Genomic DNA, 57,671 nt, shown 5'->3' with positions numbered 1-57,671 from the left:
TTTGAGAGATCGTTTAGAGCAATTTTTGAAAAAAGCACAGAAAAAAGCAGGTTACGAACAAGTAGTTACACCGCATATCGGTCAAAAAGAATTGTATGTAACTTCAGGGCATTATGCGAAATATGGAGCTGACAGTTTTCAGCCTATAAACACTCCTGCCGAAGGGGAAGAGTTTTTATTGAAACCGATGAACTGTCCTCACCACTGTGAAATATACAATGTAAGACCTTGGTCGTACAAAGATTTACCAAAACGTTATGCTGAATTCGGAACTGTTTACAGATACGAACAAAGTGGTGAATTGCATGGTTTGACTCGTGTTCGTGGTTTTACTCAGGATGACGCACACATTTTCTGTACACCGGAACAATTAGACGAGGAGTTCAAAAAAGTAATCGACTTAGTACTTTATGTATTTGGCTCATTAGGATTTGAAAACTTCACGGCTCAGATTTCATTGCGTGACCAAGAAAACAGAGAAAAATACATTGGTTCTGATGAAAATTGGGAAAAAGCAGAAAATGCCATTATCAATGCAGCACGTGATAAAGGATTGAATACAGTGATAGAATATGGCGAAGCTGCTTTCTACGGTCCGAAGTTGGATTTCATGGTAAAAGACGCCTTGGGAAGACAGTGGCAATTAGGAACAATTCAGGTCGATTATAACCTGCCGGAACGTTTCGAATTGACTTACAAAGGATCTGACAATGAATTACATAGGCCGGTTATGATTCACAGAGCTCCATTTGGATCTATGGAACGTTTCATAGCTATTTTACTAGAACACACAGCAGGAAATTTCCCACTCTGGTTAATGCCTGAACAGGCTATTATCTTGTCTTTGAGCGAGAAATATGAAATATATGCCAAAAAAGTTTTAGATTTGCTGGAAAATCACGAAATTCGCGCCCTAATTGACAACAGAAACGAGACAATCGGGAAGAAAATTAGAGATGCTGAGATGCAAAAAACCCCATTTATGTTGATCGTAGGTGAGGAAGAAGAGAAAAACGGTACTATTTCTATCCGTCGTCATGGACAGGAAGGAAAAGGAAATATCAGCGTTACAATAGAGGAATTTGCAGCTATTGTTAACGAAGAGGTCAGCAAAACATTAAAAGTATTTACAGTTTAACTTAAATTATAAAGTCATAGCAATAAGAAGCAACAGAGGTTATCAACCTCGCGTAGAAAAAAAGGATGCACACAGAATAAACAATCTTATCCGTGTGCCAGAAGTAAGACTTGTGGGTGAAAACATAGAGCCTGGAGTTTTTAAAACTTCAGAAGCTTTGAGATTAGCCGACCAATTTGAATTGGATTTGGTTGAAATTTCTCCAAATGCAGATCCACCGGTTTGTAAAATCATGGATTATAAGAAATTTGTTTACGAACAAAAGAAACGTGACAAAGTCTTAAAAGCGAAATCTACACAAGTAGTCGTAAAAGAAATCCGTTTTGGTCCGCAAACCGATGAGCATGATTATGAGTTTAAGAGAAAAAATGCTGAGAAATTCTTAAAAGAAGGTGCCAAATTGAAAGCTTTTGTATTTTTCAAAGGACGTTCAATTATCTACAAAGATCAAGGGCAAATTTTATTATTAAGATTAGCAACAGACTTGGAAGAATTTGGTAAAGTGGAAGCGATGCCGGTTCTGGAAGGAAAGAGAATGATTATGTTCATTGCTCCTAAGAAAAAGAAGTAAGAAGTTGGCAGTCGCAGTTTTCAGTTTTCAGACTGTAAACTGAGAACCAAGACTGAAAACTAAAATATAAGTAAGTAAGAATAAATTAAAACACTAGGAAAAAATGCCTAAAATGAAAACCAAATCTAGCGCCAAGAAACGTTTCAAAGTTACTGGTTCTGGGAAGATTAAAAGAAAGCATGCTTTTAAAAGTCACATCTTGACTAAAAAATCTAAAAAACGTAAATTAGCTTTGACTCATTCAGCGCTAGTTCACTCTACAGATATGAAAAGCATCAAACAACAATTAAGAATTATCTAATAAAGCATTAAGCTTTATGCCGTAAGCAATATGCTTATAGCCTAATGCCTATAGCTTATAGCAAATTCAGGTTAAAACAATTTCAATAACCTTGGAGTATGGCCATAAGTTCTCTTGATTCAATTCGGGACGCCTGCTACAAAAAAACAGTAAAATTATGCCAAGATCGGTAAATTCAGTTGCTAAAAGAGCAAGAAGAAAAAAAATAATGAAGCAAGCCAAAGGTTTCTTTGGTAGACGTAAAAACGTTTGGACAGTTGCTAAGAATGCGGTAGAGAAAGCAATGTGCTACGCTTACCGTGACAGAAAAGTGAATAAAAGAAATTTCCGTGCATTATGGATTCAACGTATCAACGCTGGAGCTAGATTGGAAGGAATGTCTTATTCTCAATTCATCGGGAAATTAAAAGCTAACAATATCGAATTGAACCGTAAAGTTCTTGCCGATTTAGCAATGAATCACCCAGATGCTTTCAAAGCAATACTTAACAAAGTAAAATAAACGTTTTATAAACTCAATTTAAGATTACTTACTTATATAAAGAAACCCACTCGAAAGAGCGGGTTTTTTGTTTTTATACCCTAATATGAAACCAAATCCTTCCTAAAAGAAAACTATCAGAAAAATAAAAATATAACAATTCTTACATAATTTCAAATATAAATAGTAGTTTTATACAGAATTAATTTGTTAAAAATAAAATCATTCGTAAAAATTCATTAATCTAGAAAATCGTATGAATAAATTAAAAATTACACTTGTCTGTTCTTTGGCACTATTATTTTTTGAAAGTAATGCTTTTGCCCAAGACAAATCAGGTCGCAAAAGAGGAAATAAAAAAGAAACAGCCGCTGCAAAATCTGACACAACTAAGACCAAAAAACCGGATAAAGTTACCATAACAGATAAAATAAAAGGTAGCAAGAAAATTGAAGGCTTATTTACGATGTACCAAGATACAGTTACAGGAAATATGCAACTTTACATCAAGAAAAACCAGCTGGATAAAGAATTTATTTACCAAAGTTATTCTATGAATGGTCCAACCTCTTTGTATTTGAACCAAAGTATGCACCGTTCTACCAACGTTTTTAACATTAAGAAAGCCAGTGACAAAATTGAATTTGGATTAGTAAACACTGCTTTTTACTACGATAAAACTAATGCTGTAAGCAAAACTGCCGGTACAGATATTGCGGAAGCTATTATTTTTGCTGAAAAAATTGTAGCACAAGACAGCACTGGTTTCCTGATTGTCGCAGATGGACTTTTTCTAAGCGAAAAATTAGATCCAGTAAAACCTACCTTACCCCCAGGATTAGCTCCAGGAGCCATTTTCAACCTCGGTAATTTCAATGCTGCTAAATCAAAATATAATACTGTCCGCTCTTTTCCAAACAATACCGACGTTATTGTAGATTTAGCTTATGACAATCCTGCTCCGCTAAACGGTGGTGGCAACGATATTACAGATGCCCGTTATGTGCGTGTTCGTATGCAACACACCTTTTTAGAAATGCCTGAAAATAATTTCAGACCCAGAAGAGATGATCCCCGTATCGGGTATTTTGGTCAAACTATTAATGACCAAACAAGCATAAAACCTACACCTTATAAAGACATTATTAATCGATGGTTTTTAACTAAAAAAGATCCTGCTGCAATCCTTAGTGAACCGGTGGAGCCTATCGTTTGGTGGGTAGAAAACACAACCCCTCTTGAATACCGTCAAACAATCGTCGAAGCAGGTAATCGTTGGAACCAGGCCCTTGAAAAAGCAGGTTACAAAAATGCAATCGTAATGAAAATACAACCAGACACTGTTGACTGGGATGCTGGTGATGTGCGTTACAATGTTATCCGTTGGGTGGCCTCTGCAAATCCTAGTTACGGAGCGATTGGCCCTAGTTTTGCTAACCCGCGCACGGGACAGATTTTAGGATCTGATATTACGGTAGAATGGCGTTCCGTAAGCGGATTACCGATTATTGAAGAATTGTTTTCGGAAAAAAGCATGCAAAATCAAGCCAATCTGGACAGCTATTTTCATAAAGATGGTAGCTTTTGTACCATGGCCAGCGAACTCAAAAATCAGTTTTTGCTGGGAGCAACCATAACCGAAGCAAACGGGGAGGATCCCAACACTATTTTAAAAGTTCATCAAGAATTTCTGTACTATTTAATTCTACATGAAATGGGGCATACACTCGGCCTGAATCACAATATGAAAGCGAGTCAAATGTTGAAGCCTTCAGACCTTAACAATACCGCTCTTACCGAAAAAATTGGATTAATCGGTTCTGTGATGGATTATCCAACAATCAATATTTCATTAGATCGAACCAAACAAGGAAATTATTTCACTACCAAGCCAGGACCATATGATCTTTGGGCCATCGAATATGGCTATAGAGAATTTGACGAAAAACTGGAAGAAACTGAGTTAAACAAAATCCTTAACCGCAGTACCGAACCAGGTCTTGCTTTTGGTAACGATGCTGATGATATGAGAGCGCCCGGAAAAGCGATTGACCCGCATGTTATGGTCGATGATTTGAGCAGTGATGCGATAGGATATGCTGAAGAACGATTTAAATTAGTCAATAACGTAATGCCTAAACTTAAAGCCAAATATAGTAAAGAAGGACAAAGTTATGCCGAATTAAGATCTAGATTTGCCACATTAAACGCTCAAAGAAGAAGCATGATTGCGGTGGTTAGCAGGTATGTTGGCGGTGTATATGTTGACCGAAGTTTTGTGGGCCAAAATACAATAGAAAAACCATTTACCCCAGTCGCTGAAGCAGAACAAAAAAGAGCTATTGCTTTGTTAAATAAATATGCATTTGCCCCAAACGCATTTGATGCTGACGCATCTTTGTATCCCTACTTACAATTGCAAAGACGTGGTTTTGGCTTCTTCTCCGCTACGGAAGACCCTAAGCTAAGTTCTACTTACTTGTCTATGCAAACCGATGCAGCACTTTCACACATCCTTCATCCCACAACTTTACAACGTATTTCGAATACGAGTCTTTATGGGAATACGTATTCTGTAGCTGAAGTTATGACCGATTTAGTTAACGGCATATTTAAAGCTGATTTAGTTGGAAAAGTAAACATCCAGAGACAATACCTTCAGACTTATTTTGTAAAACAGGTTATAGAAATTGCCGATGTAAATGGACCCAAAGGTATGTATGATGATATTTCGAAAGCAGCTGCACGTCAAACATTAAAAAAGATAAAAATAATGCTTACTACTGCTACTTCTACAGATGAAAGTACAAAAGCTCATCGCGCCAATCTCATTTTCCTGATTGATACCGCACTTATAATAAAATAAAATCTTTATTTAAAAACTCAGACCCCGTCAACTATCAAAGTTCGGGTCTGAGTTTTTTTTTTGCTTTTTCTAAATCTTGACCGCCTAGATTTAAACTTTCTCACAATTGATTATTTGAAAAAAATAGCTTCAAAGTATGCGGAACCAGCATTAAGCCTTTTGAATGGAAAAAACAATCAATTTCACAATTCTCTCTTTCTGATAAATTGGCATAAAAAATTTATCGTCGTTCTACTTATATAAAAATTATACCCTAACTTAGAGGATGTTTTTTTTAAAGCTAAAATAGTAGCATAAAATACTGAAAAACAATACACTTATTATTATTCAATGTTTCATCGTAAGTGACTAGTCGCTATGAACACACAAAATAATTTTTGGAAATCCCGCATCAAAAAATGGACAGTCCTGAATATGCCGGACCGACTTTCAGAAGTACTTTTCGGACTGATTATGGTACTTACATTTACAGGAACCATAAGTGCCTCGACTTCTGGAAAGCAGGAAGTCAACGAGCTAATGTGGGCTGCCTTAGGCTGCAACCTGGCCTGGGGTCTGGTCGATGGAATTATGTATATAATGGATACACTGATAGGTCGTGCCCATAGTATCATGCAATTGGGTGAATTAAAGAAAACCAAATCATCGGATGCTTCCCGCGAAATGATCAGAGATAGTATCTCTCCGCTTATTTCAGAAATCATGACTAATGATGAGATTGACCGACTGAATGAAAAATTGAAACAATTACCGGAAGTCAGCATAAAAAATTCTCTGAACCTAAAGGATTTTATGATTGCCGGACAAATCTTCTTACTGGTTTTTCTCAGTACACTTCCCGTAGCACTGCCTTTTCTTATAATGAAAGATGTCGCTGCAGCGATGAGGCTATCCAATTTGATAGCCCTGATATTATTGTTTTTAGCAGGATACTCCCTTGCAAAGTACTCCGGACTAAAACCTTTTGTTACAGCATTTTCTTATGTTGCTATTGGTATATTTTTAGTCGTACTAACGATATTTTTAGGGGGATAAAAGACTCCTCATAAAATTTAACCGTTTCTAAAAACCTTCTCCTTTTTGACTTTTTGTATAATAAAAACTAAGTCTGAAAATTATTCATCTCCAGAAGCATGATGTCCAAAATGAGTTAGATTTTTTATGCTGTTATTATAATAGAAAAACAATCTTAAAGTATGGTTGGAGTCATACTGATAACCCGAATATTTTTGTTGATATACATGCATGTACCCAAAATCAAAGCTAAGTTTTGGATTTATCGATTGTTTGATCCCAATGAAAAGTCGGTTTTGATCGAAGGTATTATAAATCACCTCTTTCCCAAAATGAATCAGAATCTCATCTGCAACCACAAGTGACGGTAATGTTTTTTTCTTAAAAACGGGAATATTAAAACTTACTAAATAACGTACTCTGTCCGTAAAACGTTTTTCACCTGTTCTTTCATCATTTACTATTTTGTCCTGCCAACGTTGCTCATTTCGAATTCTTTGCAAAACACTCACCTCCCCTATTTTCGAACTTAACTGCGCTTGCTGATAAATTCTGTTTTCATTGGAATACGTTTCCCAGTCCGGATTAGTTGGCGCAACCCACATGTGTGCATAACCCAAGGCTAATAAAACTTTAGAATTTGGCATGTAAGCAGCACCTCCCCTCACAAAATAAAAACTTTCTTCACTCATAAAATCAGTCCTTCTGACATGAAAATCAGCCAATAATGCCCAATGGTCATTGAACTTAAAATTATTATTTATACTAAACCAGGATTGTGACTGACTGTTGATTTCCTTTTCGGTTGGGGTTTGCCCCAAAACAAACAGAGGAAAAAATACAATCAGGATCTTTAAACCATTTTTAAACATAATTTATATACTTTAATTATTAAAATTTTAATTGTCTAAAAAAATAAATCATGGGTTTTAAAGTAGTTGATTTTTAAAAGCTATAACACTATTCCTTTAACAATTTACCTGTATAAATTTACTTCTTTTTTAGTAATTGCCTTAGGTTTAAACCACCTAAATACCCCCTTAAACACAGTGGTTTTTGCATTCAAACGTTATAGTTAATAATTAAAATACGGCAGACTTACTTCAGAACTTATTATTATGAAATAATCATTTTGAGCAGTATTTTTTAATGATGTAAGGCGTGATTTTCTTTAATGTTTTTCCGGTCACGGGGTGAAGTCCGGGTTGGGAAAAATATTCATATTCTCCTGTTTTTGGATCTTTTCCATACCATACAAGTGGCTGTTCTTCATTTCCATTTTTAAAAAAAGTAGTTGTATCACAAACGGCAATTCTTCTAAAATGCTCTAATTCGAATTCATTTATCGGTTTGACGTCAATTCCATTCTTCACTTCTTCATATGCTATCGCTTCATAATGATTGCCTTTCCAAACCATTCCATTTTTTTCAGGAAAACAAATATTCTTAAAACTATATCCCAAAGAAGCAACAATCAATAGTACAATAAATCCCAACAAGGCCTTCTTTTTTCCAGAGAACCTTTTTATCGGTTCAAAACCTTGAACTAAATTAATTGGATTACTGACGGTTTTTCGTTCTTGCCCATTATGAATAGCTATCTCCAATTCCGTCATATCATTTCCTGAAAAATTAGCCGTTCTAAACTTTACATATGGTCTCGGATTAAAGTCAACCAAAACAGCTATAAGATTCAAACTTTCTAGCTGACTAATATCGGTGTTCTGAATTAAGAAATTTTTAAACGGTCTAAACTTATCTGTATCAAACTTTTTAATCTGTTTGATTTTGCTCTCCCCTTCCTTAAAATTAAAAAAATTATCAAAAATACCTTCATCAACCAAATTGGGATTTGATTCGGAAAGCAAAACACACAAACTTTTAAGTTTTGCAGGAGACGGATTGATGAAATAGTCTGAAAATTTTCCGGATTTCTCCAGTTGGTATTTAGCTCTCACAGCCTCCTTATAAGCATCAAGGGTATCCATAGTAAACTAGTTTATTGGAATTGTTCGGAATTGTTCGGAATCACCGGAATGATTGGAATTCTCAGGTATAAGAAACTCAAAAACGACATTCCTTTGCTTCAAGAAACGGTTCTTGTTTTAACCTGCAATTAAGACAAATGTACAAAACAGTTTCAAAAAAGTGTTGCTAAACGGTCTGGGAAGTTCGTCCGGGAAGTACAAATTATTCCATTCTGTTATAGCACACTTCACTTCCCAAAAAAATAAAAAGAGCAGCCCATTATAAATGGTTTTCGACTCAGGCAATTATCCGATTTGAATTTCGGACAGCCCAACTCATGTCTAATTTTTAATCCAAAACAAAATGAAAAAAGTTTTTTTAGCGGCGACGTTTATCCTAATGTGCATGAATATGATTTCCTGTACCAATGACGAAGTAGAAACCACTCCAGAAAATGTTGCAGCACAGATCAGTGCGGATACCGGCGATGATTCAAGCGGACAAACTCCCACCACTCCACCAAAACCTTAATGCAAATTGTTAATTTTAATAATACATTATTTTAATTAATTTCAGTATTTTCGGGGAATGAAACTTAAAAAAGTCCATTCCCCGATTTTTGTTTTACTTGGATTATTTTTCATCTTACAATCCTGTGAAAAACAACAAACAATCCCTACTACGGCTAAAACTAAAACAGCTTACGAAATCTATATTGACCGTGCCGAAAAATATTATGGGACTGATCAATTCGACAGCGCCTTCTACTATTATAATAAAATAAAATCCAACAGTGACCTAAACAAAGATCAGGACAAAATTCTCTATTCCTTACTTAAAATGGCTGCAATCCAGCAAATACAAGGGGATTATGTTAGCAGTGAAGCCACCGCAACAGAAACGATTCCTCTTTTTCAAAAAACAACGGATCCGTATTACAAAATTGCCATATACAACTCATTAGGAATCAACTACAAAGAACTTTTTGATTTTGACAATGCCATTTTATATTACAACAAAGCTTTGGATTTTACAAAAGATGAATTAACAAAAACAATCCTTAAAAACAATATTGCAGGCATATACATGGACAAGGCCGATTATCAAAAAGCCATAGCCATTCTTTTGCCGCTGAGTCAACAAAAAGACGTAATAAACAATCCAGAACATTATGCCCGTGTACTGGGTAATTTGGGCAGTTCTTATTTTAAAACAGGTGATTCCAAAAGTCTTAATTGCTTAAACCAATCTCTAGCCATTCGAAAAAAAATAAATGATGATTTTGGAATGGTAGCCGCCTATCTTAATTTGTCTGAATATTATAAAGAAACTAATCCTGCTTCATCCTATCAATATGCCGAATTGGCCTATGAAAAAGCAACCAAAGTAAACAATGCCAATGATCGTTTGGAGACATTAGCGTTATTGATACACAACAGTTCAGGAAATCAGTCGAAAAAGCATTCTGAAGATTACCTTCGAATCAATGACAGTATCAATAAGGTAAAGCAAAAAGCAAAAAACCAATTTGCAAAAATTAAATACGATTCGAAGAAAGAGCGGGATGAAAATCTACAACTAAAAGCTCAAAAAGTAGCCAATGCCCTTGAATTAGAAAAACAAAAAAACAAAAATCTGATTTCCTATTTCCTGATATTCTCAGGTATTCTCGTCACCACATTCCTGTATTATTTTTGGAAAGCAAAAAACAAACGAGCAAAGGTGAAAGCCACTTACGATACTGAAATCCGGATTTCTAAAAAATTACATGACGAACTGGCTAACGATGTCTATCATGCGATGGCTTTTGCCGAAACTCAGGATTTATCCAGCAGTCAAAATAAAGAACTATTGTTGAACAATCTGGATACCATCTATTCCAGAACGCGTAATATTTCGAAAGAAAACAGTATTATCGAGACCGGACTGCAATTTGTGCCCAATCTAAAAGAAATGATGGCGACTTTCAATACCAATGAAATAAATATATTGGTCAACGGATTGGATACTATTAATTGGAACGCTTTAGAAAGTACTAAAAAAATAACCCTGTACAGAGTGTTGCAAGAACTCTTGGTCAACATGAAAAAACACAGCAAATGCAGTTTGGTGGTAATTGCATTCAAAGAAAATGATAAAAATTTACAGATCGATTACAGTGATAACGGGCTCGGAGCTGATATCAGTCAAATAAATATAAAAAATGGACTACAAAATGTGGAAAACCGTATTCTGGCCATAAAAGGAAGCATTACTTTTGACAGTAAATCCAATAAAGGATTCAAAGTAAGTATTACATTTCCATTATAATCTTTGATTCTATGTTTCAAAAAGTTTTAATAGCAGAAGATTTAGACAGCATCAGTTTTTCCGTAGTTCAAGTGCTACAGGAACTTGCTGTTTTAGAAATTCATCACGCCAAATACTGTGATGACGCCTTTCTAAAAATAAAAAGAGCTATTCATGACAATGTTCCTTACGATTTACTAATCAGCGATTTATCATTCAAAACAGATCACAGAGAAAATAAACTGACCTCTGGTGAAGAACTTATAGAAGCCGTCAAAAAAGAACAGGCAACCATCAAAACAATCGTATTCTCTATTGAAGACAAATCTTTTAGAATAAAATCACTTTTCAATAATTTAGGCATCAACGCTTATGTTTCAAAAGGTCGCGACAGTATACCCGAACTGAAAAAAGCGATTGAACGCATTTATGACAACGAAGAAAGAATAGTTTCTGCAGAATTATCTCATGCCTTAAAAGACAAATCCCTTTTTGAAATTGAAAGCTATGACATTGCCCTTTTAAAATCATTGTCTAAAGGAAGTACCGTAGATGAAATTGCATCAGAATTCAAAGAATCTGGAATAGTACCTAATGGTACCAGCAGCCTCGAAAAAAGGATTAACCGACTAAAAATCTATTTTAAGGCCAACAATAATGTACATCTTATTGCCTTAGCCAAAGATTTTGGATTGGTGTAATTTTCTTTTTCATCGTTCCTTAAATTTTACGGTTTTTCCGTAAAAGAAACTCAAATAATGCTTTTAAGTTTGTCAGAATACAATAATCCAATGCAAGAAAATAATCAAATCAAATCAAGCCATTCAAAAGGTACCAACACAAAAGAATTGCTATTTGGAATAACCATTTTCAAAAGAAATTTTGTTTATAGCATTATTGTATCGGTTGGGATCATAGCCAGTCTCATTGTTTTAGGGATTGCAAGCTATTTTGAATTCATCGATCGCAAAGTTTGCTTTATTCCAATAATGATAGCACTTATCATTATTTTTATTCTCACTGCATTGAAATATCGGTTTAAGAAACTTTAATCCTATTACAAACTTCCTTTAAAAAAATCTCTTTTAATTGGAATTTAGTAGAACGAAACTCCTTTAATTTTATTCTCCCTTTACGGATTTCCGTACAGATATCACTTTTCATTCACTCAGTTTACATCCATTTAAAAAAAAATCAATACAAAAAAATATCATCCAATTATTTCTTTCTCTTCTTTGTTGGTCTGCTATCCCAAAAAAGCAGAAATACCACAAACCTTCCGTCATAATACTTCCGAATTTAAACAAAAAAGGAAAAACCCCTCTAACCACCGATGGCGATAAAATTTTTGAAGGAGATATAGAAAACTAGAACTTTTATGACTTTTATTTTCCAAATGAGGAAAACCGTAAAGTATTGATTTTTAATATCAGTAGGTTTGAAATGAACTAATAAACAAATATTATGGAACTCACTATTCAACTCAAATCGTTAGCTGAAAAAATCAATCAGTTAAAAGATAAAATTGAAACCGAAGAATCTACCAAACATGCTTTTGTACTGCCATTCATAAATATGCTTGGTTATGATGCTTTCAATCCTACGGAAGTTGTACCTGAATTTACTGCCGATTTAGGTTTAAAAAAAGGAGAAAAAGTAGATTATGCTATTTTTCAAAATGGAGAACCCATTCTAATTGTTGAATGTAAAAGTTGGAAAGAAAATCTTACTATTCACAGTTCACAGTTGTTTCGCTATTTCCATGTAACCAAAACACGTTTTGCTCTTTTGACCAATGGAATTCAATATCAATTTTTCACCGATTTGGATGAAAAAAACAAAATGGATCAAAAACCATTTCTTGAATTTGACATTGCCAATCTCAAAGAAAACTCCATTGTTGAAATTGCCAAATTTCATAAATCAAGTTTCAATGTGGATCATATTGTAAATAATGCAAGTGCTTTAAAGTACGCCAAAGAAATCAAAAAACAAATCAATGATGAACTTGAAAATCCTTCCAATGAATTTATAAAACTTTTTGCCAATAAAGTCTACACTGGCAGATTGACTGAAAAAGTCATGGAAGAATTTAGAGATTTGGTCCAAAAAGCATTCAATCAATTCATCAATGAAAAAATTAATGATCGCTTAAATGCCGCTCTCAATAAAGAAACTATCAAACAACAAGAAGAAAAAATAGAACCTATTGAGGAAGAAAACCGTGTTATTACCAGCGAAGAAGAACTTGAAGCCTACCGAATTGTAGTGGCTATTTTGAGACGAAAAATTCCTGTAAACCGAATCGTTTATCGTGATACTCAATCCTATTTTGGAATTCTATTAGACGATAATAACAGAAAACCTTTATGTAGACTACATCTCAATGGAGGTAAAAAATACATTGGTCTTTTCAATGACAATAAAAATGAAATTAGACAATCCATCCAATCTGTAGATGATATCTATCAATTTGAAAAGGAGCTATTGGACACAGTTGGGTTGTATCAAACAGAAAATTAATTAATAACTAAACTAAATTGATATGAATTTAGAGAAATGTCCAAATTGCAATAAGTTATTGATCGGTAAACCTTTTTTAAAAAATAAATTTTCAACATAAAAAATGGATGTTCCTTTCTCAGTCCCATTACGGTTTTCCGTAAGAAATTAATCTATAGTAGCTCTATTTTTGAAAGAAATAGCATGATCAAAAAATTACTATATATATTACTTACATTTTGGCTAGTAACTTCTTGTAGAAAAGAACAGCAAAAAGTTCAACCTCAACCATTCTATGAAGAAGTGATTACTTCAGATGACGTTCAAACTATTACGCCAGAAGAAGCTAAAACTTATCATAAGGACACTATTTACCAATACGAATATCGAACTGGAACCTCTGGTATTTATGAATATAACTATGATGTAACCGGATTTGATTTAAATGGGAATCCAGTGAATGGTAGTATAAACGTAAAAGGAAAATATGGAGCCGGAATTATTACTAATAATGAGGATGAAGAAATCAACATTGAAGTAGAATGGATAGATTACGGAAAACTTAAAGGTATTGATAATGAAGGTAATGAATATGACTTAGAAGTTAACTAATACAATCACTTAATGAAACTTATTGTAAACTTATTATTCACAATTCTTACAGTATTTCCAACTGCCGAAACGAGCGTCTATTTATGTGGTTCAACTGGTGCAAAAAAATACCACTACAGTGAATCATGTCGAGGGCTTAATTCCTGTAAACACAAAATTGTAAAAGTATCTCTAAACCAAGCTCAGGGTTATGGACTAGAACTTTGTGGTTGGGAAGATTAATAATTCTTTTTACAATCTTTATATTTGGCAATTAATCCTGAAAAATGAAGAAAATATTCATTGTTCTCTTTTTACTTTTTTCTACTTCCTTTTTCTCCCAAACCAAACTCCTTTCTTGGAATCTGGAAAACTTTGGCAAGTCAAAATCTAAGGAAACCATAAACCATATTGCCAATACACTGCGGGAGTATGACCTTATCGCAATTCAGGAGGTCGTTGCAGGTTATGGCGGTGCGCAGGCAGTTGCAAAACTGGCCGATGAACTCAATCGAAAGGGAGCCAAATGGGACTATGTAATTAGTGACCCTACGAGCAGCAGCTCCTATAAGACGGAGCGTTATGCATTTATCTGGAAAACCAGTAAACTTAAAAAAATTGGAAGAGCCTGGCTCGAAAAAAAATACCATTTAGAGATTGACAGAGAGCCTTATTTTTGCACCTTTCAACATGAAAACAAACAATTTACGGTGGTCAACTTTCACGCTATTACCAAGAGCAAACAGCCCGAAACCGAGATTAAATATTTCAAATTTCTACCGGCTGAATATCCCGCTTTGAATTTGATTTTTGCTGGTGATTTCAATTGTCCGCAATCGCATACAGTTTTCAATCCGCTGAAAAAAATGGGCTATCAGTCCGTTTTGGTCAACCAAAAAACTTCCTTAAAACAGGAATGCAAAAACAATATTTGTCTGGCTTCCGAATTTGATAATATGTTTTACGAAACCACCAAGTTCAAAAACACCAAATCCGGTTTCATTCCGTTTTACAAAAATTTTAATTCGCTGAAAGAAGCCAGAAATATTTCAGATCATATCCCAATTTGGTTTGAATTCTCTTTGAATTAATTCCATAAAAAACACCTGAACTGTTGTAGAAACAAATCAGGTGTTTTTTATACTTTATAAATAGTAAATCCGTTAGGTTTTCATTTTTTTCTTTCTGGCTGCAGGAAACAGCACATTATTCAAGATTAACCGATAACCCGGAGAATTTGGATGCAAATCCAGAACAGTCGGCGGATCTCCCACCTGATGCTGAAAATCTTCAGGATCATGCCCGGAATAAAATGTATACATTCCTTTTCCTTTTTCACCATGAATATACCTCGCTTCCCCGTTAAGCTCACAGGCCCCCATCACCAACACATTCGATTTAATTAATGCCGCATCAAAAGAGGTCGTTTGCCCCATGAATCCTTTCACCAGTTGGGTATGATTCTGGCAGAGCATACTGGGAATCGGATCCCATTTTGCCGAAAATTCCATCAAGGTGAAATAGTCTTTCTCCATAGGAATTCTTCTTTTCAAAGTCATATCTATATTTGAAAATTCATATTGCTCCGGTCTTCTTTCCAAAATAAAATCTTTGAAGGCAAATGAATTGTTGTAATTGATTTTGGATTGGTAATTGCCCTCACTGGCATCGCCATCAAACATCGTTTCACAAATATCCACACCATCTGCAGCCAAGGCAATATCAAAACTATCCGTTGCAGAACACATTGCAAACATAAAACCACCACCTATTACAAAATCTCTGATTTTTTTGGCAACAGCCCCTTTCTCCTGCGATACTTTGGCATAACCTAATTTAGTGGCCAAAGCTTCTGCCTCTTTCTTTTGTTCAATATACCAAGGCACGTTTTTATAAGCACCATAAAATTTTCCGTACTGTCCCGTAAAATCTTCATGATGCAAATGCAGCCAATCGTACAACAATAACTGATCTGCCAGTACTTCTTCATCATAAATGGGCGTAAATGGGATTTCGGCATAAGTCAAAACCAATGTTACAGCATCATCCCAGGGTTGTTTCCCTTTAGGGGTATAAACGGCAATTTTTGGCGCTTTTTCTAAGACAACCGATTCCATATTCTGGGAAGGACTGGAAATTTCGTTAAGGATTGCAACTTCTTCACTATCGGAAAGGATCTCGAAACTCACTCCCCTAATCTGGCATTCTTTACGAATCTCCTCCGCATCAGGCAGCAAAAAAGAACCGCCACGGTAATTGAGTAACCAGCTGGCCTTGTAGTTTTTATTTAAACACCAATACGTTATGCCGTATGCCTTAAGATGATTTTGTTGTGAAGTTTCATCCATAGGCAACAGAATAAAAGAGGCGCGTGCCGATACTGACAGCAGCAATAAAAGCAGATACACTATTTTTTTGGACATAAGTATAAATCTATGTTAACTATAAAAAACAGGTAAAAATACGCATTTATCAATTGTTCGAACTCGTTAACTTTGAATAAATAATAAGACATTTTACAATGATGATTAGTAACGTTATGCAAGAGAACAGAAAAATAAAAAATTTTTTAATTTTTTTAAAAAAAATGAGTGTATGCCTATTGATTGTTACGCTTATAGCGTATTATGTAATTTCTATTCTATTTATTATTTCTTAATTTCAATAAACGAATAACATCCTTATAAAAATTAGTAAAGAAAATATACGTTTTTAAATCCTACTCCTGAAATACGCTTTAGCTCCCAATCTAAATAACAGCGCTTTCAAATTTGATTAAATTTTATAGCCTCAAAAAACAGGCTTCATGAATCATGAATTCCTGAGCCATCCAAAAAAATCCCCAAAATTCCTACTGGCTGTTTTATTAATTTACAAACAAATTGCTTATGACTCTATTTTTTAAAACAGGTCATCATCCCTTTTTTTAAAAACATAAAGAAATAGGGACTAAACCTAAAATTGATTGTGTTTCCTTATAAATAAGCCATGAACTTATTGGTTTATACTGTCATTATTTGCTTGACACCACTGATTATAAGAGGATACAGATCGTACACTATCATTTTACCAAACCCTTTATTAAACTCGCACATCATGAAAACACTTATTATTACGTTGTTATTGGTAATTTTTACCCATACAGCATACAGCCAAATGGCGTTGCCAGCCGATTTTGAGAATGAAAATCCCGGACTTGCCCCCCTACCCAGCATTATTGTGAAAACAAACGGAAAAACCATGGAAGCCTATGTACCAGACAAGCACTCAGATGCAGTAGTAAATGGGCTTCAAAGAAAATTTGTCGATTATTTTGTTCAAGAAACTGATACAGAAAATCCCACCTACAGACTCTGTTTGGAAATCGAAAGAGGGACTATATTAGCATCCTATGACGATGACCAAAAATTAGCCAGTGTAGAGGAAACCTATAAAAGAGTAAAACTCCCCAATGCGGTTGTGACTTCGGTGCTCAATGAATTTCCGGGTTGGAAAATTACTGATGATACCTATTTTTATTTTCAAAAAAATGGTGTGATTACAAAAAAACAATACCGACTTAAACTTGAGAAAGAAAATAAAATACGCACTATTGTAGTGCTTGCAGATGGTCAGATTAAAGAATAAATCTATCGTTTATAAAAATAAAAAAGAGCCTACTCCATTGATTTTGAGTCGGCTCTTTTATTGGTAATTATAGACGGGAATTTTCTTTATTCTAATAAATCTCCCAGAGTCACAATTTCGTTTTGAATGGCATAAACCACCAATCCTGCCACATTTTTACATTCTGTTTTTAATAATAAATTATTTCTGTGACCTTCAACTGTTCTTGGACTTATAAAAAGTTTTTCTGCGATTTCAGCTGTGTTCTTTTGTTCACAGACCAACCTAAGTACCTCTAATTCTCTAGAGCTAAGAAAATTGGTATCAAAATGACTTCTGGTATTTTTACTGGCCAACACATTATCATGAATGTTTTTCATTACAAACTCATCATAATAAAATCCTTTTTTAGCTACTTCATTAATTGTTGTCAGTAATTCCTGTGGTGTAGCGTTTTTGACCAAATAAGAAACGGCGCCAACACTTATCATATTAGCTATAAATGATTTCGAATTATAACTGGTTAATGCTATAATTTTAATTTCCGGAAAATCTTTACGAATCATTTTAGTAGCTTCCACTCCATTTAATACAGGCATCTTCAAATCCATAACAATAATATCGGGATGAATCTTGCTTTCCTTCAAAAACGAAATCAGTTCACCACCATCTGAAGCTTCAAAAATAATATCAATGTTTTTTTCTCTTCCCAACAAAAAGGAAATTCCTTTTCTAAACAGAATTTCATCGTCGGCTAAAACTATTTTTATTTTGGTTTCCATCGTTAAAAATTAAAAACAACTGCGATTCCTTTCTTGACACCAGAGTCAAAGTTAATGGAACCATTTAAAAAAGTCACCCTGCTTTCTATATTTTTCATCCCCAGACCATTTTGATGTTTTTTATCATTCATCTCAAAACCAATTCCGTTGTCTTTGTACGTACAAACTTTCGCTCCATTCTTTTCATCAAATGCAATAGAGATTTCAGTTGCTTTTCCGTGACGCAGCGAATTATTCATCAATTCCTGCAAAATCCTGAAAACGTGCAAATGCCTGTCTCTGTCCTCATTGTCAAATTGGGTTGCATTTTGGTAATGAACAGCCACCTTCTTGCTGCTGTTGAATTCAAAACACAACTCTTCTACTCCGGCATGAAGTCCAAATTTATCCAAAACAGGAGGTAATAAACCGTGGGCTATTTTTCTTGAATTTTCTAATGCCTTGGTGGTAAGATTGAGAATATTTGCTGTGATTTCAGCGAGTTCTTTGTCGGACAAATCCGGTGTGGTGAGCAAATGGGTATTCAGGGATACGATATTCAATTTTGAACTGATGTCATCGTGCAAATCTTGGGCGATGCGTTTGCGTTCTTCTTCCTGGGTGATTATTCCGGCCCGAAGTAACTCCTTTTGATGATAAATTTCCAAGTCTTTTTTTTCTAATTCCTTCTGGATAATTTTCTTTCTCGAAAAATAGAAAAACAAGACCAAAACCAATCCCATCAACAGAAAAGCGGCACAGCTGTACATAATTATGGCCACTAAATCACTCTCCAGAATAACGTCTTTTTTCATTTTTTTTTATTGAATTCCCTTTTTATAAAAGCTTTTCTTCCACTCTATTAAAATTAAAACTTGATAAATGATATACAAAAAAGCATTTAGAGTCCAAGTGATTAGACTCATTTTTGGGCTTAATACAGCTGTTAAATTTCCCACCAAATACAAGATAGAACTTCCGAACAGATACATTAAAATTCCTATATTAATATAATAAAATTCTTTTTTCTCATTCAACATATTGTAAAAATGAAAAGTTGCATAAATAATAAGCAAAAAAGAAGTAATGAATATTTCGAATAAGTTGAATTTGTAAAATAAACCTGGATTGTAAGCATATTGAACTGCCAGAGCCAACAGTCCTAAAACTAAACCTATCTTCACAGCCTTTTTTTGGTAATCATCTTTCAAAATAGATAAATAAAAAAAACTCAACAAAACTAATTGTCCAATAAAATACAAATGGGTTGTAAACAGATTTTGATAATCAATTTTATAGAAAAGCTCTGCAAGCATTTGAATTATAAATATCATCCCTAAATATCCCGCAAAAATCTTATAGGCTTTTCCTTGTTTGGAAAAGCCTTTTAAAAATAAGATCAAATTGATCAATAAGATTAAATATCCAATATATACAAATAGTATTATCATCAATTCTATTGAAACATTGGACTTGCCGGATCACAAACTGGAGGACAAGGTCGTGTAACATCATAAATATCATCCGCTGCAGCGGCAACATCTCCGTCTCCAACCGTAATCATATCCACATAAATACCAGTAGCCGCATCGTATTTAGTACCTACAATCATTAATTTTTCAACTCCTTCATCGTCAACGCCAATATAAGCTCTTACGGCATCAATGCCTTCGGCTAATACTTCCTGCAAATCAATTTTAGGAATCAGGAACGCATGCAATTCATGATGTTTGTTGTAATTTCCTTCTTTCTTGGACCAACGTTTTGCCCATTTTTGTGCTTCTTTAAGCGGAATAGTGTTTACTTTTTTAGCTGCTGTGGTTTCTTCAGACATAATTTTTTAGTTTTTATGGTTGTACTTTTTATTGGTTAAAAAACAGATTGCTAAACTAGTCATTTTTTTAAGTTTTAACAAAAAAAAGAGTACGATTGAAATCTTGGGATATAGCAGAATCCTCAAGAAAAGGCTATTGTTGTGCCTTTTTTAATTAACCTATTTATCAATAATTTCCTCCACTTAATTCGCAAAGCCGCGTTCTTATTGAGATCCTTCTTTAAAATTTTGTTAGAATACTTCCTAATAATCAAACATTGCATTAAAACCATAATCAACTACATAACAAACACTTAATACTCAACAAAACTAAAAACAGGTGTAAATACCTATTTTTCAATCTCCTTTCGAACCTAAATTTGTTTTAAACTTTAAAGGAATACCGGTGAAACAAATCATTTTAAAGAATCAAGCTTTTAGGCCCAAAATCACAGGTGAAAAACAGCGCCATTCAGAACTCGAAAATCTAAACCTGTACTGTTGTAATTCAGCAGAAATTTCACAACAGAAAATTCTCTTTTAAAGCCCCAAAAATTAACCATTTAAATAATCATAAACACTATTACTATGTCAACAGAACCATTTATTGGAGAAATTAAAATTTTCGGATTCGATTTTGCCCCTAAAAGTTATGCCAATTGCAATGGACAGATCATGTCCATTTCACAAAACACGGCTTTATTCTCATTATTAGGAACCGCTTATGGCGGTAACGGAGTACAGACTTTTGCCTTACCTGATTTACAAGGTCGCGCAGCAATAGGACAAGGGACCGGAGCCGGATTACCATCCTATGCCATGGGGCAATTGGATGGAGCTCCTAATATTGCTTTAACACTATCAAACATGCCAGCTCATGCCCATACACTAAATACAGCGTCTGCAAAATTAAAAGCTTCCTCTGCAAATGCCGATGAAACAGCTCCAGAAGGTAACTTTCCTGCTAACGCTGCAAGCCCGGTTTATTCAGGTAACGGGGCAACCACTGGGACTTATACAGGAGGTGTCGAGCTTTCCGGTTCTACAGATATCAGCGGATCAGGCATTCCTGTTTCTGTGATGAATCCTTATCTCGTAGTCAATTATTCTATTGCTATTTATGGCATTTTTCCTAGTCGCAATTAATAGTGTCCCTTACTACAATTACTAATTCGAAAAACAAAAATTATGTCAACAGAACCATTCATTGGAGAAATTAAAATTTTAGGGTTTAATTTCCCGCCAAGAGGATATGAGATTTGCGCTGGACAAGTCATTTCGATCGCAGAGAACACCGCTCTTTTTTCATTAATAGGAACCAACTACGGAGGCGATGGTCAAAATACTTTTGGTCTTCCTGATTTACAAGGCCGTATGCCAATTGGTCAAGGGCAAGGTCCCGGACTTCCAAATTATCTTATAGGACAAACGGGAGGCACTCCAAATGTATCGATACTACCATCAAATATGCCGCCGCATGGGCACACCTTGAATGCAGCTTCTGCTAAATTAAAAGCTTCCTCTGCAAATGCCGATGAAACAGCTCCAGAAGGTAACTTTCCTGCAAATGCTGCCAGTCCGGTGTACTCAGGCAATGGCCCAACCAGCGGAACTTATACCGGTGGCGTTGAGCTTTCCGGATCTACAGATACCAGCGGATCGGGTCTGCCAGTCGATGTCATGAACCCGTACTTGGTCATTAATTATTCCATTGCCTTAGAAGGAATATTTCCAAGTAGAAGCTAATTGAAATTATCATAAAGAGGAAATTTTCAGATCGAAAATTTCCTCTTTTAATTACTAAAAGAAAACATGCAAACAATAGGAATTTTACTGGCTCGCTCCACTTACTATGAAACCATAGGTTTTGATTTATACGAGGGACTACGATCCGGATTAAAGCAATCAGGGCGAACGGATATTAGAATCGTAACAGAAAATATAGGCTTTGGTGCTGACAAACAACAATGTTATCGCAGTGCCGAAAAACTTTTATTGGAAGAAAACACCTCTCTGGTAATTGCTTATATAGGGCATCGAACCGCACAATTGCTTCGCCCTTTATTTCTGGCCGCTAATAAAATGCTGATTGTTTTAGATACTGGTGCTAATTTGCCCCAGGAATGGCCAAGTTGTCCTAATATTTTTTATCATTCGCTTCATAATGCATTAGGCGCCTGGCTGTCTGCAAAAGAAGCCTTTAACGATGGGTATAAAAGTGCCGGAATGGTGACCGGTTATTATGATGGCGGCTATCTGCATACCCATAGTATTTCTAAAAGTTTTGAAGTTAGCGGTGGCAAAATTGTCTTCAATCATGCGACTGGGTACAAAACAGAAGATTTTACTGTGGCCCCTCTCCAATCTCATTTAGACCAATTTCCAGATAGCGCTTTACTAAGTATTTTTAGCGGTGATTTTGTACAATGGTATTTTGAAGGTATTAAAACCGCATTTGGTGATGAAAAGATTCCAATCTACTTACCTCCTTTTGGATTTGAAGAATCAATGCTTGCCACTACAGAATATCCTAATAACACCATAAAAGGTATCGCTGCCTGGTCAAAAAAAATAAAATCCCCCGAGAATAAAATCTTTACCGAAACAATCACTGCAGCGGGCAGAACCCCCAATTTATTCTCATTATTAAGTTGGGAAAGTGCTGTAATCGCTCTAAAAGTGCTTGAATTGATGGATCAGCATAAAAACAATATTGTACAGATTGCGGCCAGTTTACAATCGTTCGAATTTGTAGGTCCAAGAGGAAACATCTATTTTGATTCAAAAACCAATACTTCCATTTCACCATTGTATAAAGCAAGCATTGTAGCTAACCCTGAAGGGAAATGTGAAGTACAATTAGAGGGTGAGGCTGATGCTATACATGAAAATTTCGAACAATTAATCAATGAGGATTTAAACCAATCAAGATCAGCTTGGTATAACAGTTATGTCTGTATTTAATATGGAAAAACAGAAAAAAATACTGGTATTGTGTGGCGGAAAATTTGCCTTTAAAACATTGCAATTACTGGCATATGAAAAATTTATATGCGGCATAGCCATTGGTAAAGGCAGTGACACAATTATAGAAGCTTTAGAAAGAGAATCTGAAGACAACAACATCGGTTTTAAATCTTTTCCGAATCAAAAAAGTATTACTGAAATGAGGTCTTGGATTGATACCATTCAACCCGACTATATTTTTTGCATCTCATTTCCCTTCTTGCTTCCCGAAACAGTTTTGTCTTACGGAGAGGATAAATTCATCAATTTCCATCCTGGTCCTTTGCCACAATACCGTGGACCGATGCCCATTTTTGAAGTCCTTAAAAATCAGGAAACAGAAACAGCTATTTGTGCACACTTTATGAACTCCAAATTCGATCAAGGAAATATTATTTTTAACGACCCTGTTCTTATCGAAAATGGTGACACTTATGGAAAACTAACAATCCGATTAAGTGAACGCATGGCTCAGGTGACTTTGAATATGGCCAATATGGTACAATTTGCAAGTAAAATCCCTAGCCAATCGCAAGATGAAAACTTGTCCTACTACTATGAAAAACCGGAATTAGCGGACACCTATATTAATTGGAAACGAATGTCTGCCCAAGAAATCATTTCACTAGTTAATGCCTGTAACCCTTGGAATATAGGCGCTGATGCTTCAATTCTTGGAGAACAGGTCAAAATAATCTCAGCAACTATATTGAATCAACCACATACCCATCAGGCAGGGACAATTGTATCGCTCAAAGACACTCTTAACATTGCTTGTGAAGACAACTTACAAATTGCTGTTGAGATTCTCAGTACAGACATTGGTATTATGACAGCTCGACAATTTGCAGTTTTAAAACCAAGCACATTTAATGACCACATTAAAATTTAGAATCAACCATTAATTTAAATCTATTTGATTATGAAAAAGAACTTTACATTAACCTTTGCGATACTAATGTGTCTCTTTTATATACAAGGAAAAGCGCAAACGCAATTTTGGAGTGACACTTTTGAAGATACTGGTGCCCCAAGTATAGGGACAAGAACACCTTCTATTACTGAATTTTCATGTGGCGGTCCCCCTGCGACTTCTTATTTTTTTAGAACAGCACTCTCAGGAATTGCGATACAAAGCGGAACGTATTCTGCTTTTCAAGGAACAAAATTCTGGGCCGGTGAAAATATTGATTTTGGTCCAACCTGCACCAATATCTCTATAAGCGCCAACCAGCAAGTTACGTGGAGTGGGATTGATATTTCAGGAAAATCGGGTTTATCGTTTAAAGGACTCTTTGCAGCAAGTGATCTAAATACAAGTTGGCAGGGTATCGATTGGAAAGCTACAAATTTACAAGATTTTCTCGTTGTCGAATATCGAATTAATGGTACTGGTAACTGGATAAAAGCTGTAGCATTCTATGCTTCGGATCCAAATTTCAGCACTAATTTAAAGTTAGACACAAATGGTGATGAATCTGGTGATGGAGCTGCTTTGAGTTATGCTTTTAGTGAATTTACAGCTAATATTACCGGTACAGGAACAACTTTGGATATTCGTTTAAACTGTTTCACAAATGGTACTAATGCGGAGTTTGCCATTGACAACTTTCGTTTACTTTCAACACCTGCCGCGACAGCGTCAACCGTTACAACAACCGCTGCTTCAGGAGTTGGCGCAACAAAAGCAACTCTTGGCGGAAATGTTACCGCAGATGGCGGAGCAACAGTAACGGAAAGAGGTATTGTTTGGGCCACTACTGCCAACCCCACCACTGCCAATACTAAAGTAGCCAATGGCTCGGGAACGGGGAGTTTTAGTGCAACAATTTCCTCTCTGCCTGCAGGAACACTTGTGCATTTTAGAGCGTATGCAATCAATTCGGCAGGAACGAGCTATGGATCAGATTTGACTTTTACTACGGGTGCTGGTTTATTTGCATCGACCGGCCAAACGAATGTTTCTTGTAATGGCGGCTCTAATGGTGCTGCATCAGTAACGGCTTCAGGCGGTATCGCATCTTATTCCTATAATTGGTCACCCTCAGGTGGATCGAGTGCTTGGGCATCAGGTTTAACCGCCGGATCCTATACCTGTACAATTACTGATGGAGAATCAACACAAATTACAAAAAATTTCACGATTACGCAGCCTTCAGCCATCACCGCAACTACTTCTCAAATCAATGTATCTTGCAATGGAGGTAGTAATGGTTCGGCCGCGGTAACGGCTTCAGGAGGAACGGGAACCTTGACTTATTCTTGGTCTCCTTCTGGTGGAACAGGAGCTACAGCTACAGGCTTAACGGCAGGAGCTTACACCTGCACTATTACAGATGCTAATTTGTGTTCAATTACTAAAAATTTCACGATTACGCAGCCTCCAGCCATCACCGCAACCTCTTCACAAAGCGATATTTCTTGCAACGGTGGTAGTAATGGCTCAGCCACGGTAACCGCTTCAGGAGGAACAGGAACCTTGACTTATTCTTGGTCTCCTTCGGGGGGAGCCGGGGCTACAGCTACAGGATTGGCTACAGGAAATTATACCTGCACTATTTCAGATGCTAATTTGTGCTCAATTACTAAAAACTTTACGATTACGGAGCCTTCGGCTATTACCGCAACCACTTCACAAACCAATGTATCTTGCAATGGAGGCAATAATGGTTTGGCAACAGTAACGGCTTCGGGAGGAACAGGAACACTGACTTATTCTTGGTCTCCTTCGGGTGGAACAGGAGCTACAGCTACAGGATTGGCTGCAGGAAATTATACCTGCACTATTTCAGATGCTAATTTGTGCTCAATTACTAAAAACTTTACCATTACGGAGTCTTCAGCCATCACCGCAACCACTTCACAAACCGATATTTCTTGCAACGGAGGTAGTAATGGCTCAGCAACGGTAGCAGCTTCAGGGGGAACAGGAACCTTGGCTTATTCTTGGTCTCCTTCGGGTGGAACAGGGGCTACAGCTACAGGATTGACCGCAGGAAATTATACTTGCACTATTACAGATGCTAATTTGTGCTCAATTACTAAAAACTTCACGATTATAGAGCCTTCGGCTATTACCGCAACCACTTCACAAACCGATAATACTTGTAACGGTGGCAATGAAGGATCAGCCACAGTAACGGCTTCGGGAGGAACAGGAACGCTGACTTATTCTTGGTCTCCTTCGGGTGGAACAGGAGCTACAGCTACAGGATTGACTGCAGGAGCTTACACCTGCACTATTACAGATGCTAATTTGTGTTCAATTACTAAAAATTTTACGATTACGCAGCCTTCAGCCATCACCGCAACCACTTCACAAACCAATATTGCCTGTAACGGAGGAAGTGAAGGATCAGCCGCAGTAACGGCTTCGGGAGGAACAGGAATATTGACTTATTCTTGGTCTCCTTCGGGTGGAACAGGAGCTACAGCTACAGGATTGGCTGCAGGAAATTATACCTGCACTATTACAGATGCTAATTTGTGTTCAATTACTAAAAATTTTACTATTACTCAGCCTTCAGCCATCACCGCAACCACTTCACAAACCGATAATACTTGCAACGGAGGTAGTAATGGCTCAGCCACGGTAACCGCCTCAGGAGGAACAGGAATATTGACTTATTCTTGGTCTCCTTCGGGTGGAACAGGAGCAACAGCTACAGGATTGGCTGCAGGAAATTATACCTGCACTATTTCAGATGCTAATTTGTGCTCAATTACTAAAAACTTCACGATTACAGAGCCTTCGGCTATTGACAAGTTTGTTTCAGTTAGTTCGAATACCTTAACCGCAAATCAAACTGGTGCTACTTATCAATGGTTTGATTGCGCAAATGCTCTTATACCTGATGCAATTGGTCAATCATTCCTTCCAACAGCTAATGGTTCTTACAAAGTGGAAATAACTCTGAATGGTTGTACTATCGTTTCGGATTGTGTCCTTATTACCACATTGGCCACAGCTGATTTCGAATCAAAATCTAAGTTTTTGATGTATCCAAATCCAAGTAAGGGAATCATCAGCATTCTATCAGATACTGATGGTGATTTTAAAGTTGTAAATCAAGTGGGACAAACAGTTAAGACGTTCAAAGTAACAAACAGCAGCAATAATACAATCGATTTAGAATATCTAAACAACGGCATCTATTTTATTCAGGGTACCAATGGAACGAAAATAACAACTGGAAAATTGATTATTAAAAAATAATCCAGTCCATTTCTTAAATGCAAAAGAGGCTGTCCAAATGGGCAGCCTCTCTTTATTTTTAGATCTTTCTTTTTAAAAAGGAACATCGCTATCGTCATCATCATGATTCAGATTGCTTCCAAAAGCCTCATTGGGTGATGGAAGGTTTTTGGTAATAAATGAACTTTCATCATGATTCATGCTAGAAGGTAAATCATCATAACCACTACCATAATCTTCTAAATTATCAAATCTACCCAGGTGACCAATAAACTTCAAACGAACGTTTTCGATACCACCATTTCTATGTTTGGCAATCATGATTTCGGCTTGTCCTGCAGTTGGTGAGGCCTCATCGTCATCCCATTCATCAATTTTATAATATTCGGGGCGGTATAAGAACGATACAATATCGGCATCCTGCTCAATCGCTCCCGATTCACGAAGATCCGAAAGCAAAGGTCTTTTACTGGAACCACGTGTTTCAACCGCACGCGACAACTGAGAAAGCGCAATTACCGGAACATTCAATTCTTTAGCCAAGGCTTTTAAGTTTCGGGAAATCGTAGAAATCTCCTGCTCCCTGTTTCCGCCACCTTTTCCGTTTCCTCCTGCTGTCATTAACTGCAAATAATCAATAATAATGATTTTTATACCGTGTTGTGACACCAAACGTCTAGCTTTCGCTCTTAAATCAAAAATAGATAAGGAAGGAGTGTCGTCTATAAAAAGAGGGGCTTTTTCTAAATTCTTTACTTTAGTACTTAGTTGCTCCCATTCGTGTTTTTCTAATTTACCAGTTCTTAACTTTTCAGAAGACAATCCTGTCTCTGATGAAATCAACCTTGTAATCAACTGTACTGACGCCATCTCTAAGGAGAACAAAGCTACAGGATGACCAAAATCTATCGCAATATTTCTTGCCATAGATAAAATAAAGGCTGTTTTTCCCATCGCAGGTCTTGCTGCAATAATAATTAAATCACTTGGTTGCCAACCCGAAGTCAGCTTATCCAATTTATCAAAACCAGTTGCCACACCACTCAATCCTTCTTGTCCGGCAATTTCCTCGATACGCTTTTTAGCCTGTAACACTAAACTTTGAGCCGTTTCCGAACTACGTTTGATGTTTCCTTGTGTCACTTCGTACAATTTGGACTCGGCTTTATCCAATAAATCAAAAACATCGGCAGTTTCATCATAGGAATCTTCAATAATTTCAGATGAAATACGGATCAAACTACGTTGAATGAATTTTTGCAGAATAATTCTGGAGTGAAATTCGATATGTGCCGAAGAGGAAATTTTCTGGGTCAGCTGGATCAAATAAAAATCGCCACCTGCTAATTCTAATTTTCCGTTTTTCTTAAGTTGTGCAGAAACGGTCAGCAAGTCAATAGGCTGTGTTTCTGTAAATAATTGAACAATCGCCTCAAAAATATGTTTGTGGGCATCTTTATAAAAAGCATCAGGCTGTAAAATGTCAATCACATCATCAACCCCTTTTTTGTCAATCATCATAGCACCAAGTACAGCTTCTTCAAGATCTAATACTTGTGGCGGTAACTTTCCTTTTTCAAGACTTATTATAGTCGTTTTATCAACTTTGACTGGGTTTATATTTTTGAAATTTTCCATGCAGCGAAATTAACAATAATTAAAAAAATATGAGTGTTGAGTTATTACAAATAAATGTTCATAACTAACTATTTTTTGTTTATAACCAAAAAAAAATCCGAAACCATAGGGCTTCGGATTCTATATAAATTTGTAAGTTTTTACTCCTTGAAATCGCCCATTTTACAGTATTTGTCCATTCTTTGGGCAATTAATTCTTCTGTTGATAAGTCCTTCAACTCATTATATCCTTTCATGATATATTGCTCTACAGTTTTGAAAGCAGTTGCTCTGTCAAAGTGAGCTCCACCTAGTGGTTCAGGAATAATATCGTCGATTAATTTTTGTTTTTTCATATCGGAAGAAGTCAGCTTCAAAGCTTCGGCTGCCTGTTCTTTATACTCCCAGCTTTTCCATAAAATAGAAGAGCAAGATTCAGGAGAAATTACAGAATACCAAGTGTTCTCCATCATGTAAACACGATCTCCCACTCCTATTCCCAATGCACCTCCAGAAGCACCTTCACCAACAATAACCGTGATTACAGGAACTTTAAGGCGTACCATTTCAAAAATATTTCTGGCAATGGCTTCTCCTTGTCCGCGTTCCTCAGCTTCCAGTCCAGGATAAGCACCTGGAGTATCCACTAAAGTCAATACAGGAATACCAAACTTTTCAGCCATTTTCATCAAGCGCAATGCTTTTCTGTACCCTTCAGGATTGGCCATACCAAAGTTACGGTATTGACGGGTTTTGGTATTATACCCTTTTTGTTGACCAACAATCATAAAAGACTGTCCGTCAATTTTACCTAAACCACCAATCATGGCTTTATCATCTTTAAACCCTCGGTCACCATGCAGTTCCAAGAAAGTTTCTCCACAAAGTGCTTTTATATGATCTAAAGTATAAGGTCTGTTCGGGTGTCTTGACAATTGAACTCTTTGCCAAGCGGTCAGATTTTTATAAATATGTCTTTTAGTCTCTTCTAGTTTCTTGTTGATTTGTTTGCACGTAGTCGTAACATCAACATCCGATTCTTTACCAATGACAACACATTTGTCTAACTGTTCTTCTAATTCTTTTATAGGAAGCTCAAAATCTAAATATTCCATAGGATTTTTGCGTTATTTATTTATCTGATTTGGAAGTGCAAATATAAAATTTAAAATCGTTTGAAAAGGCATATTTTTCATTTTAGTGAAAAAGTTGCCCCAACAAGTCCTTCAAAAACTAATTTTCCTCTTCTTTTTTATAATGTTTTATGACTCCGTTTAGGATAACTGTGATTACAATTATCAGTGCTCCAATGTAAAATTCGGTGCTCATTTTTTCTTTTCCACCCAGAATAAAATAGGCTAGAATAATCCCGTAAACAGGCTCCAGATTGGTTGTTAACATCACTGTATAAGGGGTCAATTTCTGCATCACTTTTACCGAAGCCGTAAAGGCATAAGCGGTACAGACTGAAGCCAATATTAAAATTAACATCCAGTTATTGAACGTTAAGACAAAAAAGTCTGCCGTAAATTTTTGCTGAAATAAAAAATAGATCGAAATAAAGAAGACTCCAGCTCCAAATTCATAAAAAGAAATCACCGAGGGATCGTGTCTTTCTATCAATTTCCCGTTCATCAGCGTAAACAAAACCCCTAAAATAATAGAGGCCAAAGCGTACAGCATTCCATTCAGATAATTAATTTCCACTTTCATAATCAACGCTAGTCCTGCAATGATAATCAGCCCGAAGAACACTTCATACCACAGCACTTTTCTACCGTAAAAAAGAGGTTCCAGTAAAGAAGCGAAAAATGCTCCCAATGAAAAAATGGAAAGGGTTATTGACACATTCGAAACATGAATAGCTTTAAAGAAAAGAATCCAATGCAAAGCAATCAATGCCCCTACAAATAGTAACTTAGCCAATGACGGCAACGGAATCTGGAAAGATTTTTTTCTGTACACAATGAATAAAGCCAAAAAAACAGCGGCAAATATCATTCGATACCAAACCAAAGCATCTGCGTTGATGGTAATCAAAGCGCCTAAAATGGCTGTAAAACCCCAAATAAAAACTATTAAATGAAGGTTTAGGTAACTTTTTAAATTATCGTTTTGCATTTCGTAATAAATATATGGCTAAGATTCCAAAAGCAATGTTAGGGAGCCAAACCGCTAACATTGGGGGAACACTTGACTTTTCAGCCAGTACTCCGAAGATTTTATCAAAAAACACAAAGCCAAAAGCAAGTGCAATTCCTATGGCCAAATTAATTCCCATTCCGCCTCTTCGCTTCATAGACGAAACGGCCACGGCGATAATCGTAAGTATAAATGCTGAAACCGGAATACTGTATTTTTTATACAATACCACTAAATAGGTATTGATATTTGAGGAGCCTCGACTTCTTTCTTTCTCAATAAAGGCATTCAGTTTGGCTAAACTCAAGGTTTCTGCGATGTAGACTACAGGTGTCAAATCCTCTAAGTCAAAGTTAAACTTATATACTTTTTGAGGAGCTTTCTCTATTTTATCCCCCAGGGTACCCAAGGTTCTTTTTGTAAAATCATAAAGGGTATAGGTACTGTCCTTCGGATTCCATTTGATTCTGCTGGCTGTAATTTTATACTCTAATTGCTCCTTTTTAAATCGTTCCAAAGAAAAATTAAAAGCCGTTTTGGTATCGGTATTAAAGCTGTTTACATAGATAAATTCATTATCACTGATTTGTCGGTACACATCTGTATTGTCGCCTCGCATCGCTTCCTTACCGCCTCCCTTCAAGTAGGTATATCGGAAATTATTGAAACCTTCACTCGATGCCGGAACAATAAAGAACCCCATCAGCAAAACAAAAACAGAGATAATCGATGCCCCAATTAAATAAGGTCTCAAAAAACGCGTAAAAGAAATACCCGAACTCAATATGGCAATAATTTCAGTATTATTGGCCAATTTTGAGGTAAACCAAATCACCGATAAAAACAAAAGTATCGGAAATAACATATTGGCGAAATACACCGTAAAATGATAATAATAAATGGCTACTTCTACAAAAGGAACCTTATTTTCCAACATTTTATTGATCTTCTCCGATACATCTATAACAATTCCGATGGGGATAAATAACAACAACATCACCACAAAAGTGGCTAAATATCTTTTTAGGATGTATTTGTCTATAATTGTTAGCATATTTAAAATTGTGAGTTATGAATATGAATTATGAGCTACAAGCTAACTCATAATTTATAATTCATAATTATTTTAAAGTCGTTGGCTCATATTTTTGACCATCATTTCTTTCCACGGTCTAAAATCGCCCGCTAAGATATGTTTTCTGGCCTCACGAACCAACCACATGTAGAAACCAAGATTATGAATAGTGGCAATTTGTTTCCCTAAATATTCATTGGCGGCAAACAAGTGACGTAAATATGCTTTGGTGTATTCCGTATCCACAAAGGTGATTCCCATTTCGTCAATTGGAGAGAAATCATCTTCCCATTTCTTGTTTTTAATGTTTATCGAACCGTTGGCTGTAAACAACATTCCGTTTCTGGCGTTACGCGTAGGCATCACACAGTCGAACATATCGATTCCAAGAGCAATGTTTTCAAGGATATTTATTGGAGTTCCCACACCCATCAGGTAACGCGGTTTGTCTTCCGGTAGAATTTCGCAAACTACCTCGGTCATCGCGTACATTTCCTCTGCAGGTTCCCCTACCGAAAGTCCGCCAATAGCATTCCCCAGCTGACCTGAATTGGCAATATATTCTGCCGACTGTCTGCGTAAATCTTTATAAGTACTTCCCTGAACAATCGGGAAAAAAGTTTGGTCGTAACCATATTTAACAGGCACTTTTTCCAAATGGTTGATGCATCGGTCCAACCAACGATGCGTCATATGCATCGAACGCTGGGCATAACGATAATCACAAGGATACGGTGTACATTCGTCAAAAGCCATGATGATATCCGCACCAATGGTACGCTGAATTTCCATCACATTCTCCGGTGTAAACACGTGGTAAGAACCATCAATATGCGATTTGAACTTCACGCCTTCCTCCTTAATTTTTCGGTTCGATGAAAGAGAATACACTTGGTATCCGCCGGAATCCGTCAAAATGTTACGATCCCAGTTCATGAATTTATGCAAACCACCCGCTTTTTCGAGGATTTCGGTTTGTGGTCTAAGGTATAAATGGTAGGTATTTCCCAGAATAATATCCGGATTGATATCGTCTTTCAACTCCCGCTGATGCACTCCTTTTACAGAGGCTACGGTACCCACAGGCATAAAAATAGGGGTTTCAATTACACCGTGATCGGTGGTAATACTTCCCGCTCTGGCTTTAGACTGCGGATCTTTTTGTAATAAATCAAACTTCATAATAACGTATTTCTCCCGATCGTTCGGGACCGCAAAGATAGGTTAATTTGAAAATTAGATAATTAGATAACCTAAAAATTTAATTACAATTTAGGAATTCGGTTGGGGCGTGCCCTAAAGGTCGGGTCATTCGCTGTATCTTTTGCTCCATTGCATGGCACAAAAGGATGCCGCTGCTACCCCTCACGCAAATCGCGAATACCATGACGTTAGGTATTTCAAAATGGAATTTCAATAACGCCGGTAAAAATGCAATGGCAATTTCCTAAAACGACAAACCTAAAACCTGTTCAACAGAGAATTTCCATTTATAGCATTAAAAACCAACCCCAAATATGACGGATAATTTGTAATATTATTTGTATATATTTGAAAAACTATAAAGTGATACTAGCTTTCGCCAGTACACCTTCATTAGGTATGCTTTGCGAAAATATTTGTGAGTTACCTGTAATGCTACAAAAAAAGAAAGTAAAGTAGTAACAAACATAATTTTAGAGTATTATAATTTATTTTTAACACACCTAATTAAAATTTATGGACATTTTTAATTTTCACAAAAGAGATAGCAAGATTTATCGTATTGCCAGTTTAACAGCATATATTTATTCCATAATTCTATTACTTTTCTATATTTATAAGGAAACACTATATGTTGACAAAACTTGGTTTCACGGCTTTTTTAAAATGTTTTTTTCGATTTTCAGTTCAATTATTTTAGTTGGTATTTTATTTATCTTTTCTAAATTTATTGATAAAATAATTAATTATAGAAAAGCAAATGCATTGATTTATACCTACATCTTTTTTTTACTTTTATCAACTTTGTCTATAATCTTAGTATTAACTAGCTCTTTAAAAGTATATTATTCTCAACAAACAAATGAAAATTCAAGCGCTTTAGGAAATTTTTTAGACACATCAGTTTCAAGTGGAATTCTTCTCATATCGTCAAGTATAGGTTTATTTTTAACAGGTATTTTACTGGGCAATCAGATTAGAAAAATAAACTTTTCAAAGAAATTATTCTTTCAAATTTTAGGAGTTTTATTCATCGTTTATAAACTTTTTTCTTTAGTTGAATCAGTCAACATAATCAGTAGTGAAATTGTATCAGGTTTGATAAATGTTGCTATAATTTCATTAATTGGTTACATACTTAGTTTGAAGTTTCAAATTAATGAAAATGATCTGAAATCTTTAAACAGTGAATTAACTTCAAAACAAACAAAAGACAATTCCTTGCATACGTTAAAAAATGAAAATTCAAAACCAGATGTTATTAATTATAAAAATAAATCAATAGAAACAAACCATATTGAATTAGAAAACATTGACTTAAATCAATTACAACATAAAGATGATGCAATTAATTATTTCAAAAATATTTCAGCAAATGAACAAACAAGACTAAAATTAATTGTTAAAAAAAATTATGACAAAAATTTTTCAGACGATGAAATTTACAAACTTGTGATTTTACATATTTCTGAGAAAAAGTTATTCGACCATAATCGATTTGCACCTAAATAGAAATTTAATCAAAGTACTGCAGGCAGCAGCTACTACACGGATTTGGATATTTGGCTTAATGGAAAGTTAGTTTTGTATTTGAGATGATTTGCTTCGCCTGTTCGCTATCACTCGGGTGGCAAATCCGAAAGATGAATCTTAACTTAGTCCCAAACCCACGCTAGCATTAGCGGAGGAAATTTTTATACGAATATTTAAGAATCAAAAAATTAAATGCACAAAATATTTGAATTAATAACTGAAATCATTGGCTGGATACAAATTGCACTCTCACCTACTCTAATTGGTTTGGGAGCTGGTTTTATTTTTTATTACAATTTTGAAAATACTTTTGGGTTAATTTGTGGAATTGTATTCAGTATAATAGGTTTAATATTTGGGATAATTTTGGCAACAAAAAAAATTCAAAACTACTGGAACGATACATTTTTTGTCAAGAGTAAGTGCAACACCAGAACTTGATAAAGATAAAATAACAGAAAACAAAAGAACCCGCTAGCTTTACCGTCCCGCTCGTGCCCACAAACATAAACTCGCTCTGCAATTGTCTCTTGCGCAATTTTTTAAACCTGTTAGCTCTTAAAATTCATACTCCACATTCAATTAGAAAAAGTACCTTTCACAAATTTCTATTCGAAATCTATAATAGAATTATATTTCCTCTTGTAGTTTATTTTATTATATTTAAATTTTTTAAAGAGATTATCTTGAATAAGGATGTACCAGAACTTTCGACCCCGCTCGAACCCTCAACAAATTTATTCTCTAAAATAAGGTGGTATAACTGCTAAGCAACGATTTAAGTTCTGCTGGCATTAAACCAATTAATTTTAAGCAGCCAAAATGAAGAAATATACCGTATCAATAGTTGATGAACCAATACCGCATGGCCAAATAAAAATTGCCGATTTCTTACCCGATCCAGAAGCGCGTTTAGATTCGATGCAAATGAAGCACAAACCTATCAGTGACTCCAATATTCCGTTTAGAGATTTAACTAGTCCTGAGAGTAAACGAAAAAGCATTGGTCAACTCATTGATAAACTGAACGTTGTTTCAAGCATTAGATACCAAAGAACAATAGAAGACACCTACTGTAATGTCTACTCTTATGATTTTTGCCATTTCTGCAAAGTATATCTCCCTACTGTTTGGTGGACGGATGACGCCCTGAAAAAAATTGTACAGGGAGAAGATGTAGAAGCTGTTTTTGAAGAAACCGTTGATCGTATTTATTCAAGCGCCATACACGATTGGTTTTTACAATGGGGATCTAATTTCGGATGGGAAAGAGTGTTTACTGCCGATGAAATTCAAAATAAAGTGAACACTAACGGAGGCGTCGGAATAATTTGTGCCAAAAGAAAAGAGAAAGGACTCTCCGGACATATCGTTCCTGTTGTGCCCGAAACGGATTTAAATAAAGCTTATCGAGAGAATGATATCGTAGTATATCCGCTACAATCACAAGCAGGGAAATTGAATTACAACTACTTTTCGGAAGTTAAAAAAGATTGGTGGAATGATGAATTATATTCCTCTTATGTGTTTTATTACCACGAATAAATCCAATCAATTAATCTGATTGTTCCAAAATTTTACATTATTATTGATTTTCAACCAGTTAACCACTTGGAAATGATATAATAAAAAACTACTTTTGCAACTTGGAAAAAATAAGAATAGCAAAAGCGGCATTTGGGCTATTCATCTACTTAAATTATTGATATAAAAGTAATTAATAATCATTAGCATTTTATAAGCCCCTTTATAAAATTTTACTTTTTTATCAGTCATTCAGTTGATACAAGTGCAAAATTCCTAAAACTAAAATACATTTCTAAAATTCTAAAAGTCGAATAAAACTTTTTTAATGGAAGCAACATTTTATGCCATCCGTTAAAGATTCTTTGTCTCTGGTTTTGACCAATTAGATCTGTATCACCAAATAAAAAACAACTTTAAAAGTATTATCAACCATAAAAAGAAAATTAGTATAAATGAAAGACAATCAGACAAAAAAATATTATTGGGGAATAGGATTAGAAAACGAAACCTACATGCAATTTGAAGAATCCCTAATAGTTTCTGGTGAGTTTATACAAGAAAAAATTGGTTTTGAGAAATACAGTATTGATTATAGAAAATGCTACAAACCGGAAAGCCTGGCGCCTATATTGAAAAAGGCTTTTGGTTTGAATGAAAATTACAAAGTGAGCCGAATGATGAATAGTCATTCGCTAGAGAAACTTGATGTAAATTACCAACATAAAACATTATCAGCTGTTAAATCTGCAGAAGCTGCTGAGGCAAATCCACAACCGCTTGAAAATCCTGAATATCTTGGAAAATCCATCATGGAACTTTTTCTGGAGGACCAGCCGTACAATATTCAAAGTATGATTACCCAAAGAAATAAAACGATGGGGTCTGTACATTTTGATGGTGATTCTATCGAATTTGTAACCAAATATTTTGAAAACAGAACGATAGCCGATTCTTGTAAAGAGCTTAAAGCGACCAAAAAATTATTCCTTGATAAAATCAATGAATCTTCTGTTCTAAATGGAAAACTAAACTTTCCGGATTACAATAATGGTCTCAATATGTTCATGACCAATCAGGAAAACCTTGTTTTGTTTAATAATGGCACCTACCATTTTCACATTACGTTGCCCTCACTGACAGAAGACAGCAGGATTGTAGATTATAATGAATTTGATAAAACACACTCCAACGCGATTTATCTGTTGCAATGGTTTGAACCTTTTTTTATAGCAACTTTAGGAAGTCCCGACATTATGGGGGTGATCAGTGATAAGTATAATTTAGATAAAAATTTTACTTTGGGCTCTATGAGAAATGCCATGTCCCGTTACATAGGTGTTGGTACCTTCAACAAAGCTATGCCTAAAGGAAAAATTCTAACCTATAAAGTTGATGATTTTAGAAAACTGCTTAAGTTCGAAAAAGAAGAAAATATTTGGTGGCGTGATCAGATTGAAGTAGACATGGAATATGAATTGCTTTCGGAAGTTGGTCTTGATTTTAATCAGGAAAAAATGTACCAAAGTGGTTTTGAATTCAGAAGCTTTGATGAGTTTCCGGCTGAGTATTTGAATGATGTGCTTTTTTCCATTATTCTAATTTGTGAACATTCTCTTAATCTCCCGGATGTCAAATGGGGACATGACAGTGTGGCTTGGAATAATTTGGTTTTTAAAACTTTAAAAAACGGTTATTTAACTGAAATCAACGAAGCTGAAAAGAATGAGGTATTGGATTTATTACAGCTATTGACGCCTTCTGACAGTAATTATAATACGCTCAAAACCGAATTTGAAGCCATCGTAATGCTCGATGAATTTTTCTTTAAAATTTTGTCTGTTTTGCATGATAAGTACAAAGACAACAATGTTTGTCTGGATTCCATGTACGGTCAAAAAACAAGTTTTCCACCGAAATGGGATAACTTTAATAAATACCAAACGGAGAAACATTTGCAGCAAATCGGATCTTTTTGTGAGAATTAAATAGTGACGATATCTGGGGTTAAAGTTTCATTATTGACACCTATTCCCTAACGATTGAAACACCTGCATAAACAAAATAAAAAACAAGCTCGTTTATCCTGAACTGTCAGGACTAAACGAGCTTTATTTTTACAAAAAGACAAAACTTTTGAATTACTAATTCAGAGTTGTCAGGCTGATCCTAAAAGTAATGAAGTGCCTTGTGTAAAGTAAAATTTAGGAACCCAAAACAATAATACAATAAAAACTTCAACCAATAATATTTAATCAAAATCACTGATTTACAACTAATTAAATAATTATTTTCACTAACTTAGTTCTGCAATAACAGAAAAATATTTCCTGCAAAGCCCTCAAATTTTATCAGTAACTCTATGACTTGGGTTCTATTAGATGCGTTTTTAAAATTCTAATTTATTTGTAATTCTAACCGTTTAAAGGATAATTTTCAATCTTAAAACAAAATAAAAATGGAAAAAGCGAAATTTTTAATTGCAGTATTAGTACTTGGATTAGTCCTTAATTCCTGTTCAGAAAATAAGAAAGCGGACATTACTGAAACCACTCTCCATGATGCGACAAAGGAGACATTTTCTTTAAAAAATTTGGTTGATGAAAAGAAACAAGTTCCGGATTCAATTATTTCAGCATTAAATGCACAACATCACAACTTTAAAGTCCTTGAAAGACGAACCGTGCCCGGGCCTTTCACCTCCCCGATGATGAAGTATTACTCAGAACATGCTCTTACTTTGGATCAGCTGCCTGTCATTAATCCTGGTCCAGGTGAATATGTTCATGTCATGGAAGGCCAACGATCCGGATATAAAAACCTTACTATCGGAATTACGGAAACATTTCCTGGGGGAGCACCTCCAATGCATTCACATGAAGGAGAAGAATCACATGTGCTTCTGGAAGGTGATATTTTATACGCCATGGGCGACACTACATTTACTATTAAAGCTCCATATATTGTCAATATACCTGCAGGAGTTCCACATGCTTTCAAAAATATCGGAAAAAAAACAGCAAATCTCGTGGTGATATTTCCAACTAACATATGGAAATATGATGTACTGGATTATTTCCCTTTTGAAAAAAAAGAACTTCCAAACGATCAAAAACACAAGTAAAAATCTGATATTTGAAGATTAAAAAGAAACTTAAAAAATTATAACAATTTATTAAAAATCTTCGATGAAAGTTCCTCCTGCCGTTGGGGCTTTTCGAAAAGCTGAACCGAAAAAGAAAACTAAAAATGAGAAAAACTTTAATTCTTTTAAATCTAATTTTATTAGTAAACCTGAATGCCAATTGCCAAATAAAAAGTAAAAAAGGGAAAGAAGTTGTTGTAACCGAATTTGGAAAAGCTTTAGATAGTCTAAAAGTAAAAGGAGCTGTTTTAATTTATGATGTAAAAAATCAGACCTATTATGCTAACGATTTTAAGTGGGCGAAAACTGGAATTATTCCGGCATCTACTTTTAAAATTCCAAATTCCATTATTGCTCTCGAAACAGGAGTTATTGCTAATGATTCCGTTATTTTTAAATGGAACGGAGAAAAAAGAAATTTTAAAAAATGGGAAGAAGATTTGACTTTCAAAAAAGCATTCCAAGTCTCTTGTGTTCCCTGCTACCAGGAAATCGCAAGAAAAATTGGAGTTGACAGAATGAAAACTTACTTAAAGAAATTAGATTACAAAGGGATGGTTTTCGACACCTTGACAATCGATAATTTTTGGCTGTACGGAGAATCAAAATTTTCTCAAATGCAACAAATTGATTTTTTAGAACGTCTGTATTTCTCGAAATTACCCATTTCAAAAAGAACTGAAAATATCATGAAAGATATCATGCTGATAGAAAAAAACGAAAGTTATGTTTTAAGCGGAAAATCAGGTTGGGGAATGAGAAATGACAAAAATAGCGGTTGGCTGGTTGGCTATTTAGAAACGAATAATTCTGTTTACTTTTTTGCCACAAATATAGAAAAGGAAGAGACAAATATGGAAGAATTTCCAGCAATCAGAATGAACGCAACTAAAGAAGCATTTAGAAAACTGAAAATTATTAAACAATAGAAAAACAATAACAAATGAGCACTAATTTAGCCTTTGATTTTTCTGTAAATAAGCAAAACAATACAATCACGGTAAAACGAGAATTTGCCGCGGCACTTCCTTTGGTTTGGGACGCTTACACAAAAAGCAAAATTCTTGACCAATGGTGGGCACCTAAACCTTGGAAAGCCCGAACAAAAACCATGGACTTCAAAGAAGGCGGATATTGGCTTTATGCCATGGTTGGACCGGAAGGTCAGGAACACTGGTCCCGAGCAGATTATAAGAACATTCAATTTCAAAAAAAATTCACAGGACTTGATGCTTTTGCAGACGCAGATGGCAATCTGAATAACGATTTGCCGCAGTCAAAATGGGAAGTCACTTTTACCGACAAAGGGCAAATAACTTTGGTAGAATTTCATATTTCTTATGCCGATTTGGCCCAACTTGAAGAAACAATTCAGATGGGTTTTAAAGAAGGATTTACAATGGCAATGGAAGGACTAGACGAGCTACTCCCTTCCTTACAAAAAAATTAAATAGCTCCTGATGAAAATAGCTGATGTGGAAATTGAAGTCATAATGGGTGATATTACCGATCAGCCAGATATTACCGCTATTGTAAATGCCGCCAATGCCTACTTACTCCCTGGTGGCGGTGTCGCAGGGGCCATTCATCACAAGGCAGGTCCTGATCTTGAAAAAGAAGCCAGACAATATGCTCCAATTAAACCCGGCGAGGCTGTTATTACGAAAGCATATAATTTACCAAATCAATATGTGATTCATTGTTTGGGTCCAATTTATGGCACCAATCATCCAGAAGAACTCTTACTGGCAAATTGCTATAGAAACGCCATTAAACTGGCAGAAGAATATAAAATTGACTCCATAGCATTTCCTGCTATATCCACAGGAATCTTTGGTTACCCTTTTGAAACAGCAGCATCTATTGTAGTTTCAGTCATGCATGAGACATGTCCGGAGACAAAGCACCTCAGATTAGTGCGTTTTGTCCTTTTCAATAAATCCGATTTAAGCATTTACAGAAAAAAGTTCCATCTTCCTGATGCATAATAATTTTAGTAAATAATGGGCAACTATACAGATCAGTATCAATTAACAGTGACTCAAGTCTACTTTCTTAAAGATGATCAGGAGCAGACAGCTGTTTTTTGATTATTTCTTTCAAAAGTTCCTTTTCTTCAAACAATCAAAAAGATACTTACTGGTTCAGTTTCTTTTACTGGCAGATAAATCAGGAGAAGATTTCAAAACAACAAAACCTCTCCATTATCACTCACATCAGTTCCAAATTTTGCAGACAGTTTTTGCACGCGTTCGATGCTCCATTTATACTCTTCATTAGTGGCAAGATTTACCTGGCAATGTGAAATCAGAACAGGAACTAGCACTAATTTTTCTATTCTTTTTTGGGAAACCTCAACCTTAAATAAAAAACAATGATCATTTCTTAGAAAAGGGTCAACCGCATAATCATCCAGAAAATCTCCTGTATCATACAGTATCAATTTCTGGTGGTACACTTCAATACCCTGAAAATTATGGGCACTGTGCCCATGGATAATGTCTGCTCCCTTCTCAATCATAGCATGGGCAAAATCTATAAAATCTCTTTCAGGTTCCGCTTGCATATTAGGTCCCCAATGAATGCTTACGATAAGCAAATCCGCCTCTTTTCGCAATTCAGCTATAGCCGTCAACGCCTTTTCGCAATCCTCATTATTAGAAATATCGATGTAATTAATGCCACTCCAGGAACCACCCGCCTTCCATCCGGGTTCATTATCTGTAAAGCCCAATATCCCCAGCCTGTTATTTTTGACAGTAAGAATTACCGGTTTTTTGGCTTCTTTATCATTCATCCCTGCGCCGGTATGTACTATACCAACCTCATTTAGGGCTTGAATGGTTTCGACCAAACCTTCTTCTGAAAAATCTAATATGTGATTGTTGGCTAGATTAGCAACGGTTACTTTGGCTGTTGTCAGAGTTTCAATTCGATCAGGAGTTGCTTTAAAATTAAAAGTCTTATACACTTTTTTAGTACTATTCGTCAACGCCGCTTCCAGATTAATGATATTGATATCTGTTTTTTCCAATAAAGGCAGCACATTCCCCCAAGGATAACGATATCCATTAGTAGAGATAGCATCATTAACACCCCTGCCAATCATCACATCACCTGCAAAACCAATAGTAATATTGTTGTCACTCATAATTTCCTATTATTTGCTCCATTGGAAGATTAAAATAAGTGCCGTAAAAAATGTTTGCAGCTATCGTTCCGTTGCCTCTTTACCAATAGTTTAAATAGCCAAAATCTTCACACACAAAGTTAATCATTTCAATCATCTTAAAAACAAACACATAACAAAACAAACACTCAGTAATTTTGCTTTCATCTACTAATTACCGGCATCAACATGAAATAAATAAGAAAATATTTTATAAGTGAAATCTCATGAAATTATTCTAAGTTTGTGAAAGTCCTAAATAAAAAAGAAACAAAAACTAAAAATTATGCTGCAAAAACTTTTTTCTCCTGCCAATTGGTCTTCAAATGCATCAGATTGGGCTTCGCTCATTTTACGATTAACTCTCGGTCTGTTAATGCTTACTCATGGCTTTTCTAAATTGATGAATTTAATGAGTGGTAATATGGAATTTGGCGATCCCATAGGCATTGGCGTTCCTGCCTCATTGGCCTTGACTGTTTTTGCAGAATTTCTTTGCTCCATACTTATTGTCATTGGTTTATGGACGAGGCTTGCATTGATTCCGCTTATTATTACAATGCTGGTTGCCGTATTTATCGTACATCAGAATGATGGTTTATCCGAAATGGAACATGGTTTAATGTATTTACTATCTTACTGCGCACTTTTTTTATTGGGAAGCGGTGCCTATTCAATCGATGCTTTTTTGAAAAGAAAAACAGTCTAAGAAGTCCCCTTTTTTTCTTCTTGCAAATAAAAAACTCTGTATACAAAACCTTGTTAAAGCCAATAATATCTTGGATAAACGAGGTTTTTTTTATTTCAAATTCAAATAAATATTTTAGCATAAAAAGTACATTTTCGAATCTCTTTTTCTGTAAACAAGTTCATTTAATCGCAGAAATCGATTATATTTATACTGTAATCCTTTGATAAACAAAGGAAAAAAGTATTGCAGCTGATAACTAAAAAAACGAATTTGAAATACATCACAAGAACCGTTTGGATTTTATCCCTAGTTAGCATGTTTACTGATACTGCCAGTGAAATGCTCTATCCTATTATGCCCATTTATTTACAGACAATTGGTTTTTCAATTGTATTAATTGGGATCCTTGAAGGTGTTGCAGAAGCGACCGCTGGACTGAGCAAAGGGTATTTTGGCAAACTTTCGGATACTACCGGCAGACGGGTTCCTTTTGTACAAATTGGTTACGCGTTTAGTGCGTTATCAAAACCAATGATGGCGATTTTCATTTATCCTCTTTGGATATTTTTTGCCCGAACAGTAGACCGTACGGGAAAGGGCATCAGAACCGGTGCGAGAGACGCCATTCTTTCAGACGAAGCAACGCCAAATACAAAAGGCAAAATTTTTGGATTTCACCGATCCATGGATACTTTAGGAGCGGTTATCGGACCAGTATTGGCTTTGCTTTATTTATATTTTTATCCAACCGACTACAAGACACTTTTTTTTATAGCATTTATCCCCGGACTACTTGCCGTTTTAACCTCTTTCTTCTTAAAAGACAAAACCACAATTCCACACAAAATAAACACTGTCCCTTCTTTTTTTTCATTTCTTAATTACTGGAAAACAAGCCCTTCTGAATACCGAAAAGTTGTAACTGGACTTCTTATTTTTACTTTATTCAACAGTTCTGATGTTTTTCTTTTACTAAAAGCGAAACAATCCGGACTTGAGGATACAATGGTTATAGGTATTTACATTTTTTATAATCTTGTCTATGCTTTATTTGCATTTCCCATTGGTATCCTCGCAGATCATGTTGGACTAAAAAAAATATTTATCATCGGTCTTTCGCTTTTTGCAGTCGTCTATTTTGGAATGGCGATCAATTCAAATCGCTACCTCTTTTTTGGACTTTTTTTTCTGTACGGAATCTATGCCTCAGCAACCGAAGGAATTTCAAAAGCATGGATTTCAAATATTACCGACAAGAAAGACACCGCAACGGCCATCGGAACATTTTCAGGGCTTCAAAGTATATGCGCCATGCTGGCAAGTTCTCTGACTGGATTTATCTGGTTTCAGTTCGGAGCTACAGCCGCATTCCTAACAACGGCCAGCGTAACTTCATTAGTAATCGTTTATTTTATGACAGTACCTAAACCGATTATCGCAAATGATGAAATCAGCCAATCCTAACGATTAAAAAATCAACAGAAATATTCAAAAAACATAAATTCGTTTTGGGGTTAATTTATCCAAAACAAAATATAACACACTGATAAAATACAACTTACCATTAAAATAATACTTATTTTCTTATCCTTTTGATAGATATTTTAGTATCTTTAATACTCGAATAATCTGCTCCCTTTGGAACAAATTTATCTTTTTACTATTGAAATCGGCCCGTTTTCAAAGGGAGATGAACCATAGTCTTAACATTAAAAAATCGATGGTATGAAAAAGATATTCTTCTTATTATTTTTTCATTTATCAATTATTGCTGTGTCCCAAGAAGCAAAAGACATTGTAAAAAAAGCTGACGAAAAGGCCAAAGGAAAAACCTCAATCTCCAATATTACAATCCAAATTATAAGACCTACCTGGACTCGGGAAATGAGTGTGAAAGCCTGGACAAAGGGCAATGATTTGTCCATGATTTTAGTTTTGGCTCCAGCCAAAGAAAAAGGAGTAGTGTTTTTAAAACGCAAAAAAGAAGTCTGGAACTGGATTCCCTCCATTGAACGAAATATCAAAATGCCACCATCGATGATGAGCCAAAGCTGGATGGGAACGGATTTCACCAATGATGATTTGGTCAAGGAAGCCTCTATTCTGGAAGATTACAATCATTCATTTCTGGAAGATGTGGTTATTGACAACAGAAACTGCTATAAGATCCAGTTAATTCCAAAACCAAAATCAGCCGTGGTTTGGGGAAAAGTCATTATGTGTATCGACAAAAAAGATTTTATGATGCTACACGCCGAATATTTTGATGAAGACAAAACGCTAATTAACACTATGCATTGCAGCGACATCAAAATGCTTGGAGGCCGATTATTACCTGCTAAAATGGAAATGGTTCCTGCTGACAAAAAAGGAAACAAAACGGTGATGATTTATAATTCACTGTCTTTTGATACGCCAATTGAAGATACATTCTTCACTACCCAAAACATAACCAAAGTAAAATGATTCTGAAATTAATCTGGAGAAACCTTTGGCGCAACAGCCGACGCACGCTAATTACAATAGCCTCCATTGCGTTTGCCGTTTTGTTTGCTGTCGTAATGAAGTCTCTTCAGGATGGAGTATTTAACAACCTGATTAAAAATGTGGTCAGTTACTATTCAGGTTACATTCAGGTACATCAAAAAGGTTATTGGGACGAACAGATTTTGGACAACAGCTTTGAGATTGACGAAAAATTAATTACTGCTATCAGGAAAAACACATCCATAAACGAAATTGTCCCGCGACTGGAAACCTTTGTTTTGGCATCGAATGAAAATACAACCAAAGGATGTCTGCTTGTGGGTACCGACCCTGTGAAAGAAAATAATTTAACCCAATTAAAGAGCAAACTAATCAAAGGAAGCTATTTCGAAAACAATGAAGAAGTAGTTATCATCGCTGAAGGATTGGCAAAAAGACTTAATCTAAGTGTCAATGATACTATTGTATTGTTTGGACAAGGCTTTCATGATGTTATGGCGGCAGGAAAATATAAAATAAAAGGCATCGTGCATTTGGCTTCACCGGGAATGAACGACGCTTTTGTGTATCTACCGTTGGTCACAACCCAATATTTTTTAAGCGCAGACAACAGGCTCACATCCATTTCTCTAGGCATTGACGATCCAAATAATACGGATGCCATCGCAAAAAAACTGAGATCCCAAATCGAAAAAAAATATGAAGTCATGCCTTGGGAAGAATTAATCCCAGAAATCTCCAATCATATCAAAGCCGATGCGATCAGTTTTTACATATTTTCAGGAATACTGTATCTCATCATTGGATTTGGACTATTTGGAACGGTTTTGATGATGACCGCCGAACGCAAATATGAATTCGGAATGCTTATCGCCATTGGGATGAAAAAATCAAAACTGGAACTGGTTTTACTGGGAGAAACATTATTGATTACTTTTTTGGGCGTGCTTTTGGGATTATTATGCAGCATGCCTTTGGTCATTTACCTAAGGGAAAGACCTATCCGTTTTGGAGGAGAAACAGCAAGAGCTTATGAGCAATTTGGTTTCGAACCTATCTTCCCTACCATTTTCAACCCAGCCATTTTTTTCAACCAATCATTGATTGTCTTAGTAATGGCATTAATTATAGGCTTGTACCCACTTTGGCATGTGAAAGGCCTAAATCCGGTAAAAGCCATGAAAAAATAAAAAAGCGCCATGATAGTAAAAATTGCGAGCAGGAACATTTGGAGGAGCAAAAAACGAAGCCTTACCATCATCACAGCGGTAAGCTTTGGTTTATGGGCCGGAATTTTCATGACTGCATTTTATAATGGTGTAATCGAGCAACGCATAAATACTGCCATCTCAAGCGAATTGTCACATATCCAGTTACACCATCCCGAATTCAGAAAGGATCATGAAATAAAATACTTTTTGCCGAAAGGCAGAACAATACTTCAAGAAATATCCCAGGACAGTCTGGTAAAAACCGCATCAGGACGTATAATCATACAAGGGATGATTGCCTCAGCCGCCGGAAGCAGCGGTATTACCATAAACGGGGTAATGCCAAGGGAGGAAAACCTACTAACCAATCTTAGCGGAAAAATAATCCGGGGCAATTATTTTAATCCTGCAAAAACAAATGAAATCATCCTGAGCGAAAGAGTCCGTAAAAAACTCAAACTGAACCTCAACAAAAAGGCAATACTGACATTTCAGGACACAGAAGGTAATTTGGCGTCGGCAGCCTTTCGGATTAAAGCGATATACAAAACCATAAATGCACCTTATGACGATACTAATGTTTTTGTAAAAATTACAGATGTCGATTCGCTTGGCGGAATTCCAAACGAAATCAACGAAATAGCAGTTTTACTGAAAGCCAGTAAATCGCTGGAAGAAAGCCAGAACGAACTCAAACAAAAGTTTCCCAAAACAGAAATACAAAACTGGAAGGAAATTGCACCCGAGCTGGGCTATACCGTTTCCGTGGGCGATAAAATGATGTTTATTTTTATGGGAATCATCATGCTGGCCTTGGGTTTTGGAATTGTCAACACCATGATGATGGCAGTTTTGGAAAGAACAAGGGAAATAGGGATGCTAATGGCTTTGGGCATGAACGAGTTCAAAATATTCATGATGATAGTACTGGAAACTTTTTTCCTGATATTGGCCGGTTGTCCCATCGGAATTATACTTGCCCTTGTCACTATTGGAATTACCCAACGAACCGGAATAGACTTTAGCCAATACTCCGATGCGTATTCAAGTTTCGGTTACAGTTCGGTATTTTATCCAAGTTTATCCGCCAGACAATTCGGTGTGATGATTATTTTGGTGGTGATTACAGCCTTTGTTTCGGCTTTATTTCCAGCCAGAAAAGCCGTGCAGCTGAATCCGGCAGAATCTTTAAAAAAATAACGACCATGGAAGAAACAGTAATTGATGCACACAATCTATCGAAAGTATACGATGAAAAAACCATTCCGGTCTTTGCGTTGAACAAAGTCCATCTTCATATTTCCCGGGGAGAATTCACTGCCATCAAAGGTCCTTCTGGTTCAGGAAAAACCACTTTGCTCAACATGATTGGCGGTCTGGACGTACCTTCCGAAGGTTTTGTGGAAATTAATGGCACGAATATAACAGAACTAAAAGGCAATGATTTGATTGATTTTCGTTTGAATAACATCGGTTTTGTATTTCAATCCTACAATCTGATTCCGGTGCTTACCGCCAAAGAAAATATCGAATTCATTATGCTACTGCAAAAACGTCCCAAAAAAGAAACTGAACAACGGGTTTTTGAATTACTGAAACAAATAGGATTAGAAGACAAAATCAATAAAAGACCCCGAGAATTATCTGGTGGTCAACAACAACGAGTAGCCGTAGCGAGAGCATTGGCACCAAAACCCCAATTCATTTTAGCAGATGAACCTACAGCAAATCTCGATTCGGTTTCAGCAGAAAATTTACTGGATATGATGCTAAAACTCAATCAGGAAGAAAACATGACTTTTGTTTTTTCGACACACGATCAAAGAGTCATCAACCGCGCCCGAAGGGTCATCACTCTCGAAGACGGAAAAATCGTTGCCGATACCGCTCCAACTTCCGTTGTTCATGAACAAACAGCCATTAAATAAATACCAGTGAAATTTCATAACCACCTCTTCATCGGACTTATATATTTCCTCTGCATGACGGTCAATGCACAAACTGAGGAAACAAAAACGCCTTTGGTAGAAGTCAACGGTTATATAAAAGACATGCAAAGCACTTATTTCATGAAGGAAATTGATTCGAATGCATCAGCAAATCTGATTCACAATCGGTTAAATTTCAAATTAAATATAGCGCCCAAATTCACTGGTAGATTGGAAATTCGTAATCGTATCTTTTACGGAGAAATAGTAAAACAAACACCCAATTTTGGGGAAAGTATTGATCAGGATGCCGGACTATTTGATCTTTCTTATTTATGGATAGACGAAGAATCCATTGTAGCCCAATCTATGATTGACAGAATGCTGATTCAATATTCTGATGAAAAATGGGATATTACAATCGGACGACAACGCATTAATTGGGGGATTAATAATATTTGGAATCCCAATGATATTTTCAACGCGTACAACATTCTGGAATTTGATTATGAAGAACGTCCAGGTAGCGATGCTGTAAGAGTCCAACGAATTTTAAACAACGCTGCTATATTGGAATTAGCCTATGCTCCGGGAAAAAACAATGAGGAACATATAGCTGCTGCACTGTATAAATTTAACAAATGGCAATATGATTTTCAGTTTTTGGGAGGCATTTATCAGACCGATTATGTTCTCGGTGGCGGTTGGGCCGGGAATATTAAAGAGGCCGGTTTTAAAGGTGAAATGAATTATTTTCATCCAAATAAAAATTCTTTGGACTCAGTTGAAACCTTCAATATTTCACTAATGTCTGACATCACTTTCAAAGACGATTGGTATGTTTCTTTTACCGCATTATACAACAGTAGTCCTTCCAATGTTCTTTTAACCAATGGAAGTCTTTACAGCCCCAATATCTCGGCGAAATCACTTTTCCCGTTCCGATATAATTTTCATACTACTGTTATGAAAACCTTTTCTCCCATTACTTCCTTAAACTTCTCTTTCATTTATTCCCCGGAAAAAAACACACTGATTCTTTTTCCCTATTACGCCTGGAATGTCGCCAACAATTTTGATATCGATTTTATTTTACAATCCTTTTTTCAGGAGGAACTTCACTCCTATGAGAATTTAGTAAATGCCTTTTTTATAAGAGGTCGTTGGAGTTTTTAAAAGCGGGCCGGAGAAAATTTTCTCTTGTGTAACAAATGTTACTGAATCCTTCTCTCTGTTGTATTAATTTTGCTTCGAAATAAATAAAAACAGAACTTAATGCAAGAGTAGTTCTAAAGTAAAACAGTATTAAATTATAAATCAAATGAACATAGAAAAAATAATCAAAGAAAACCAAGGTACTATCGTGGACGTGCGAACATATGAAGAATTCATGGGCGGGCATGTAGCAGGTTCTATCAATATTCCATTAAATGAAATACCACAAAGAATGGAAGAACTGCAAGGACTTAAAGCTCCTCTGATTCTTTGTTGTGCCTCTGGAAACCGAAGCGGGCAAGCACAGCCCTTTATAACACAACACGGAATTGAATGTTATAATGCGGGCTCTTGGCTAGACGTGAATTACCATCAATCTAAATAATTAAAAAGAAATACATGATCAACATACTTAAAAAAATATTCGGACTAGGACCATCAACAGACTATGCAGACCTAGTAAAAAAAGGAGCTATCATTTTGGATGTTCGCAGCAAAGGAGAATTTGCAGGGGGACATATCAAAGGTTCTGTAAACATTTCGGTTGACACTTTAAGAAACAACCTTTCTAAACTAAAAGACAAAAACCAACCCATTATTACCTGTTGTGCATCGGGTATGCGAAGTGCATCTGCCAAAAGCATCTTGAAATCAAACGGATATACCAATGTCTATAATGGTGGAGGCTGGAGCAGTCTGCAAAGTAAATTAAAATAACTAAACATCGCATTTCTAAAACATTTTGGATAAACGCTGTTGCTTTGATTTAGCAACACTAATACACTTTAATGAGGGGAATAATTCTCTTATTTATTTTTTCAATGTAAAAACGAACGGTAATTTATTTAATAACCATACTATTCGTATTTACAATTAGTTAATTAACAGTTGATTAAATAATAATTTATCTAATTTTATCAAGCTTAAAATTAAGCAATGAGTAGGCAAGGCTAAATCACTTTAGGATTGCTTATAAAAAATTAATCTTAATAATTACTGTTATGGAAACTGGAATGAATAAAAATGAAGATGCTAAAAAAACAGTGCAGGCAGACTCAAATGCCTCACATGGATTGAGAGATTTATTTGAAGTGGGATTAAAGGATATTTATTGGGCAGAAAAAGTATTGACTAAAACTTTACCTAAAATGGTAAAAAATGCTTCATCACCAGAATTAGTTAATTCTTTAAAAGGCCAATTAAGTGAAACGGAAGAACATGTATCTCGATTAGAGAAAATATTTGAAGTTACTGGCATTAAAGCCGAAGCAAAAAAATGTGATGCCATGCAAGGTATATTGAAAGAGACCAATGGTCTTATTAGAGAAACTGATCTTGGCATGGTACGAGACGCTGGAATAATTGCAGCTGATCAAAAGGTAAAACATTATGAAATTGCTACTTACGGTACCTTGCATGCCTTTGCAAAAACTCTGGGTGAAAATAAAGCGGCAGAATTACTGGCTATGAATCTTAACGAAGAGAAAAAAACCGATGCTGCATTAACAGGAATTGCAATATCTGCTATTAATATGCAGGCCCACAGAGCCGATGCCATTACAAATATCAGGCGTTGACGCTCATTAGAACATTATGATTTTACTGATTTTAAATGTATTATTTAGCCTGCTCCGTGCAGGCTTTTTTTATTTTCCCGCACAATTTCAATTTACAAATAAGGTCAGGATACTACTCTATTAAAAATTCAAAAAACGTTTGCGGTAACCCTAAATAAAAATTACATTTGCAGCAGTTTAACTTTTACACACAAAATGAAGCCTAACACACAACAATTAAACGATTTAACTATCCAAGTCAGAAGAGATATTCTTCGAATGGTACACGCTGTCAACTCAGGTCACCCTGGAGGTTCTTTAGGTTGTACGGAATTTCTTGTAACCTTATACCAAAACCTAATGGACCGCAAAGAAGGTTTTGATATGGACGGTATTGGAGAAGATCTTTTCTTCCTTTCAAACGGACACATCTCACCAGTATTCTATAGCGTTTTAGCACGAAGCGGTTATTTCCCTGTAAAGGAATTAGCTACTTTCCGTTTGATCAATTCAAGATTACAAGGACACCCAACAACTCACGATAGTTTACCAGGAGTTCGTATGGCATCTGGTTCTCTTGGACAAGGATTATCTGTTGGAATTGGTGCTGCACAAGCTAAAAAATTGAATGGTGATAACCATCTTGTTTACACACTTCACGGTGATGGTGAATTACAAGAAGGACAAAACTGGGAAGCTATCATGTATGCTTCTGCAAAAAAAGTAGACAACCTTATTGCTACTATTGATCTTAACGGAAAACAAATTGACGGAACGACCGATGAAGTATTAGCTATGGGAAGTATCCGCGCTAAGTTTGAAGCTTTTGATTGGGAAGTTCTTGAAATCACAAATGGAAATGACATCGAAGCAATTATCGCAGGGATGACAGAAGCAAAATCAAAAACAGGAAAAGGAAAACCAGTTTGTGTATTGTTGCATACTGAAATGGGTAATGGTGTAGATTTCATGATGTATAGTCATGCTTGGCACGGTAAAGCGCCAAATGACGCACAACTGGAAGCTGCTTTGGCTCAAAACTATAATAGAGGCGGCGAACAAGACTATTAAATAGTATTCCGTTTACAGTGCAGTCCCGGTTTAGGGAACATAAAAACCTTAGCTTCTTTGCGCCTTAGTGCCTCAGGACCTTAAAAAGAAAATAAATGAAAAAATATACAAATACAGGAAGTAAAGATACTCGTTCTGGTTTTGGAGCGGGAATGACTGAATTAGGTCAAAAGAATGAAAATGTTGTGGCCCTTTGTGCTGATTTAATTGGTTCTTTGAAATTTGATGATTTCAAGAAAAATCACCCAGAGCGTTTTTTCCAAATTGGTATCGCTGAAGCGAATATGATTGGAATTGCTGCAGGTTTAACCATTGGAGGAAAAATTCCTTTCACTGGAACTTTTGCTAACTTTTCTACAGGAAGAGTATACGATCAAATTCGTCAATCTGTTGCTTACTCTGAGAAAAATGTGAAAATTTGTGCTTCACACGCCGGATTAACTTTAGGTGAAGATGGTGCAACACACCAAATTCTTGAAGATATCGGATTAATGAAAATGTTACCTGGAATGACTGTAATCAACACTTGTGATTACAATCAAACTAAAGCGGCTACTTTAGCATTAGCAGATCATCATGGTCCTGCTTACTTGCGTTTTGGTCGTCCGGTTGTGCCTAATTTCATGCCAGCTGACGAACCTTTCGTAATTGGAAAAGCAATTCTTCTAAACGAAGGTACTGATGTAACTATTGTAGCTACAGGACATTTAGTTTGGGAAGCTTTAATCGCTGCTGAAGCTTTAGAAGCTAAAGGAATTTCTGCAGAGGTAATCAATATCCATACAATTAAACCATTGGATGAAGAAGCTATTTTGAAATCATTAGCAAAAACCAAATGTATCGTTACTGCTGAAGAGCACAACATCCTTGGAGGTCTTGGCGAAAGCGTTTCCAGAGTATTAGCATTAAACAATCCTGCTCCACAAGAGTTCGTTGCGGTTAATGACAGTTTTGGAGAATCTGGAACACCAGAACAATTAATGGAAAAATACAAACTGAACAATCAGGCGATTGTTGAAGCTGTAGAAAGAGTAATTAAGAGAAAATAGTTTTCTTATTTATTAGATTATATAAAAAATCCCGTTTCAGATTTGAAACGGGATTTTTTATATAATCTAATACCAAGTAACATACTGATTCCAAGTATATGGTGTTCGTGCTGAACCATTCCATGTCGTAACAGTGGCACCAGAACTTATCCAAAAATTACTTGGGGAGCTTAATGTTGAAGTTGATAATAATATAGTAGTATTACTTGAAGAAATATTTGTAATATCACCATAAGAATATATATTTGTGTTTACCAACCAATAAGGATTAAATTGTTGTGCAGTTAATTGTAACTGTATTGGTTCAAATTCTTGATTCCAATTGCATTTCCAAAAAGAACAGTACTTCCCTTGTTTAAGGCATTTAATAAACATTTTTGAGGAGGATGTAATACTATTTAATACAATTGTCTCATTGAATAGGGTTAAAATTATTCTTCGATCTCTTCCTGCGGAATTATAAGAAATAGACCAATCTTTTGAACGATTTTCATTAGGAATAACTAGCCTTGATGTTTCATTCGAAATATTATTACTTTTGCTTATACCTGATTTATTTAATATATTTCCATATATTTTTAAACTATTAATTTGTTTCAATAATTCTTGATTGTTAAAATCAGAATTATCATCATTTAACAAATATAAATTCTGCCTATTTGCCCAAATGATATTTCCATTAATTTTAAATTTGGACTCCCTATTCAAAATTGCTTTAATTGCATCTGAATAAATAATTCTCTCATTATCCAATACATCATTTTGCATATCGATAGAATCATATAAAGTATTTAATAATGATTTGAGCCCTTTCTTTGAAATCCAACTTTGAACTTCTTCTTCTGTTTTCATCTCTGAAACAACAGAATATTCTTTAATAAACGATTCATCATCTTTAAACGATAATAATTCCCCATCTAAGACAGATAGCGACGCCTGTCCCTCAGAATTTGAAGATCCAAACTGATCCTCACTACAAGACATAAAAACAACAGCAACAAATAAAACTAATAATTTTTTCATTTTTAAATATTCAATATTAATCCTACAAAAATATAAATTAAAATCTACATAAGTAAGAAAATTACTATTTAAAAAACTTATCATATTATTAAATAATATTTAGTCACATGTATAAAAAAAAAAGGCTTCCCAAATACCTATTGGAAAGCCTTTTTAAAACTATTACATATATTTAATGACAGCTCTTATCTAAATACTTTTTAATCCTTGCCGGATCAGTAGTATTACCATCACAACTCGGTATACTGGCAAAAGGGTAAATAACACCATTACCATCTTTAATTTCAATCTTAGTCGTGTAGTTATCGCCATCATCATCGACATCTAGAAAATCAGGAACGCCATCTTTATCAGTATCATCAGGATTTTCTGCCGGAGGCGTAGGATAATTTATCAGATTTCTATAATCATAAATATATCCATCCCCATTTAAATCTTCAAGATAAGATGGAATACCATCTGGTCTAAGGATATTAGTTCCAAAATCAACATCAATATCTGATCTTTTAATCTCATACAATTTAAAACTAAATACTAAAGGAGCGTAAGAAGGTATTGAATTACTCCCAGCAGCAAAATAAGCCAAACCGGAAGGGATAAACATAATCCCTGCTCCAAAATCATTGTAAGAAACAGTACCATCAGTATTTGACATGTAAGTACCTGTTTTAAATTTCGGAAAAGTTTCTCCCCAACCAGGAATAGTCGAGAATAAACTCAAAAAGCTTTGCGGGTTTTTTACTTCTTCAAATTGGGTTACGGTGAGAGTGGTAATCCCTTCAGTCGTTACTTGTTGCAAATAATCCCCTCTGTAAGATGTTAAAACTTCGTCTACATTACAAGGTGATTCCCCCGATCCTTCTCTTAACACAACATAATATAAGATATATGTAAAGCCATGACGATTAACCTCTCTAGTTAAAAGCTTAGGAAAGCCTGCACTGTCCTTATAAGACCAAATTGATGCTTGAGTTCCTCCAGCCGGAATCTTTGTAAACGTTACATCTTGATCATCTTGAAATCCGGGATGATCAACAACTGTTATATAATAGGTTTTTAAATATTCTTCAATATCAGCAATATCAGTGGCATATTGTTCTGCATAATCCCTAGGCGGAACCACCTCAACTGTTTCCTCATCCTTCGAACATGAAAATAAAGAGAGGGTTGCAACTGATAAAATAAAATAATACTTAAATTTGTTCATTATAGCTAAATTTTTAAGTGCGCAAGATACAATATTGATTGATTTTTGTAAACTATTTAACTCCGATTTTAGAAAATTTATGAGAATTGACAAATATTTATGGTGTGTCCGATACTATAAAACAAGAAACATGGTAACCGAGGCTTGCAAAAAAAACCACATTACCGTAAATGGTCAGGTTGCCAAGCCTTCAAAGGAAGTTTTTCCTACAGATAAAATCACCTTTCGAAAAGATCAAATAACACAGATTATCACAGTATTAGATATTCCGGAAAGTCGTGTTGGTGCCAAACTTGTTGATATTTATCGCCGAAACGACACTCCTGCCGAAGCCTATGAACATCTGGAATTACTGAAATTATCGAAAGAACATTATCGAAAAACAGGAACCGGAAGACCAACCAAAAAAGACCGAAGGGATATTGACGAATATGGAAATGAAATCCCTGAAGAGGATGAGGAAACAGATCTTATTTAAAAATCACTCTCTTCCAAAAACAATTAAACCATTTAAAAAGGAAAAAACATTAGTGTTATCCTTAGTTCAGACAAAACTTTTGACATTTAAAATTAAAACTAAAAATAATGAGCAAGAATATCATCTTAACCAATCAGGAAATAGAGCATAAAATAAAAAGAATTGCTTACCAAATCTATGAAACATTTGTAGACGAAGAAGAAATTGTGATTGCGGGAATTACATCCAACGGATTTATCTTTGCAAAAAAAATTGCTTCAGCACTTGAAAACATTTCGACATTAAAAATTTCATTGTGTGAAGTGACTGTAAATAAACAACATCCCGAATTACCAATCCATACCTCTCTGACAAAAGAACAATACGCCAACAAAGGTTTAATACTCGTTGATGACGTTTTAAGTTCAGGGACCACCTTAATTTATGCTGTCAGACATTTTCTGGATGTTCCATTGAAAAAATTCAAAACTGCCGTACTCGTAGATAGAAACCACAAAAAATATCCGGTTAAAGCCGATTTTAAAGGAATCTCTCTTTCTACTTCTTTATTAGAGCATGTACAGGTTGTTTTTGATGAAAACGGTGACAGCTACGCTTATTTAAGCTAAAATATCAACGATATCGGCCACCGTTTGCTCGATTGTTTTACCATCTACATTCACCTTATATTGTGCCTGATTGTAATAAAAACTTCTATCAAAAAGATGTTTAGCAATAAACTCTTTCATCTCCTCCTCGTTTTTATCAGCAATAAGAGGGCGTTTACTTTTATTAAATTGTAATCTATTGAACAAGGTCTCGATTGAGGCCTTTAAATAGATTGAAATTACGTGATCTCCTTTTAATAATTCATGATTATTAGCATAACAAGGAGTTCCTCCTCCCAAACCGATAATACATTTTTCCGGTGCATTTAATAATTCCACAAAAATCTCATGTTCCAATTTTCTGAAATAAATCTCCCCAAAGGTTTCAAAAATCTGATTTATGGTCAAATTTGCTTTCTCTTCAATACATTTATCCAAATCCACATAGGGCATTTGAATAATTTTTGACAGTTTATTGGCGATTGTAGACTTCCCACACCCCATATAACCTAATAATATAATTTTTTTCATCTGAATAAAACCTTACAAACTAAGCGATTAAGAACTTTTGTTAAAAAAAGACAAATTTATAATAAAATTGCTTTGAAATATGAAAAAAAAGGTCTTATATTTGCACCCGCATTCAAGGAACGAATAT

At 35.5% G+C, this 57,671-nt stretch carries 55 protein-coding genes (1 of these 55 only partly in view); 39 read left to right on the top strand and 16 right to left on the bottom strand.

The window, feature by feature from the left end; genetic code table 11:
• The 6 genes from thrS to ABEB23_RS02440 form a co-directional block, all read left to right on the top strand.
• Positions 1-1,138, top strand: the 3' portion of a protein-coding gene (gene thrS, locus ABEB23_RS02465; RefSeq protein WP_348810787.1) for a threonine--tRNA ligase. 809 nt of this gene lie to the left of the window's left edge; the window shows 1,138 of its 1,947 coding nt (coding positions 810-1,947); its start codon lies beyond the left edge, outside the window; its stop codon occupies positions 1,136-1,138.
• A gap of 16 nt (positions 1,139-1,154) precedes the next feature.
• Positions 1,155-1,709, top strand: a complete 555-nt coding sequence (infC, locus tag ABEB23_RS02460) for a translation initiation factor IF-3 (protein ID WP_370453808.1) — start codon at positions 1,155-1,157, stop codon at positions 1,707-1,709.
• Positions 1,710-1,812: 103 nt separating this feature from the next.
• Positions 1,813-2,010 (top strand): 50S ribosomal protein L35, encoded by a 198-nt coding sequence (gene rpmI / locus ABEB23_RS02455; protein ID WP_007810722.1) that lies wholly within the window; start codon positions 1,813-1,815, stop codon positions 2,008-2,010.
• 157 nt (positions 2,011-2,167) lie between these two features.
• Positions 2,168-2,512, top strand: coding sequence for a 50S ribosomal protein L20 (gene rplT / locus ABEB23_RS02450; RefSeq protein ID WP_099716008.1), 345 nt, complete (start codon positions 2,168-2,170; stop codon positions 2,510-2,512).
• Positions 2,513-2,747: 235 nt separating this feature from the next.
• A complete protein-coding gene (locus ABEB23_RS02445) occupies positions 2,748-5,357 on the top strand; it encodes a zinc-dependent metalloprotease (protein WP_348810786.1) in 2,610 nt (869 codons plus the stop codon).
• Positions 5,358-5,714: 357 nt separating this feature from the next.
• Positions 5,715-6,392 carry a VIT1/CCC1 transporter family protein gene (locus ABEB23_RS02440; RefSeq protein ID WP_348810785.1) on the top strand — a complete coding sequence of 226 codons (678 nt, stop codon included), beginning with the start codon at positions 5,715-5,717 and terminating at the stop codon, positions 6,390-6,392.
• Between the two features lie 80 nt (positions 6,393-6,472).
• Here the strand turns inward: ABEB23_RS02440 and ABEB23_RS02435 are convergent, their stop codons facing one another.
• Together ABEB23_RS02435 and ABEB23_RS02430 are read right to left on the bottom strand one after the other, a co-directional pair.
• Positions 6,473-7,243: a DUF2490 domain-containing protein gene (locus ABEB23_RS02435; protein WP_348810784.1), complete on the bottom strand. Its 771-nt coding sequence runs from the start codon at positions 7,241-7,243 to the stop codon at positions 6,473-6,475.
• 255 nt (positions 7,244-7,498) lie between these two features.
• On the bottom strand, positions 7,499-8,359 hold the full coding sequence (locus ABEB23_RS02430; RefSeq protein ID WP_348810783.1) for a hypothetical protein: 861 nt from the start codon (positions 8,357-8,359) through the stop codon (positions 7,499-7,501).
• A gap of 385 nt (positions 8,360-8,744) precedes the next feature.
• Between ABEB23_RS02430 and ABEB23_RS02425 the strand changes: the two genes are divergently transcribed.
• The 6 genes from ABEB23_RS02425 (at position 8,745) to ABEB23_RS02400 (ending at position 14,812) form a co-directional block, all read left to right on the top strand.
• On the top strand, positions 8,745-8,870 hold the full coding sequence (locus ABEB23_RS02425) for a hypothetical protein (RefSeq protein WP_348810782.1): 126 nt from the start codon (positions 8,745-8,747) through the stop codon (positions 8,868-8,870).
• A gap of 57 nt (positions 8,871-8,927) precedes the next feature.
• Complete coding sequence (locus ABEB23_RS02420) at positions 8,928-10,649, top strand: tetratricopeptide repeat-containing sensor histidine kinase (protein ID WP_348810781.1); 1,722 nt, start codon at positions 8,928-8,930, stop codon at positions 10,647-10,649.
• A gap of 11 nt (positions 10,650-10,660) precedes the next feature.
• Entirely contained in the window at positions 10,661-11,329 is a 669-nt protein-coding gene (locus tag ABEB23_RS02415) for a DNA-binding transcriptional response regulator (RefSeq protein WP_348810780.1), read from the top strand.
• Between the two features lie 763 nt (positions 11,330-12,092).
• Positions 12,093-13,151: a type I restriction endonuclease gene (locus ABEB23_RS02410; protein ID WP_348810779.1), complete on the top strand. Its 1,059-nt coding sequence runs from the start codon at positions 12,093-12,095 to the stop codon at positions 13,149-13,151.
• A gap of 282 nt (positions 13,152-13,433) precedes the next feature.
• Entirely contained in the window at positions 13,434-13,742 is a 309-nt protein-coding gene (locus tag ABEB23_RS02405; protein ID WP_348810778.1) for a hypothetical protein, read from the top strand.
• Between the two features lie 266 nt (positions 13,743-14,008).
• A complete protein-coding gene (locus tag ABEB23_RS02400; protein WP_348810777.1) occupies positions 14,009-14,812 on the top strand; it encodes an endonuclease/exonuclease/phosphatase family protein in 804 nt (267 codons plus the stop codon).
• 72 nt (positions 14,813-14,884) lie between these two features.
• Here ABEB23_RS02400 and ABEB23_RS02395 read toward each other — a convergent pair whose 3' ends face one another.
• Complete coding sequence (locus ABEB23_RS02395; protein WP_348810776.1) at positions 14,885-16,144, bottom strand: asparagine synthetase B; 1,260 nt, start codon at positions 16,142-16,144, stop codon at positions 14,885-14,887.
• A 673-nt stretch (positions 16,145-16,817) separates the two neighbouring features.
• Between ABEB23_RS02395 and ABEB23_RS02390 the strand changes: the two genes are divergently transcribed.
• On the top strand, positions 16,818-17,348 hold the full coding sequence (locus ABEB23_RS02390) for a hypothetical protein (protein ID WP_348810775.1): 531 nt from the start codon (positions 16,818-16,820) through the stop codon (positions 17,346-17,348).
• Positions 17,349-17,434: 86 nt separating this feature from the next.
• Here the strand turns inward: ABEB23_RS02390 and ABEB23_RS02385 are convergent, their stop codons facing one another.
• The 4 genes from ABEB23_RS02385 to ABEB23_RS02370 are packed head-to-tail and all read right to left on the bottom strand — an operon-like array spanning position 17,435 to position 19,922.
• Positions 17,435-18,109 (bottom strand): response regulator, encoded by a 675-nt coding sequence (locus tag ABEB23_RS02385; protein ID WP_348810774.1) that lies wholly within the window; start codon positions 18,107-18,109, stop codon positions 17,435-17,437.
• A 2-nt stretch (positions 18,110-18,111) separates the two neighbouring features.
• Positions 18,112-18,903: a sensor histidine kinase gene (locus tag ABEB23_RS02380; protein ID WP_348810773.1), complete on the bottom strand. Its 792-nt coding sequence runs from the start codon at positions 18,901-18,903 to the stop codon at positions 18,112-18,114.
• 6 nt (positions 18,904-18,909) lie between these two features.
• Positions 18,910-19,539, bottom strand: a complete 630-nt coding sequence (locus tag ABEB23_RS02375; RefSeq protein ID WP_348810772.1) for a hypothetical protein — start codon at positions 19,537-19,539, stop codon at positions 18,910-18,912.
• A gap of 5 nt (positions 19,540-19,544) precedes the next feature.
• Entirely contained in the window at positions 19,545-19,922 is a 378-nt protein-coding gene (locus ABEB23_RS02370) for a hypothetical protein (protein WP_348810771.1), read from the bottom strand.
• A 567-nt stretch (positions 19,923-20,489) separates the two neighbouring features.
• On the opposite strand from ABEB23_RS02370, the gene ABEB23_RS02365 reads away from it, so the two are divergent.
• The 5 genes from ABEB23_RS02365 (at position 20,490) to ABEB23_RS02345 (ending at position 27,123) form a co-directional block, all read left to right on the top strand.
• Complete coding sequence (locus ABEB23_RS02365; RefSeq protein WP_348810770.1) at positions 20,490-21,047, top strand: phage tail protein; 558 nt, start codon at positions 20,490-20,492, stop codon at positions 21,045-21,047.
• 42 nt (positions 21,048-21,089) lie between these two features.
• Positions 21,090-21,647, top strand: coding sequence for a phage tail protein (locus ABEB23_RS02360; protein ID WP_348810769.1), 558 nt, complete (start codon positions 21,090-21,092; stop codon positions 21,645-21,647).
• A 66-nt stretch (positions 21,648-21,713) separates the two neighbouring features.
• Positions 21,714-22,865 carry an ABC transporter substrate-binding protein gene (locus tag ABEB23_RS02355; protein ID WP_348810768.1) on the top strand — a complete coding sequence of 384 codons (1,152 nt, stop codon included), beginning with the start codon at positions 21,714-21,716 and terminating at the stop codon, positions 22,863-22,865.
• A 1-nt stretch (position 22,866) separates the two neighbouring features.
• The gene (locus tag ABEB23_RS02350; RefSeq protein WP_348810767.1) at positions 22,867-23,799 is read left to right on the top strand and encodes a methionyl-tRNA formyltransferase; all 933 of its coding nucleotides are present in this window, start codon (positions 22,867-22,869) and stop codon (positions 23,797-23,799) included.
• Positions 23,800-23,829: 30 nt separating this feature from the next.
• Entirely contained in the window at positions 23,830-27,123 is a 3,294-nt protein-coding gene (locus ABEB23_RS02345) for a T9SS type A sorting domain-containing protein (protein WP_348810766.1), read from the top strand.
• Positions 27,124-27,195: 72 nt separating this feature from the next.
• Here ABEB23_RS02345 and dnaB read toward each other — a convergent pair whose 3' ends face one another.
• The 5 genes from dnaB to tgt all read right to left on the bottom strand — a co-directional run bounded on the left by dnaB (position 27,196) and on the right by tgt (position 33,118).
• Positions 27,196-28,740, bottom strand: a complete 1,545-nt coding sequence (gene dnaB, locus ABEB23_RS02340) for a replicative DNA helicase (RefSeq protein WP_348810765.1) — start codon at positions 28,738-28,740, stop codon at positions 27,196-27,198.
• Positions 28,741-28,880: 140 nt separating this feature from the next.
• Entirely contained in the window at positions 28,881-29,834 is a 954-nt protein-coding gene (locus ABEB23_RS02335) for an acetyl-CoA carboxylase carboxyltransferase subunit alpha (RefSeq protein ID WP_348810764.1), read from the bottom strand.
• Positions 29,835-29,952: 118 nt separating this feature from the next.
• A complete protein-coding gene (locus ABEB23_RS02330; protein ID WP_348810763.1) occupies positions 29,953-30,840 on the bottom strand; it encodes a DMT family transporter in 888 nt (295 codons plus the stop codon).
• Entirely contained in the window at positions 30,827-31,915 is a 1,089-nt protein-coding gene (locus ABEB23_RS02325; RefSeq protein WP_348810762.1) for an LptF/LptG family permease, read from the bottom strand. Before ABEB23_RS02325 ends, ABEB23_RS02330 begins: the two co-directional genes overlap by 14 nt.
• Positions 31,916-31,987: 72 nt before the next feature.
• Positions 31,988-33,118 (bottom strand): tRNA guanosine(34) transglycosylase Tgt, encoded by a 1,131-nt coding sequence (tgt, locus tag ABEB23_RS02320; protein ID WP_348810761.1) that lies wholly within the window; start codon positions 33,116-33,118, stop codon positions 31,988-31,990.
• Between the two features lie 537 nt (positions 33,119-33,655).
• On the opposite strand from tgt, the gene ABEB23_RS02315 reads away from it, so the two are divergent.
• From ABEB23_RS02315 to ABEB23_RS02285, 7 genes are all read left to right on the top strand, one after another.
• Positions 33,656-34,651, top strand: a complete 996-nt coding sequence (locus tag ABEB23_RS02315; RefSeq protein WP_348810760.1) for a hypothetical protein — start codon at positions 33,656-33,658, stop codon at positions 34,649-34,651.
• A gap of 843 nt (positions 34,652-35,494) precedes the next feature.
• Entirely contained in the window at positions 35,495-36,217 is a 723-nt protein-coding gene (locus ABEB23_RS02310; protein WP_348810759.1) for a hypothetical protein, read from the top strand.
• A 434-nt stretch (positions 36,218-36,651) separates the two neighbouring features.
• Entirely contained in the window at positions 36,652-38,184 is a 1,533-nt protein-coding gene (locus tag ABEB23_RS02305; RefSeq protein ID WP_348810758.1) for a hypothetical protein, read from the top strand.
• Positions 38,185-38,654: 470 nt separating this feature from the next.
• Entirely contained in the window at positions 38,655-39,320 is a 666-nt protein-coding gene (locus ABEB23_RS02300) for a cupin domain-containing protein (protein ID WP_348810757.1), read from the top strand.
• Positions 39,321-39,445: 125 nt separating this feature from the next.
• A complete protein-coding gene (gene blaOXA / locus ABEB23_RS02295; protein WP_348810756.1) occupies positions 39,446-40,270 on the top strand; it encodes a class D beta-lactamase in 825 nt (274 codons plus the stop codon).
• A 14-nt stretch (positions 40,271-40,284) separates the two neighbouring features.
• Positions 40,285-40,791 carry an SRPBCC family protein gene (locus tag ABEB23_RS02290; protein ID WP_348810755.1) on the top strand — a complete coding sequence of 169 codons (507 nt, stop codon included), beginning with the start codon at positions 40,285-40,287 and terminating at the stop codon, positions 40,789-40,791.
• Between the two features lie 10 nt (positions 40,792-40,801).
• Positions 40,802-41,329, top strand: a complete 528-nt coding sequence (locus tag ABEB23_RS02285; protein WP_348810754.1) for a macro domain-containing protein — start codon at positions 40,802-40,804, stop codon at positions 41,327-41,329.
• Positions 41,330-41,523: 194 nt separating this feature from the next.
• Here ABEB23_RS02285 and ABEB23_RS02280 read toward each other — a convergent pair whose 3' ends face one another.
• Positions 41,524-42,492, bottom strand: coding sequence for a CapA family protein (locus ABEB23_RS02280; RefSeq protein WP_348810753.1), 969 nt, complete (start codon positions 42,490-42,492; stop codon positions 41,524-41,526).
• Positions 42,493-42,796: 304 nt separating this feature from the next.
• Here ABEB23_RS02280 and ABEB23_RS02275 point away from each other — a divergent pair, with 304 nt between their 5' ends.
• The 12 genes from ABEB23_RS02275 (at position 42,797) to ABEB23_RS02220 (ending at position 53,718) form a co-directional block, all read left to right on the top strand.
• A complete protein-coding gene (locus ABEB23_RS02275) occupies positions 42,797-43,219 on the top strand; it encodes a DoxX family protein (RefSeq protein WP_348810752.1) in 423 nt (140 codons plus the stop codon).
• Between the two features lie 252 nt (positions 43,220-43,471).
• Positions 43,472-44,665: an MFS transporter gene (locus tag ABEB23_RS02270; protein WP_348810751.1), complete on the top strand. Its 1,194-nt coding sequence runs from the start codon at positions 43,472-43,474 to the stop codon at positions 44,663-44,665.
• Positions 44,666-44,926: 261 nt separating this feature from the next.
• Complete coding sequence (locus tag ABEB23_RS02265) at positions 44,927-45,667, top strand: outer membrane lipoprotein-sorting protein (protein ID WP_348810750.1); 741 nt, start codon at positions 44,927-44,929, stop codon at positions 45,665-45,667.
• Positions 45,664-46,878: an ABC transporter permease gene (locus ABEB23_RS02260; protein WP_348810749.1), complete on the top strand. Its 1,215-nt coding sequence runs from the start codon at positions 45,664-45,666 to the stop codon at positions 46,876-46,878. Before ABEB23_RS02265 ends, ABEB23_RS02260 begins: the two co-directional genes overlap by 4 nt.
• 9 nt (positions 46,879-46,887) lie before the next feature.
• Positions 46,888-48,099 carry an ABC transporter permease gene (locus ABEB23_RS02255; RefSeq protein WP_348810748.1) on the top strand — a complete coding sequence of 404 codons (1,212 nt, stop codon included), beginning with the start codon at positions 46,888-46,890 and terminating at the stop codon, positions 48,097-48,099.
• Between the two features lie 5 nt (positions 48,100-48,104).
• Positions 48,105-48,827 carry an ABC transporter ATP-binding protein gene (locus tag ABEB23_RS02250; protein WP_348810747.1) on the top strand — a complete coding sequence of 241 codons (723 nt, stop codon included), beginning with the start codon at positions 48,105-48,107 and terminating at the stop codon, positions 48,825-48,827.
• A 54-nt stretch (positions 48,828-48,881) separates the two neighbouring features.
• Positions 48,882-50,003, top strand: coding sequence for a hypothetical protein (locus tag ABEB23_RS02245; RefSeq protein WP_348810746.1), 1,122 nt, complete (start codon positions 48,882-48,884; stop codon positions 50,001-50,003).
• Between the two features lie 145 nt (positions 50,004-50,148).
• Positions 50,149-50,427 carry a rhodanese-like domain-containing protein gene (locus tag ABEB23_RS02240; protein ID WP_348810745.1) on the top strand — a complete coding sequence of 93 codons (279 nt, stop codon included), beginning with the start codon at positions 50,149-50,151 and terminating at the stop codon, positions 50,425-50,427.
• 14 nt (positions 50,428-50,441) lie between these two features.
• The gene (locus tag ABEB23_RS02235; RefSeq protein WP_348810744.1) at positions 50,442-50,759 is read left to right on the top strand and encodes a rhodanese-like domain-containing protein; all 318 of its coding nucleotides are present in this window, start codon (positions 50,442-50,444) and stop codon (positions 50,757-50,759) included.
• 284 nt (positions 50,760-51,043) lie between these two features.
• Positions 51,044-51,619 (top strand): YciE/YciF ferroxidase family protein, encoded by a 576-nt coding sequence (locus tag ABEB23_RS02230; protein WP_348810743.1) that lies wholly within the window; start codon positions 51,044-51,046, stop codon positions 51,617-51,619.
• Positions 51,620-51,814: 195 nt separating this feature from the next.
• Entirely contained in the window at positions 51,815-52,669 is an 855-nt protein-coding gene (locus ABEB23_RS02225; RefSeq protein ID WP_348810742.1) for a transketolase, read from the top strand.
• Positions 52,670-52,764: 95 nt separating this feature from the next.
• Complete coding sequence (locus ABEB23_RS02220; protein ID WP_348810741.1) at positions 52,765-53,718, top strand: transketolase family protein; 954 nt, start codon at positions 52,765-52,767, stop codon at positions 53,716-53,718.
• 66 nt (positions 53,719-53,784) lie between these two features.
• Here the strand turns inward: ABEB23_RS02220 and ABEB23_RS02215 are convergent, their stop codons facing one another.
• The gene (locus ABEB23_RS02215; protein WP_348810740.1) at positions 53,785-54,741 is read right to left on the bottom strand and encodes a hypothetical protein; all 957 of its coding nucleotides are present in this window, start codon (positions 54,739-54,741) and stop codon (positions 53,785-53,787) included.
• 172 nt (positions 54,742-54,913) lie between these two features.
• On the bottom strand, positions 54,914-55,948 hold the full coding sequence (gene bamM, locus ABEB23_RS02210) for a BamM family beta-barrel-assembly machinery protein (RefSeq protein WP_348810739.1): 1,035 nt from the start codon (positions 55,946-55,948) through the stop codon (positions 54,914-54,916).
• Between the two features lie 79 nt (positions 55,949-56,027).
• On the opposite strand from bamM, the gene ABEB23_RS02205 reads away from it, so the two are divergent.
• Positions 56,028-56,426 (top strand): RNA-binding S4 domain-containing protein, encoded by a 399-nt coding sequence (locus ABEB23_RS02205; protein ID WP_348810738.1) that lies wholly within the window; start codon positions 56,028-56,030, stop codon positions 56,424-56,426.
• Positions 56,427-56,533: 107 nt separating this feature from the next.
• Complete coding sequence (locus ABEB23_RS02200) at positions 56,534-57,034, top strand: phosphoribosyltransferase domain-containing protein (RefSeq protein ID WP_348810737.1); 501 nt, start codon at positions 56,534-56,536, stop codon at positions 57,032-57,034.
• Here the strand turns inward: ABEB23_RS02200 and ABEB23_RS02195 are convergent.
• The gene (locus ABEB23_RS02195; RefSeq protein WP_348810736.1) at positions 57,026-57,544 is read right to left on the bottom strand and encodes a shikimate kinase; all 519 of its coding nucleotides are present in this window, start codon (positions 57,542-57,544) and stop codon (positions 57,026-57,028) included. The two genes, ABEB23_RS02200 and ABEB23_RS02195, sit on opposite strands and share 9 nt — an antisense overlap.
• Positions 57,545-57,671 lie beyond the last annotated feature (127 nt).

The sequence above is a fragment of the Flavobacterium maritimum genome, from assembly GCF_040049085.1.
Classification (GTDB): domain Bacteria; phylum Bacteroidota; class Bacteroidia; order Flavobacteriales; family Flavobacteriaceae; genus Flavobacterium; species Flavobacterium maritimum.
Note: the sequence above shows the minus strand (reverse complement) of the source record. Positions and strands in the feature narration are given on the sequence as shown.

Excerpts from the sequence above, each read along its gene's own strand:
- ABEB23_RS02205 (WP_348810738.1), top strand. The coding sequence starts at position 56,028 with ATGAGAATTGACAAATATTTATGGTGTGTCCGATACTATAAAACAAGA.
- ABEB23_RS02315 (WP_348810760.1), top strand. The coding sequence starts at position 33,656 with ATGGACATTTTTAATTTTCACAAAAGAGATAGCAAGATTTATCGTATT.
- ABEB23_RS02420 (WP_348810781.1), top strand. The coding sequence starts at position 8,928 with ATGAAACTTAAAAAAGTCCATTCCCCGATTTTTGTTTTACTTGGATTA.
- ABEB23_RS02385 (WP_348810774.1), bottom strand. The coding sequence starts at position 18,109 with ATGGAAACCAAAATAAAAATAGTTTTAGCCGACGATGAAATTCTGTTT.
- rplT (WP_099716008.1), top strand. The coding sequence starts at position 2,168 with ATGCCAAGATCGGTAAATTCAGTTGCTAAAAGAGCAAGAAGAAAAAAA.
- ABEB23_RS02355 (WP_348810768.1), top strand. The coding sequence starts at position 21,714 with ATGCAAACAATAGGAATTTTACTGGCTCGCTCCACTTACTATGAAACC.
- ABEB23_RS02250 (WP_348810747.1), top strand. The coding sequence starts at position 48,105 with ATGGAAGAAACAGTAATTGATGCACACAATCTATCGAAAGTATACGAT.
- blaOXA (WP_348810756.1), top strand. The coding sequence starts at position 39,446 with ATGAGAAAAACTTTAATTCTTTTAAATCTAATTTTATTAGTAAACCTG.
- ABEB23_RS02300 (WP_348810757.1), top strand. The coding sequence starts at position 38,655 with ATGGAAAAAGCGAAATTTTTAATTGCAGTATTAGTACTTGGATTAGTC.
- ABEB23_RS02425 (WP_348810782.1), top strand. The coding sequence starts at position 8,745 with ATGAATATGATTTCCTGTACCAATGACGAAGTAGAAACCACTCCAGAA.
- ABEB23_RS02380 (WP_348810773.1), bottom strand. The coding sequence starts at position 18,903 with ATGAAAAAAGACGTTATTCTGGAGAGTGATTTAGTGGCCATAATTATG.
- ABEB23_RS02410 (WP_348810779.1), top strand. The coding sequence starts at position 12,093 with ATGGAACTCACTATTCAACTCAAATCGTTAGCTGAAAAAATCAATCAG.
- ABEB23_RS02435 (WP_348810784.1), bottom strand. The coding sequence starts at position 7,243 with ATGTTTAAAAATGGTTTAAAGATCCTGATTGTATTTTTTCCTCTGTTT.
- dnaB (WP_348810765.1), bottom strand. The coding sequence starts at position 28,740 with ATGGAAAATTTCAAAAATATAAACCCAGTCAAAGTTGATAAAACGACT.
- ABEB23_RS02230 (WP_348810743.1), top strand. The coding sequence starts at position 51,044 with ATGGAAACTGGAATGAATAAAAATGAAGATGCTAAAAAAACAGTGCAG.
- ABEB23_RS02275 (WP_348810752.1), top strand. The coding sequence starts at position 42,797 with ATGCTGCAAAAACTTTTTTCTCCTGCCAATTGGTCTTCAAATGCATCA.
- ABEB23_RS02305 (WP_348810758.1), top strand. The coding sequence starts at position 36,652 with ATGAAAGACAATCAGACAAAAAAATATTATTGGGGAATAGGATTAGAA.
- ABEB23_RS02195 (WP_348810736.1), bottom strand. The coding sequence starts at position 57,544 with ATGAAAAAAATTATATTATTAGGTTATATGGGGTGTGGGAAGTCTACA.
- ABEB23_RS02280 (WP_348810753.1), bottom strand. The coding sequence starts at position 42,492 with ATGAGTGACAACAATATTACTATTGGTTTTGCAGGTGATGTGATGATT.
- ABEB23_RS02390 (WP_348810775.1), top strand. The coding sequence starts at position 16,818 with ATGAAAACACTTATTATTACGTTGTTATTGGTAATTTTTACCCATACA.
- ABEB23_RS02215 (WP_348810740.1), bottom strand. The coding sequence starts at position 54,741 with ATGAAAAAATTATTAGTTTTATTTGTTGCTGTTGTTTTTATGTCTTGT.
- ABEB23_RS02395 (WP_348810776.1), bottom strand. The coding sequence starts at position 16,144 with ATGTCCAAAAAAATAGTGTATCTGCTTTTATTGCTGCTGTCAGTATCG.
- ABEB23_RS02335 (WP_348810764.1), bottom strand. The coding sequence starts at position 29,834 with ATGGAATATTTAGATTTTGAGCTTCCTATAAAAGAATTAGAAGAACAG.
- ABEB23_RS02345 (WP_348810766.1), top strand. The coding sequence starts at position 23,830 with ATGAAAAAGAACTTTACATTAACCTTTGCGATACTAATGTGTCTCTTT.
- ABEB23_RS02365 (WP_348810770.1), top strand. The coding sequence starts at position 20,490 with ATGTCAACAGAACCATTTATTGGAGAAATTAAAATTTTCGGATTCGAT.
- ABEB23_RS02415 (WP_348810780.1), top strand. The coding sequence starts at position 10,661 with ATGTTTCAAAAAGTTTTAATAGCAGAAGATTTAGACAGCATCAGTTTT.
- ABEB23_RS02235 (WP_348810744.1), top strand. The coding sequence starts at position 50,442 with ATGATCAACATACTTAAAAAAATATTCGGACTAGGACCATCAACAGAC.
- ABEB23_RS02240 (WP_348810745.1), top strand. The coding sequence starts at position 50,149 with ATGAACATAGAAAAAATAATCAAAGAAAACCAAGGTACTATCGTGGAC.
- ABEB23_RS02225 (WP_348810742.1), top strand. The coding sequence starts at position 51,815 with ATGAAGCCTAACACACAACAATTAAACGATTTAACTATCCAAGTCAGA.
- ABEB23_RS02245 (WP_348810746.1), top strand. The coding sequence starts at position 48,882 with ATGACGGTCAATGCACAAACTGAGGAAACAAAAACGCCTTTGGTAGAA.
- ABEB23_RS02265 (WP_348810750.1), top strand. The coding sequence starts at position 44,927 with ATGAAAAAGATATTCTTCTTATTATTTTTTCATTTATCAATTATTGCT.
- ABEB23_RS02285 (WP_348810754.1), top strand. The coding sequence starts at position 40,802 with ATGAAAATAGCTGATGTGGAAATTGAAGTCATAATGGGTGATATTACC.
- ABEB23_RS02290 (WP_348810755.1), top strand. The coding sequence starts at position 40,285 with ATGAGCACTAATTTAGCCTTTGATTTTTCTGTAAATAAGCAAAACAAT.
- ABEB23_RS02220 (WP_348810741.1), top strand. The coding sequence starts at position 52,765 with ATGAAAAAATATACAAATACAGGAAGTAAAGATACTCGTTCTGGTTTT.
- ABEB23_RS02375 (WP_348810772.1), bottom strand. The coding sequence starts at position 19,539 with ATGATAATACTATTTGTATATATTGGATATTTAATCTTATTGATCAAT.
- tgt (WP_348810761.1), bottom strand. The coding sequence starts at position 33,118 with ATGAAGTTTGATTTATTACAAAAAGATCCGCAGTCTAAAGCCAGAGCG.
- ABEB23_RS02330 (WP_348810763.1), bottom strand. The coding sequence starts at position 30,840 with ATGCAAAACGATAATTTAAAAAGTTACCTAAACCTTCATTTAATAGTT.
- ABEB23_RS02260 (WP_348810749.1), top strand. The coding sequence starts at position 45,664 with ATGATTCTGAAATTAATCTGGAGAAACCTTTGGCGCAACAGCCGACGC.
- ABEB23_RS02325 (WP_348810762.1), bottom strand. The coding sequence starts at position 31,915 with ATGCTAACAATTATAGACAAATACATCCTAAAAAGATATTTAGCCACT.
- bamM (WP_348810739.1), bottom strand. The coding sequence starts at position 55,948 with ATGAACAAATTTAAGTATTATTTTATTTTATCAGTTGCAACCCTCTCT.
- ABEB23_RS02360 (WP_348810769.1), top strand. The coding sequence starts at position 21,090 with ATGTCAACAGAACCATTCATTGGAGAAATTAAAATTTTAGGGTTTAAT.
- ABEB23_RS02430 (WP_348810783.1), bottom strand. The coding sequence starts at position 8,359 with ATGGATACCCTTGATGCTTATAAGGAGGCTGTGAGAGCTAAATACCAA.
- ABEB23_RS02350 (WP_348810767.1), top strand. The coding sequence starts at position 22,867 with ATGGAAAAACAGAAAAAAATACTGGTATTGTGTGGCGGAAAATTTGCC.
- ABEB23_RS02440 (WP_348810785.1), top strand. The coding sequence starts at position 5,715 with ATGAACACACAAAATAATTTTTGGAAATCCCGCATCAAAAAATGGACA.
- rpmI (WP_007810722.1), top strand. The coding sequence starts at position 1,813 with ATGCCTAAAATGAAAACCAAATCTAGCGCCAAGAAACGTTTCAAAGTT.
- ABEB23_RS02310 (WP_348810759.1), top strand. The coding sequence starts at position 35,495 with ATGAAGAAATATACCGTATCAATAGTTGATGAACCAATACCGCATGGC.
- ABEB23_RS02400 (WP_348810777.1), top strand. The coding sequence starts at position 14,009 with ATGAAGAAAATATTCATTGTTCTCTTTTTACTTTTTTCTACTTCCTTT.
- ABEB23_RS02255 (WP_348810748.1), top strand. The coding sequence starts at position 46,888 with ATGATAGTAAAAATTGCGAGCAGGAACATTTGGAGGAGCAAAAAACGA.
- ABEB23_RS02200 (WP_348810737.1), top strand. The coding sequence starts at position 56,534 with ATGAGCAAGAATATCATCTTAACCAATCAGGAAATAGAGCATAAAATA.
- ABEB23_RS02445 (WP_348810786.1), top strand. The coding sequence starts at position 2,748 with ATGAATAAATTAAAAATTACACTTGTCTGTTCTTTGGCACTATTATTT.
- ABEB23_RS02370 (WP_348810771.1), bottom strand. The coding sequence starts at position 19,922 with ATGTCTGAAGAAACCACAGCAGCTAAAAAAGTAAACACTATTCCGCTT.